The organism is Kitasatospora sp. NPDC127111 (assembly GCF_042677465.1).
Taxonomy (GTDB): domain Bacteria; phylum Actinomycetota; class Actinomycetes; order Streptomycetales; family Streptomycetaceae; genus Kitasatospora.
In genome coordinates, this window is sequence record NZ_JBHXTG010000019.1 from 54,888 (window position 1) to 110,093 (window position 55,206).

51 protein-coding genes (1 of these 51 cut by a window edge) are annotated in these 55,206 nt (G+C 73.1%); 27 read left to right on the forward strand and 24 right to left on the reverse strand.

Annotated elements, in window-relative coordinates:
* Window positions 1-311: the 3' portion of an amidohydrolase gene (locus ACFVHB_RS14860; RefSeq protein WP_380320676.1), read on the forward strand. 1,366 nt of this gene lie to the left of the window's left edge; 311 of the gene's 1,677 nt are visible here — the last part of the coding sequence; the start codon falls outside the window, past its left edge; the stop codon is at window positions 309-311.
* Window positions 312-416: 105 nt separating this feature from the next.
* Here ACFVHB_RS14860 and ACFVHB_RS14865 read toward each other — a convergent pair whose 3' ends face one another.
* Complete coding sequence (locus ACFVHB_RS14865; protein WP_380320679.1) at window positions 417-1,307, reverse strand: MBL fold metallo-hydrolase; 891 nt, start codon at window positions 1,305-1,307, stop codon at window positions 417-419.
* A gap of 207 nt (window positions 1,308-1,514) precedes the next feature.
* Window positions 1,515-2,456, reverse strand: coding sequence for a GlxA family transcriptional regulator (locus tag ACFVHB_RS14870; RefSeq protein ID WP_380320682.1), 942 nt, complete (start codon window positions 2,454-2,456; stop codon window positions 1,515-1,517).
* Between the two features lie 71 nt (window positions 2,457-2,527).
* Here ACFVHB_RS14870 and ACFVHB_RS14875 point away from each other — a divergent pair, with 71 nt between their 5' ends.
* Window positions 2,528-3,160, forward strand: a complete 633-nt coding sequence (locus ACFVHB_RS14875; protein ID WP_380320685.1) for an HD domain-containing protein — start codon at window positions 2,528-2,530, stop codon at window positions 3,158-3,160.
* An 80-nt stretch (window positions 3,161-3,240) separates the two neighbouring features.
* Here ACFVHB_RS14875 and ACFVHB_RS14880 read toward each other — a convergent pair whose 3' ends face one another.
* Window positions 3,241-4,095 (reverse strand): alpha/beta fold hydrolase, encoded by an 855-nt coding sequence (locus ACFVHB_RS14880; protein ID WP_380320687.1) that lies wholly within the window; start codon window positions 4,093-4,095, stop codon window positions 3,241-3,243.
* A 77-nt stretch (window positions 4,096-4,172) separates the two neighbouring features.
* Here ACFVHB_RS14880 and ACFVHB_RS14885 point away from each other — a divergent pair, with 77 nt between their 5' ends.
* The gene (locus ACFVHB_RS14885) at window positions 4,173-5,138 is read left to right on the forward strand and encodes a DUF5937 family protein (protein ID WP_380320690.1); all 966 of its coding nucleotides are present in this window, start codon (window positions 4,173-4,175) and stop codon (window positions 5,136-5,138) included.
* A gap of 298 nt (window positions 5,139-5,436) precedes the next feature.
* Window positions 5,437-5,607, forward strand: coding sequence for a hypothetical protein (locus ACFVHB_RS14890; RefSeq protein ID WP_380320693.1), 171 nt, complete (start codon window positions 5,437-5,439; stop codon window positions 5,605-5,607).
* Between the two features lie 90 nt (window positions 5,608-5,697).
* Here the strand turns inward: ACFVHB_RS14890 and ACFVHB_RS14895 are convergent, their stop codons facing one another.
* Together ACFVHB_RS14895 and ACFVHB_RS14900 are read right to left on the reverse strand one after the other, a co-directional pair.
* Complete coding sequence (locus tag ACFVHB_RS14895; RefSeq protein ID WP_380320696.1) at window positions 5,698-5,925, reverse strand: hypothetical protein; 228 nt, start codon at window positions 5,923-5,925, stop codon at window positions 5,698-5,700.
* On the reverse strand, window positions 5,922-6,494 hold the full coding sequence (locus ACFVHB_RS14900; RefSeq protein WP_380320699.1) for a carboxymuconolactone decarboxylase family protein: 573 nt from the start codon (window positions 6,492-6,494) through the stop codon (window positions 5,922-5,924). Before ACFVHB_RS14900 ends, ACFVHB_RS14895 begins: the two co-directional genes overlap by 4 nt.
* A gap of 176 nt (window positions 6,495-6,670) precedes the next feature.
* Here ACFVHB_RS14900 and ACFVHB_RS14905 point away from each other — a divergent pair, with 176 nt between their 5' ends.
* Window positions 6,671-7,237 (forward strand): TetR/AcrR family transcriptional regulator, encoded by a 567-nt coding sequence (locus tag ACFVHB_RS14905; RefSeq protein WP_380320702.1) that lies wholly within the window; start codon window positions 6,671-6,673, stop codon window positions 7,235-7,237.
* A 182-nt stretch (window positions 7,238-7,419) separates the two neighbouring features.
* Here the strand turns inward: ACFVHB_RS14905 and ACFVHB_RS14910 are convergent, their stop codons facing one another.
* Entirely contained in the window at window positions 7,420-8,937 is a 1,518-nt protein-coding gene (locus ACFVHB_RS14910) for an alpha/beta fold hydrolase (RefSeq protein WP_380320705.1), read from the reverse strand.
* A gap of 276 nt (window positions 8,938-9,213) precedes the next feature.
* On the opposite strand from ACFVHB_RS14910, the gene ACFVHB_RS14915 reads away from it, so the two are divergent.
* On the forward strand, window positions 9,214-9,936 hold the full coding sequence (locus ACFVHB_RS14915; RefSeq protein ID WP_380320708.1) for a TetR/AcrR family transcriptional regulator: 723 nt from the start codon (window positions 9,214-9,216) through the stop codon (window positions 9,934-9,936).
* Window positions 9,937-10,143: 207 nt separating this feature from the next.
* Here the strand turns inward: ACFVHB_RS14915 and ACFVHB_RS14920 are convergent, their stop codons facing one another.
* Together ACFVHB_RS14920 and ACFVHB_RS14925 are read right to left on the reverse strand one after the other, a co-directional pair.
* Complete coding sequence (locus ACFVHB_RS14920; protein WP_380320711.1) at window positions 10,144-11,931, reverse strand: PQQ-binding-like beta-propeller repeat protein; 1,788 nt, start codon at window positions 11,929-11,931, stop codon at window positions 10,144-10,146.
* Window positions 11,932-12,116: 185 nt separating this feature from the next.
* Entirely contained in the window at window positions 12,117-12,998 is an 882-nt protein-coding gene (locus ACFVHB_RS14925; protein WP_380320714.1) for an NmrA family NAD(P)-binding protein, read from the reverse strand.
* A gap of 120 nt (window positions 12,999-13,118) precedes the next feature.
* On the opposite strand from ACFVHB_RS14925, the gene ACFVHB_RS14930 reads away from it, so the two are divergent.
* The gene (locus tag ACFVHB_RS14930) at window positions 13,119-14,030 is read left to right on the forward strand and encodes a LysR family transcriptional regulator (protein WP_380320717.1); all 912 of its coding nucleotides are present in this window, start codon (window positions 13,119-13,121) and stop codon (window positions 14,028-14,030) included.
* On the opposite strand, the gene ACFVHB_RS14935 is transcribed toward ACFVHB_RS14930, so the two are convergent.
* Window positions 14,016-16,358 carry a tetratricopeptide repeat protein gene (locus ACFVHB_RS14935; RefSeq protein ID WP_380320720.1) on the reverse strand — a complete coding sequence of 781 codons (2,343 nt, stop codon included), beginning with the start codon at window positions 16,356-16,358 and terminating at the stop codon, window positions 14,016-14,018. The two genes, ACFVHB_RS14930 and ACFVHB_RS14935, sit on opposite strands and share 15 nt — an antisense overlap.
* A gap of 53 nt (window positions 16,359-16,411) precedes the next feature.
* A complete protein-coding gene (locus ACFVHB_RS14940; protein WP_380320722.1) occupies window positions 16,412-16,888 on the reverse strand; it encodes a hypothetical protein in 477 nt (158 codons plus the stop codon).
* Window positions 16,889-17,498: 610 nt separating this feature from the next.
* Here ACFVHB_RS14940 and ACFVHB_RS14945 point away from each other — a divergent pair.
* Both ACFVHB_RS14945 and ACFVHB_RS14950 read left to right on the forward strand, forming a co-directional pair.
* The gene (locus ACFVHB_RS14945; RefSeq protein WP_380320725.1) at window positions 17,499-18,746 is read left to right on the forward strand and encodes a sensor histidine kinase; all 1,248 of its coding nucleotides are present in this window, start codon (window positions 17,499-17,501) and stop codon (window positions 18,744-18,746) included.
* Window positions 18,734-19,384 (forward strand): response regulator, encoded by a 651-nt coding sequence (locus ACFVHB_RS14950; RefSeq protein WP_380320728.1) that lies wholly within the window; start codon window positions 18,734-18,736, stop codon window positions 19,382-19,384. Before ACFVHB_RS14945 ends, ACFVHB_RS14950 begins: the two co-directional genes overlap by 13 nt.
* A 246-nt stretch (window positions 19,385-19,630) precedes the next feature.
* Here the strand turns inward: ACFVHB_RS14950 and ACFVHB_RS14955 are convergent, their stop codons facing one another.
* Together ACFVHB_RS14955 and ACFVHB_RS14960 are read right to left on the reverse strand one after the other, a co-directional pair.
* Window positions 19,631-20,098 (reverse strand): ricin-type beta-trefoil lectin domain protein, encoded by a 468-nt coding sequence (locus tag ACFVHB_RS14955; RefSeq protein ID WP_380320731.1) that lies wholly within the window; start codon window positions 20,096-20,098, stop codon window positions 19,631-19,633.
* 252 nt (window positions 20,099-20,350) lie between these two features.
* On the reverse strand, window positions 20,351-21,277 hold the full coding sequence (locus ACFVHB_RS14960; protein WP_380320734.1) for an AraC family transcriptional regulator: 927 nt from the start codon (window positions 21,275-21,277) through the stop codon (window positions 20,351-20,353).
* Window positions 21,278-21,369: 92 nt separating this feature from the next.
* Between ACFVHB_RS14960 and ACFVHB_RS14965 the strand changes: the two genes are divergently transcribed.
* Together ACFVHB_RS14965 and ACFVHB_RS14970 are read left to right on the forward strand one after the other, a co-directional pair.
* Entirely contained in the window at window positions 21,370-22,155 is a 786-nt protein-coding gene (locus ACFVHB_RS14965) for an MBL fold metallo-hydrolase (RefSeq protein ID WP_380320737.1), read from the forward strand.
* 219 nt (window positions 22,156-22,374) lie between these two features.
* Window positions 22,375-22,680 carry a DUF1905 domain-containing protein gene (locus ACFVHB_RS14970; RefSeq protein ID WP_380320740.1) on the forward strand — a complete coding sequence of 102 codons (306 nt, stop codon included), beginning with the start codon at window positions 22,375-22,377 and terminating at the stop codon, window positions 22,678-22,680.
* Between the two features lie 113 nt (window positions 22,681-22,793).
* Here the strand turns inward: ACFVHB_RS14970 and ACFVHB_RS14975 are convergent, their stop codons facing one another.
* The 4 genes from ACFVHB_RS14975 to ACFVHB_RS14990 form a co-directional block, all read right to left on the reverse strand.
* Window positions 22,794-23,117: a hypothetical protein gene (locus ACFVHB_RS14975; protein WP_380320743.1), complete on the reverse strand. Its 324-nt coding sequence runs from the start codon at window positions 23,115-23,117 to the stop codon at window positions 22,794-22,796.
* A 228-nt stretch (window positions 23,118-23,345) separates the two neighbouring features.
* Window positions 23,346-23,951 carry a DinB family protein gene (locus tag ACFVHB_RS14980; protein WP_380320746.1) on the reverse strand — a complete coding sequence of 202 codons (606 nt, stop codon included), beginning with the start codon at window positions 23,949-23,951 and terminating at the stop codon, window positions 23,346-23,348.
* A 142-nt stretch (window positions 23,952-24,093) separates the two neighbouring features.
* Window positions 24,094-25,632, reverse strand: coding sequence for a DEAD/DEAH box helicase (locus tag ACFVHB_RS14985; protein WP_380320749.1), 1,539 nt, complete (start codon window positions 25,630-25,632; stop codon window positions 24,094-24,096).
* 370 nt (window positions 25,633-26,002) lie between these two features.
* Complete coding sequence (locus ACFVHB_RS14990; protein WP_045694210.1) at window positions 26,003-26,206, reverse strand: cold-shock protein; 204 nt, start codon at window positions 26,204-26,206, stop codon at window positions 26,003-26,005.
* A 493-nt stretch (window positions 26,207-26,699) separates the two neighbouring features.
* Here ACFVHB_RS14990 and ACFVHB_RS14995 point away from each other — a divergent pair, with 493 nt between their 5' ends.
* Window positions 26,700-26,927 (forward strand): hypothetical protein, encoded by a 228-nt coding sequence (locus ACFVHB_RS14995; RefSeq protein ID WP_380320753.1) that lies wholly within the window; start codon window positions 26,700-26,702, stop codon window positions 26,925-26,927.
* 162 nt (window positions 26,928-27,089) lie between these two features.
* On the opposite strand, the gene ACFVHB_RS15000 is transcribed toward ACFVHB_RS14995, so the two are convergent.
* The gene (locus tag ACFVHB_RS15000) at window positions 27,090-27,506 is read right to left on the reverse strand and encodes an Hsp20/alpha crystallin family protein (protein WP_380320756.1); all 417 of its coding nucleotides are present in this window, start codon (window positions 27,504-27,506) and stop codon (window positions 27,090-27,092) included.
* A gap of 242 nt (window positions 27,507-27,748) precedes the next feature.
* On the opposite strand from ACFVHB_RS15000, the gene dnaK reads away from it, so the two are divergent.
* The 14 genes from dnaK (at window position 27,749) to ACFVHB_RS15070 (ending at window position 43,557) form a co-directional block, all read left to right on the forward strand.
* The gene (gene dnaK, locus ACFVHB_RS15005) at window positions 27,749-29,656 is read left to right on the forward strand and encodes a molecular chaperone DnaK (protein ID WP_380320759.1); all 1,908 of its coding nucleotides are present in this window, start codon (window positions 27,749-27,751) and stop codon (window positions 29,654-29,656) included.
* Window positions 29,657-29,924: 268 nt separating this feature from the next.
* A complete protein-coding gene (locus ACFVHB_RS15010) occupies window positions 29,925-30,368 on the forward strand; it encodes a nucleotide exchange factor GrpE (RefSeq protein ID WP_380320762.1) in 444 nt (147 codons plus the stop codon).
* Between the two features lie 8 nt (window positions 30,369-30,376).
* Window positions 30,377-31,375: a DnaJ C-terminal domain-containing protein gene (locus ACFVHB_RS15015; RefSeq protein WP_380320765.1), complete on the forward strand. Its 999-nt coding sequence runs from the start codon at window positions 30,377-30,379 to the stop codon at window positions 31,373-31,375.
* Window positions 31,376-31,387: 12 nt separating this feature from the next.
* The gene (locus ACFVHB_RS15020; RefSeq protein ID WP_380320768.1) at window positions 31,388-31,717 is read left to right on the forward strand and encodes a chaperone modulator CbpM; all 330 of its coding nucleotides are present in this window, start codon (window positions 31,388-31,390) and stop codon (window positions 31,715-31,717) included.
* Between the two features lie 7 nt (window positions 31,718-31,724).
* Complete coding sequence (gene clpB, locus ACFVHB_RS15025; protein ID WP_380320771.1) at window positions 31,725-34,364, forward strand: ATP-dependent chaperone ClpB; 2,640 nt, start codon at window positions 31,725-31,727, stop codon at window positions 34,362-34,364.
* A gap of 260 nt (window positions 34,365-34,624) precedes the next feature.
* Window positions 34,625-35,323: an SDR family oxidoreductase gene (locus ACFVHB_RS15030; RefSeq protein ID WP_380320774.1), complete on the forward strand. Its 699-nt coding sequence runs from the start codon at window positions 34,625-34,627 to the stop codon at window positions 35,321-35,323.
* Between the two features lie 275 nt (window positions 35,324-35,598).
* On the forward strand, window positions 35,599-35,961 hold the full coding sequence (locus ACFVHB_RS15035) for a MarR family winged helix-turn-helix transcriptional regulator (RefSeq protein ID WP_380320817.1): 363 nt from the start codon (window positions 35,599-35,601) through the stop codon (window positions 35,959-35,961).
* Window positions 35,958-37,391 (forward strand): MFS transporter, encoded by a 1,434-nt coding sequence (locus tag ACFVHB_RS15040; protein ID WP_380320777.1) that lies wholly within the window; start codon window positions 35,958-35,960, stop codon window positions 37,389-37,391. The genes ACFVHB_RS15035 and ACFVHB_RS15040 overlap by 4 nt, the downstream gene beginning before the upstream one ends.
* A gap of 33 nt (window positions 37,392-37,424) precedes the next feature.
* Complete coding sequence (locus tag ACFVHB_RS15045) at window positions 37,425-37,718, forward strand: DUF1330 domain-containing protein (RefSeq protein ID WP_380320780.1); 294 nt, start codon at window positions 37,425-37,427, stop codon at window positions 37,716-37,718.
* Window positions 37,719-38,044: 326 nt separating this feature from the next.
* Window positions 38,045-40,117 carry a HelD family protein gene (locus ACFVHB_RS15050; protein ID WP_380320820.1) on the forward strand — a complete coding sequence of 691 codons (2,073 nt, stop codon included), beginning with the start codon at window positions 38,045-38,047 and terminating at the stop codon, window positions 40,115-40,117.
* A 354-nt stretch (window positions 40,118-40,471) separates the two neighbouring features.
* On the forward strand, window positions 40,472-41,245 hold the full coding sequence (locus tag ACFVHB_RS15055; RefSeq protein WP_380320783.1) for a glycosyltransferase family 2 protein: 774 nt from the start codon (window positions 40,472-40,474) through the stop codon (window positions 41,243-41,245).
* A 148-nt stretch (window positions 41,246-41,393) separates the two neighbouring features.
* Window positions 41,394-41,708: a hypothetical protein gene (locus tag ACFVHB_RS15060; RefSeq protein WP_380320786.1), complete on the forward strand. Its 315-nt coding sequence runs from the start codon at window positions 41,394-41,396 to the stop codon at window positions 41,706-41,708.
* A 93-nt stretch (window positions 41,709-41,801) separates the two neighbouring features.
* Window positions 41,802-43,058 carry an SLC13 family permease gene (locus tag ACFVHB_RS15065; RefSeq protein ID WP_380320823.1) on the forward strand — a complete coding sequence of 419 codons (1,257 nt, stop codon included), beginning with the start codon at window positions 41,802-41,804 and terminating at the stop codon, window positions 43,056-43,058.
* 4 nt (window positions 43,059-43,062) lie between these two features.
* Window positions 43,063-43,557 (forward strand): universal stress protein, encoded by a 495-nt coding sequence (locus tag ACFVHB_RS15070; protein ID WP_380320789.1) that lies wholly within the window; start codon window positions 43,063-43,065, stop codon window positions 43,555-43,557.
* A gap of 252 nt (window positions 43,558-43,809) precedes the next feature.
* Here ACFVHB_RS15070 and ACFVHB_RS15075 read toward each other — a convergent pair whose 3' ends face one another.
* From ACFVHB_RS15075 to ACFVHB_RS15105, 7 genes are all read right to left on the reverse strand, one after another.
* The gene (locus ACFVHB_RS15075) at window positions 43,810-46,224 is read right to left on the reverse strand and encodes a glycoside hydrolase N-terminal domain-containing protein (RefSeq protein WP_380320791.1); all 2,415 of its coding nucleotides are present in this window, start codon (window positions 46,222-46,224) and stop codon (window positions 43,810-43,812) included.
* A gap of 65 nt (window positions 46,225-46,289) precedes the next feature.
* A complete protein-coding gene (locus tag ACFVHB_RS15080) occupies window positions 46,290-47,012 on the reverse strand; it encodes a FadR/GntR family transcriptional regulator (RefSeq protein WP_380320794.1) in 723 nt (240 codons plus the stop codon).
* A 213-nt stretch (window positions 47,013-47,225) separates the two neighbouring features.
* A complete protein-coding gene (locus tag ACFVHB_RS15085) occupies window positions 47,226-48,203 on the reverse strand; it encodes a glycoside hydrolase family 6 protein (RefSeq protein WP_380320797.1) in 978 nt (325 codons plus the stop codon).
* A complete protein-coding gene (locus tag ACFVHB_RS15090) occupies window positions 48,200-50,512 on the reverse strand; it encodes a beta-glucosidase (protein ID WP_380320826.1) in 2,313 nt (770 codons plus the stop codon). Before ACFVHB_RS15090 ends, ACFVHB_RS15085 begins: the two co-directional genes overlap by 4 nt.
* 215 nt (window positions 50,513-50,727) lie before the next feature.
* Window positions 50,728-51,573: a carbohydrate ABC transporter permease gene (locus ACFVHB_RS15095; RefSeq protein WP_380320829.1), complete on the reverse strand. Its 846-nt coding sequence runs from the start codon at window positions 51,571-51,573 to the stop codon at window positions 50,728-50,730.
* A 53-nt stretch (window positions 51,574-51,626) separates the two neighbouring features.
* Window positions 51,627-52,523 carry a carbohydrate ABC transporter permease gene (locus ACFVHB_RS15100; RefSeq protein ID WP_380320800.1) on the reverse strand — a complete coding sequence of 299 codons (897 nt, stop codon included), beginning with the start codon at window positions 52,521-52,523 and terminating at the stop codon, window positions 51,627-51,629.
* On the reverse strand, window positions 52,520-53,812 hold the full coding sequence (locus tag ACFVHB_RS15105; protein WP_380320803.1) for an ABC transporter substrate-binding protein: 1,293 nt from the start codon (window positions 53,810-53,812) through the stop codon (window positions 52,520-52,522). The genes ACFVHB_RS15100 and ACFVHB_RS15105 overlap by 4 nt, the downstream gene beginning before the upstream one ends.
* 208 nt (window positions 53,813-54,020) lie before the next feature.
* Between ACFVHB_RS15105 and ACFVHB_RS15110 the strand changes: the two genes are divergently transcribed.
* Window positions 54,021-55,049 carry a LacI family DNA-binding transcriptional regulator gene (locus ACFVHB_RS15110; protein ID WP_380320806.1) on the forward strand — a complete coding sequence of 343 codons (1,029 nt, stop codon included), beginning with the start codon at window positions 54,021-54,023 and terminating at the stop codon, window positions 55,047-55,049.
* Window positions 55,050-55,206 lie beyond the last annotated feature (157 nt).

A 55,206-nucleotide genomic window follows, 5' to 3' on the forward strand; every position in this document is an offset into this window, starting at 1 on the left:
CGGCCGGCTCCGACTACCCCGTCGGCGCCTACGGGGCCGCCCACTCCCTCCACGGCCTGACCACCCGCGCGACCGTCGCCGGCGTCCTCGGCCCCGAGCACGCCGTCACCCGCACCGAGGCCATCGCCCTCCACACCACCGCGGCCGCCCGCCTCACCGGCGAATCCCACCTCCGCGGCCGGCTCACCCCCGGCCGCCTCGCGGACCTCACCATCTGGCCCGACGACCCCACCACCACCGCGGACCTCGCAGCCCTCAGCCCCACCCACACCCTCCTCGGCGGCGTCCTCGTCCATGGCCTGCCGGGGTGACACCCGCGCTGGCCGTGGACGGGCGTGGGACCGGGCCCGGAGCGCACCGCCGGGGCTTCAGAGCCCGACCCTCAGAACCCCAGCATCCGCGGGTGCCGGGCCGCATCAGAGCCAGGCCGCCAGGACGGTCTGCCAGGGGTCGTCTCCCTCGCGAGCGAAGTACAGCGCCCGTGCGCTCACCCACAGGACGGTCCTGCCGAGCCGGTCGGGGTGGCGCTCCAGCATCGCGGAGAAGAAGCCCTCCGGCGTCTCCTGCGCGGCCAGGACGGCCTCGGCGTCGTCGAGGTACCGGCGGGTCTCGGCGATGATCCGTCCGGCGTCGTCGTCGAGGCCCTTGTTCTGGTGGCCCGCGACGACCCGGCCCGGCCGCAGGGCCGCGACCGCGTCGATGGCCTCGCGCCACGGGCCGAACTCCCCGGCCGACTCACCGAGGTACAGGTGCACGCCGTTGTAGAGCGCGTCGCCTGCCACCACCAGGCCGAGGTCCGGCACGTGCACCACGGTGCAGTCGTCGCTGTCCGCGTGCCCGACCTCGACGATGCGGAGCTCGTGCCCTTCGAGGGTCAGGCGGTTTCCGGGGACCGTCACGGCCGTGACGGGAGTCTCCGGGATCTGGTCCGGCCACATCACGTCCCAGAGCAACTCCCTGGCCGACACGTTGCCGTGCATCTGCCCGATGGTGCCGACGGAGGCGACCACCTCGGCGCCGAAGCGCTCGGCGAGCGTGTCGGCGGTGAACCAGTGGTCACCGTGTCCGTGGGTGGCGACGATGTGCGTCAGCCGCTTCCCGCTCGCCTCGACCCAGTCCCCGACGCTTCGCGCCTGCTCGGTGGTGAGCGGCGGATCGACGAGGACGGCGTCCTGCCGGCCGTGGACGAGCGTGACCGCGATGGGCTGGAAACGGCGGGGTTCCCCGTTGGGTAGCGGTCCGGACCCGGTCAGCGGCGACGGATCGAGGACGAACACGTCGTAGCCGATGGCGGTGTCTGTGGTCACGGTGCACCTCCGATCATGCCCGCGATCGTGCCTGCCGCCGTCCTGGCGAGGCTCGGCCGCGCATGTCTCCACTCTCCCGGCCACGCGGCGCGTCCGCACCACGAGGCACGCGCGGTCCCGCCCGGCGGACCACCGCGAGGGGCACCGTCGCCCCCGCCGGGCCGTCCGGGCAACCGGGCCGGTCGGGCGGATCCTGCCGGACAGCCCCTACGCCCGGAACGTGGCCCGGTAGTCCGCGGGGGACGTGCCGACACAGCGGTGGAAGGCCGCCCGGAAGGCGGCCGGGCTGCCCAGGCCGCTGAGGCGTGCGACCTGCTCGACGGGGGTGGTGGTCGTCTCCAGGAGTTCGCGGGCCCAGTCGATGCGCGCCGCGGTCAACCAGGCCATCGGCGAGGTGCCCGTCTCCTGCTGGAAGCGGCGGATGAACGTCCGGCGCGACATGTGCGCGCGGTGGGCCAGTTCGTCCACGGTGTGCCGCCGGGCGAGGTCGTCGAGCATCCAGGCGCGGACCGCCGCGAGGTCCTCACCGCGGGAGGCCGGCCGGAAGCGCTCGATGTACTGCGCCTGGCCGCCGGAGCGCTGGGGCGGGGCGACGAGCAGCCGGGCACGGGCGTTGGCGGCCGCGGCGCCGTAGTCCCTCCGGATGATGTGCAGGCACAGGTCGACGCCCGCGGTCACCCCCGCGGAGGTGAGGACGTCGCCGTCGTCGACGAAGAGCAGGTTCGGCCGGACGTCGATCCGGGGGTACCGGCGCCGCAGCTCGGCGGTGTCCCGCCAGTGGGTCGTGGCGGGGCGCCCGTCCAGCAACCCGGCGGCCGCCAGCGCGAACGCCCCCGTACAGATCGACACCAGCCGCGCTCCGCGCGCGTGCGCCGAGCGGATCGCCGACAGCGCCGCGGCGGGGAGCGGGCCGCCCGGATCCTCGTAACCGGGGACGACCACGGTGTCGGCGTCCCGCAGTGCCTCCAGCCCGGCGGACGTGCCCACCGTGAAACCGCCGCTGCGGACCGGCCCCGCCGACGGATCGGCGCAAACGGTGACCCGGTAGTGCGGGTCCGCTCCGAAGGCCTGCACCGGTATGCCCAGGTCGAGCGGAAGGACCCCGGGAAGCGCCAGCACCGCGACCCGGTGCCCATCGACGGCCGACATGGCACGATCCTAGCGGTGAACGGCCCCCGTGCCACTGTCGGCGGCGGAGCTCCGATTCGTAGCCTGCGTCCATGGACTTCTCACTCGACCTGCCCACCGGCCCCCTGGCCGACGCCGTCCTCTCCGCCGTGCGCACCTCCGAGACCCCGCCGGTGGTCAACCACAGCCTGCGCAGCTTCTTCTTCGCCCAGCTCCTCGCCGCGCACGAGGGGTGCCTGGCGGACTCCGCCTACGACCGTGACCTGCTGTTCGCCGCCACCGTCCTGCACGACCTGGGCACGGGCAGCCTGGCGAAGGGCGAGGCCCGCTTCGAGGTGGAAGGCGCGGACCTGGCAGCCGATCTGCTGCGGCAGCACGACGTCCCCGAGGCGGACATCGACCGCGTGTGGGAGGCGATCGCCCTGCACACCTCCCCCGGCATCGCCGAGCGCCGCGGTCTGCTGTGCCACCTCACCCGCGCGGGCGTGGGCGCCGACTTCGGCCGCACCGCGGAGATCGTCTCCCCGTGGGAGCAGCGGATCCACGCCGAATACCCCCGCCTGGCCATGGTCCGCTCGCTCGTCGACGCGATCGTCGAGCGGGCCGCCCGCTCGGACGCCGCCGCTCCCCGCTACTCCCTCGGCGGCGAGCTCCTCCGCGAGCGCCGCTCCGACGGCGTGACCACCCTGGAACGCGCCGCGGCCTCCTGCCCCTGGGGGGAATGACGGAGGTGCCGCCTGGTGCGGCCCGTCCGCGGCCTTCCCGATCTCGAACAGGGCCTTCAGCGGGTGGGGCCGGGCCGCTGTCAGCTGACCCCGGAGACGAAGCCCTCCACCGTCGCCGTGAACGCCTGCGGGTCGTCCAGCCACGGGTAGTGGCCGGCGCCCGGCTGGACGGCGAGCGTCACCTCGGGGAAGAGCGACGCGGCACCGGCCGCGGACTCGGCGGTGGGCCACAGGTCCACCTCGCCCGCGAGGAGCAGCACCGGGCAGGGCAGGGCGCCCAGGCGGCGCCGGAGGTCCTCGCTGTCGGGCGTGTAGCCCTTGTAGTAGTGCTCGCTGACGGGGAGCGAACGCTGGGCGGGGTCGGCGGCGGCGTGGGCGCGCGCGGCGTGGTCCCAGCGGCCGTACATCAGCGGCTCGAAGGCGAATCGGTACGGCGCGGCCTCGGCGAAGGTGTTCGCGGTCCTCATGTGCCGGTGCGCCACCACGGCCGCCGCGTGCCAGGGCTCGGCCGCGCGGGCGGCGATCACCTCCTCCACGCCGGTGTCGGAGGGCAGACCGACGGCGGCGAACGACGGGGTGACCAGCGTCAGGCTGGTGAGCCGGTCGGGGTGGGCGGCGGCGTAGAGCATGGCCAGGCTGCCGCCGGCGGAGTGGCCGAGCAGGTCCACGCGGTCCAGGCCGAGGTGCCGGCGCAGCGCCTCGACGTCGGCGACCAGGCGGTCGACTCGGCAGGTGGCCGGGTCGGCGGGCATCGCGGAGGCTCCGGTGCCGCGGGTGTCGGGCAGGATCAGGGTGCGGTGGGCGGACAGTCCGCCGAGGTCGCCGAGGTACTCGGCTGCGCGGCCGGGGCCGCCGGGGAGGCAGAGCAGCGGCGGACCGTCGCCGAGCGTGCGGAAGGCGAGCGTGGTTCCGTCGTGCGCGGTGAGGAATTCCATGGCGGACAGCCTGGGGGGCGGTGGTCGGGCCCGGCTATCGTTCAGCCACGGCTAAACGATCAGAGGGCGGGCTGGACATGGCGGTGGAGATCCGGCTCTCGGCGGCCGAGGTGGCGCGGGTGCGGCTCGCGGTGTCGCCGCTGGCCGAGACGGTGCTCGGGGTGCGGGTGGCGCTCGGTGTCGGCGGGCACGAGGTGCACCGGCCGTGGGTGCGCGAGGCGCGGCAGGTGCTGGGGGGCGAGTCGGAGCTGCCGTTGCTGCGGACGCTACTCGAAGGCTGCCTGCCGTCGTTCCTGTTCCCGGTGCCGGAGGAGCGCCTGCCGGCGTTCCGGGCCGAGTTGGCGGGCCTGCGGGCGACGGACCCGGCGTACGTCGCGGCGGAGTGCGCCGCCGCGCTGGGTGCCCGGGCGGAGCGACTGCCCGGGCCGGCGGTGTTGGTGGAACGGGTCGCCGATGCGCTGACGCGCTGCCACGCCCAGCTGGTGGCCCCGCACTGGGGGCGGATGCGGGCCGTGCTGGAGGCGGACCTGGGCCGGCGCGCGGTGGCGCTGGCGGACGGCGGGGTGGAGGGGCTCTTCGCCCAGTTGCACGGCGATGTGGTGTGGCGGGAGGGCGAGTTGGTGGTGCACGGGCGCCGCCGCTCGGGTGCGGCGTGGACGGTCGAGGCGGGCGGGCACGGCCTGGTGCTGATGCCGTCCGTCTTCGGCTGGCCGGACGTGATCGTCGACCACTCCCCGCGCACCGCCGCCTCCATCCGCTACCCGGCGTCCGGCGTCGGGCTCCTCTGGGAACAGCCCCGTCCGACGTCCGCCGGCCTCACCGCCGTCCTCGGCCGCACCCGCGCCGCACTCCTCGCAGAGCTCGGCGAACCGCTGAGCACCCCCGACCTCGCCGCCCGCTTGGGTGTCACCGCCAGCGCCGTCTCCCAGCACCTCGGCGCTCTGCGCGGGGCGGGGCTGGTGGCGACCCGCCGCACGGGCCGTACGGCCGTACACCTGCGCACCCGGACGGGCACGGCGCTCACGGCCGGACCATCGGACTGACCCGGGCCGGGTGGCCCCGCGCGCCGTCAACGCCGACCACGTCGGGCTCGCGGTTCTCGCCCTGATGACGCCGGTGACCTCGATCAGCCCCGGGGCGCCAGCCGGCGGGTGGGTGGGCCGCACGGAGCGGCCCCTCCGCCCCCGTCCGCCGCCCGGTCTCCGGGGCACCGTCGCCGAGGGGCCACGCGGGCGGATCCCGCTGAGGACGGCTGGGGAGCGGTGGCCAACACCTCGCCGACCGTTCTCCAGGGCGCGATCGGGCCGGCAGGGGAACCGTCCGGACCTGGACGGCATCCAGGTGACCGTGCAGGACGGACGACGAGGAGGGCGCGTGAAACGGTTCGCGAAGAGCGTGACGGGCCAGTTCACGATCGCGGCGATCGCTTCGCTGGCGTTCTTCGCCCTGGTCTGGGGAGTCGGAATCTGGGTGGTGAGTGTGCTCGCCGAGGGGTCTCCCCTCGAGAAGTAGCCCGTGCCCGCGGGCGGACGCCGGGCCCGTGGTCCTGCCCGACCGGGCCGCGCCCCGGCTCCCCCGTGTCGTCACCCGCCAGACGTCCGGTCAGTCGTCCGCCGGGGTCGGGCGCGGGTACGCGAGGCGGCGGACGGCCGGTGCGGAGACCACCTGGATGTCGTCGGCGCCCGGCACGGCCACGTGGACGAAACCGCCCTCGACCGCGAGCCGCACACCCGTCAGGCGCTCCGCCGGGGTGCCGTCGGCCGCGGCCAGCGTGTAGCCGGGGGCGAGCTCGATGGCCGCGTCGTCCCGCCAGTTGAGTCGTGCGTTCACCGGGCCGCCTCCGCGTCGCTGACCGTGACGTCCATCGAGGCGACCGCGGGGAAGTCCAGGTCGGGCTCGGCGACGTGGTTGAAGTAGTTGGAGAGCGTGTTGAGCGCGACGTGCGCCACGATCTCGGCGAGCTCCTCGTCGGTGACCCCGTCCTTCCGGGCCCGGGCGAGCAGCTCGTCGTCGATCCGGCCGCGACGGCGCACGACGTCGGCGGCGATCTGCAGGACGGCCCGGGCGTGCGGGTCGGCGTCCTCGGCGCGGCGGGTGGCGAGGAGTTCGTCCTCCGTCATCTTCAGCAGCCGGCCCCCGCGCAGGGTGTGCGCGGAGACGCAGTAGAGGCAGTCGTTCTCCTGGGCCACCAGGAGCGCCAGTTGCTCGCGCAGCCGCTCGCTGAGGACGCCGCCGGTCAGCGAGTCACGCAGCGCCAGGTAACCGCGCAGGGCGGCGGGTCCGTTGGCGAGCGAGGCGTAGAGGTTGGGGATCCTGCCGAGCTGCTTGCGGGTCGCCTCCAGCAGGTCGCGCTGGTGGGGCGCGGCGGTGTCCGGGGTGAGCTGCGGTATCCGGGGCACGGTGTCCTCCGTGGTGTCGTCGGCGCCGCACTCGGCGGGGCCGGTCGTTGGTGTTGCCTGTTGTCGGCACCGGGCGAGACGGTACCGGTCGTTCTCGTTTTCGGGACGGTACCGATCGGTTCCGTTTGGCGTCAAGGCACTTCCGCAAAGTCGGAACCGATCGGTACCATCGATCCATGGCAACCCAGGCACGGGCCCGGCTCCTCAGCACGGCCGAAGACCTCTTCTACGCGGAGGGCGTCCGCGCCGTCGGCGTCGACCGGATCCTCACCGAGTCCGGCGTCGGCCGTGCCTCCTTCTACCGGCACTTCGCCAGCAAGGACGACCTGGTGGTCGCCGTCCTCCAGGGCCGTGACGCCCGGTGGCGCCAGTGGCTGCGCGAGTCCGTGGAGTCGCGCGCGCTGCCGCCCGAACAACGGCCGCTCGCGGTCTTCGACGCGCTGGCGGAACGGTTCGCCCGCCAGGACTTCCGCGGCTGCGCCTTCGTCAACACGATGGTCGAGGCGGCCGACCGGCTCAGCACCGCCCACCAGGTCGCGGCGGCGCACAAGGCGAGCGTGACCGGGTACCTGGACCAGCTGCTGGCGGAAGCCGGGTACGACGAGCACGCCGCCCTCGCCGAGCAACTGGTCCTGCTCGTCGACGGCGCCATCGTCACGGCGGTGCGCGAGGGCACCACCGAGCCCGCGTCGCGGGCGCGCCGCATCGCCGCCGCGGTCCTGGCCGCGGAGCAGCGGAGCTGAGGCAGAACGGAGCCGACCGCGCCCGGGCGCACCGGAAACCCGCCCGGGCTCCGGCGCCGGGGCGCGGGCCGGGGGCGCGGGCCCGTTGGTGGCCGCCTGCCGCCGGCTCGGGGGCGGCGGCAGGCCGCCGGTCACAACGGCCCGGGCGGTCCGCCGGGCCGACGCCGGGTCGGCGCGACGGTTCAGTACGCCGCGGTGAAGCGGCGCCGCAGGAAGGTGCCCTGCTCGATGGAGTCGACGACCACCGAGGCGAAGTCCCCCACGGTGATCCGGCTGACGCCTTCCGCGTCGGCGATCGGGGTGTCGCGGGCCTCGGCGCGGTAGGTGCCGGTCCGCTCGCCCGGAACGAGGTACACGGGCGGCGGGCTGACGTAGGACCAGTCGACGGTGGTGTCCGCCGAACGCAGGACATCCAGGGCCTCGGCCTGGTCCCGCGCGGTCTCCAGGTACTGCGGCGGGAAGTCGGGCGAGTCGACGAACCGCACGCCGGGCGCGGACTCCAGGCTGCCGCCCCCGCCGACGAAGAGCAGCCGGTGCACGCCCGCCTTGGGCAGCGCCTCCAGCAGTGCGGCCGCGGCCCGGGGCACCAGCCGGTCCCCGCCCTTGAGCGAGGCCACCACGGCGTCATGACCGGCGACGGCGGCGGCGATCGCCCCGGGGTCGGCCGCGTCCGCGTCGGCCCGGCCGAGCCGGGTGACCTCGTGCCCCCGGGCGGCCGCCTCGCGGGCGACGGCACCGCCCAGGTTCCCGCTCGCACCGAGGACCGCGATCCGCAATCGCGACCGCGACTCCGACAGCGGCCGCGACGCCGACTCGGGCTCCGGCTCGGGCAGCGACCTGGCGGCCGGGATCGCGTCGAGGAACTCCGCGATCAGCGGCGCGATCTCCGGCAGGCACTCCTCCAGGGCGAAGTGCCCCGTCTCGAACAGGTGGACCCGCGCCTCCGGGACGTCCCGGAGGTAGGCGTGAGCGCCGGCCGGGAGGAAGAACGCGTCGTTCGTGCCCCAGAGCACCAGGGTCGGCGGGCGGTGCTCGCGCAGCCACCGCTGCCACTGCGGGTACAGCTCGACGTTGCCGTGGTAGTCGAGGGCCAGCGCGGTCTGCGCCTCCTTGCGGCCGGGAAGGTCCAGGTGGTGCTGGTCGAGGGTCCAGCCGTCCGGGTCGACCAGCGCCGGCTCGACGGTGCCGCCCTCGTACTGGCTGCGGGTGACCGGCAGGGTGAACAGCGGCTGCACGGCCTCCTCCGCGCCCGGCACCCCGGGCCGGTTCGCGATGGCGCCGCGGGCCAGGTCGGACAGGCCTTCCTCGTAGGCGTTCGCGTTCTGCACGACCAGGCCGGCGATCCACTCCGGGTGCCGGGTGGCCAGCCGCAGGCCGACCGGGCCGCCGAAGTCGAAGGCGTAGAGCGTGAACCGGGTCAGCCCGAGGGCCTGCACGAAGCGCTCCGTCACGTCGGCGAGCGCGTCGAAGGAGTACCGGAAGCCGTCCGGGGCCTCGGTGTGCCCGAAGCCGGGGTAGTCCGGCGCCACCAGGTGGAAGCGGCCCCCGAGGGCGTCGAACAGCCGACGGTACTGGTGCGAGGCCGACGGGAAGCCGTGCAGGAGCAGCAGCGTCGGCGCGTCCTTCGGGCCCGCCTCCCGGTAGAAGACGCGCACCCCGTCGACCTCGACGAACCGGTGCTCCACGTGGGGAATGTTCATGAGTCTGCCCTCCTTGGCGGCGCTCGGCCGATTGACGGCGCACTGCGGACAGCTGATAGCTGACAACTGACAGTTCGTCGGCCGAGCGGGTACGGCGCGGGGGCGGACCGCGATCCGGGCACGGCCGACGCACCGGCATGACCGCACGCGCGCCCCGTGACGCCGTGCGGGCATGGCCGCGCGCAGGACGAACCCACCCCCCGAGCTAATGCAGGTCGATCTGCATTAGTCTTGATCCTGGCAAAGACACCCGCCTTAACGCAAGAGGATTGGCATTTGGACGGCACGACACAGCAGCCCCCCTCCCCCGCGCCCGGCAGTCGGCGCCCCGGAGGCCGCACGGCGCGCACCCGCACCGCCGTCCTGGAGGCGACTCTCGCCGAACTGGTCGAGACCGGCTACGCGGACACCCGCGTCGACCGGATCGCCGCCCGTGCCAACGTCGCCGCCACCACCATCTACCGGCGCTGGGGAAGCCTGGAGAACATCGTGGTGGACCTCGCCGACGAGCTGGCGGTGACCATCAGCCTCGGCGAATCCGCCAGCCTGGAGGACGACCTGCGCACCGTGGCCCGCGCCGTGGTCACCCTCAACGAGGATCCGGCGCACCGGGCCTGGCTCCAGGCCATGATCTCCGCCGCCATCCGCTCCCCCTCCGCACGCACCGCGCTGTCCTCGGTCCTCGCCCACCGCCGCGACCTCGCCTCGGTCGCGGTGCGCGACGCCATCGCCCGCGGCGAGGTGCCGGCCGACACCGACCCCCACGAGGTGATCCGGGCCACCGTCGCGCCGCTCTACCTGCGGATGTACGTCAACGGCGAGCCCGTCGGACCGGCCGACGCCGACCGCGCCGCCGCGGCCGCCACCCTGGCGGCCCGCGCCGGGCTGTACGTCCTGCCGCCCGCGGCCGGCCCGACCGCCCCCGAGCCCCCCTCGCCCGCACCAGCACCCCCCTCGCCCGACGCGCCCGCACCAGCACCTCCTGAGCCCGGGGCCTGAGCCGACACCCGGCGAATCGCTCCCCCAGGACACCCCGGGTGAGCTTGGCCGCGCCACCTCCGAGCCTGACGCTCTGGTCCGGCTTCGAGCGGAGACAGCCAGGTAGTCCACCTCACCCGCCGCAACGGAGTGGGGAGTCCCTGCGAACGTCATGGGCGTGGTCGGCCGGGGCCGCCCATCGGATCGGTCAGCTCGGGGCGGGCCGCTTCAGCCCGCCGAGAGGTAGACGCGGCCCTCCACCAAGGCGGCGTACTCGTTGACCTGGTCGGGGGCAGCACCCGGGGCGAGCTCCCGGTCCTGCCCCGTCCGAGCGTCCAGCACCACGTCCTTGCCCCGCTGCGTGCGGCCGTAGACCGCTCCGTGCCAGGCTCCGGTGACCGAGGGCGCCACACGCGCTCCGACGTTGGGCGAGCGGTTGATCTGCCACAGGACGGTGTTCTCAGCCGCGTCGATGCCGATCAACCATCCACCGTCCTCGCTCATGGCCTGGCACACGGTCGTGGCGCGGCCGTCGAACCAGCACTCGTCGATCGACGTGCGCTTCCCGGGCAGGGCCGGCAGCGGCAGCACCGTCCCGGCGCCGGTGGACAGCAGTGTGAGACCGTCTCCCGTGTGGGTGAGGATCTTGTCGGCGGCGAACACGGACAGGAATCTCCCCGCCTTGCCGGTCAGGGCCTTCCACAGCTCCGTACCGTCGGCAGCCGAGACCGCCCGGACCTCCAGCGGCACGTCGTAATAGGGCGTACCCCATTCCCCGGTCGTGGACGAGACGCCGAGGACAGTGCCGTCCAGGATCAGCCGTGCCTCGAAGTTCGCCCGCTTCCAGGCGACCGTGCCGGTGGCCAGGTCGATCGCGTAGCTGGTGGGTGGACCGGACAGGCTGGGAGCGGCTACCACGGCCCGGCCGCGCGCGACGCCCACGACGAGGGGTACTCCCGGTGCGATCGTGCCGTCGTCGATGGTGACCCGGCCGGCCTCCCTTCCGGTGTCCAGGTTCAGGATGTCGACCTCGACGCCGTAGTGGTTGGAGACGGTCCCCTGGCCGATGACGGTCAGCGGGAAGGCCGCCACCGCGAACCGCTTTCCCCCCGCCGTTCCCACCGCGGGGCGCCCGTACCCGAGGTTCTTCGTCGACGGCTCGCCCGGCCCCCGGGTGGGGAGCGCTCCGGTGGAGGTCGTCTGGGCCAACAGTCGACCGTCGCGGGCATCGCGGGACACGAGTGTGTGGTCCCCCTCCACGCGAACCACGTCGAGGCCGTCCAGGACGACCTGGCGGTCGTCGTTGGGGAAGGTGGAAGAGGCGCCGAAGGAGGTCTGCTCGAACTTCACCGGCGGGTCAGCCCGAACCGGTTCGGGCCTCGGCCGGCTGGACGGACTCGGCGACGGACGGGTGGTGGCTGACGGATTCCCGTCGGAGGAGCCCGGGCCGGCCTGGTCGGACGCGCCCGAGGGTGCGCTCAGCGAGCTGGTCGGCGGGTCCGGTTTGTCGTCCGTGAGGATCTTGGTGCCGCCGTAGCCCACGGCCACTACGAGGATCAGGGCGGTGATCAGGATCAGGATGGTCCGAGCATCGCCCCGGCGGATGTTCTGGATCAGCTGGTCGCCCAGCGCCAGGTTCCCCGTGTTGCGGGACCTGCCGTCAATGATGATGCCGTCCCGGCCGATCCGCGGTGGCTCCAGGGGCGGCGGTGGGACGAGCGGCCCCGGTGCCGCCGGTGCCGGGGCCGGCAGAAGTGCTGTGAGTTGGACGGCGAACTGCGGTTCGTCGGACATCACTTGCACCAGGACCCGGCACAGCTCCGCCTGCGCGGCCGGTTCCTGCGGACCGGAGTCGAACGCCTCCACGGCTGCCCGGCCGTCCGGCTGTGATGAGAGTCGACGGCGGACGGCCTCTCCCGCAGCCTCCGCCACGGCCCGGCCGGTGGTTCCCACGATCCCCGATGCCACGTCCGCCATGAGCCCGACAATTGTCGAGGCAAGATCAGACTCGCTCAAAGCGCCCCCCTGGCATAGTCGTTGACACTCAACCTTGGCGGCGGGAACGACCGTTGGTCCCAAGCCAGTCGGCAATTGCGACCGAACCGCAACCTTGGGAGGGGATGGCCGTTCGCCTGGGGGACGACGGTCGAAAGGGCCGTGCGCGCGGCAGGTCGAGCAGTGCGCCGGAGGCTGATGACGGGTCAGGCACGGATGGCCGGGCCAAGGATGTCCTGGCACCACTGGCTGAACCCGGTGGCGGTGGTGAGGCCCGCGTCGCGGGTTTCGGCGTCGTAGATCCCGTCGTTCTGCGCCTGGACCATGTCGGCCATGTCCTGCGCCGACGCCGGGCTAGCGCCGCGCCGCACCATCGCGGCCTGGAAGTCGGCGAGCGGGACCTGGTGATAGCGCACGGTGTGACCCAGAGTCCGGGAGACGACGTCGGCCATGGCGTCGGGGGTCAGGCTGTCGGGGCCGACCAGGGGGACGCGTGCCTGGCCGCTCCAGGAGGTGTCGAGCAGGAGGGCTGCGGCGGCATCGGCGACGTCTCGGGTGGCGACGGTCAGCAGGGGCTGGTCGGCAGCGTTCGCCATGGTGATCGTTCCGCGTTCCTCGATTGCCCGGGCCTGGCGGAGCAGGTTCTCCATGAAGAACGGCAGGGCCAGGGCCCGGTGGGGAACGCCGCTGGCTTCGATCATCTCGTCCATGGCCAGCGCGGCCGACAGGAGCCCGGCCCTGCCCGGATATCCGCGCCCCAACGAGGTGACGCCCACCGTGCGCACGTTCCGCTTCGCGGCCTCTCGGGCGGCGTGCCGGGTGAAGTCCAGGTAGTAGTGCCTGGCGTCGCCGGCATCGCGGAAGCCGGCCGGCGGCACGAGCCAGAACATCCGGTCGGCGCCGTCGAGCGCCTTGGCGATCACGTCGGCGTCGCCGTGCGAACCCTGCACGATCTCAACGTTCGCGCGCACGTGCGTCGGCAGCCGGGAGGGATCGCGGACGATCACACGGACTGCCTCCCCGACGCCCAGGAGCCTGTCTACGACCTGTCGGCCGATGTCGCCGGTGGGTGTGGTGATGACGATCATGGCGTACCTCCGTGAAAGACGATCCGGCGGCGACAGCCGCGGATGTCGCCGCCTCGAGTACAACCCGGCAGGACGGTGAACGTGAATGACCACCTCGATCAGCATTGATACCTTGGAGGTATGGGTGATCTGGAGGTGCGGCAGCTGCGGTACTTCGTCGCCGTCGCGGAGGAACTGCACTTCGGGCGCGCCGCCGAGCGGCTGGGGATGGCGCAGCCTCCGTTGTCCCGCGCCATCCGGGACCTCGAACGGCAGCTCGGTGTCACTCTGTTCGAGCGCACCACGCGGCAGGTGGAGATCACCTCGGCCGGCGCGGTCTTCCTGCGCGATGCCCGCAGGGCACTGGAGGCGGTCACCGCTGCCGCCCACCGGGTCCGGGAGGCGGGCCGTTCGTCGCCGCGCCTGCGAATCGCCCTCAAAGCCGACATCGACGGCGGTCTGCTGCCGCGGATCCTGGACGCCTACCACGCCGACGCCGCCTCGCTGCCGCCGGAACTGGTCCTCGGAGGCTTCGGCGAGCAGCCGCAGGCTCTGCGCGACGGCCGCGCCGACGTAGGACTCGTCCTGTCACCGTTCGACGACCGCGGCCTGGACAGCGAGCCGCTGCTGACCGAACCGGTCCTGGTCGCCGTGGCTGCCGCCGACCCGCTGGCCGCCCGGACCGCGCTCCGTCTTGACGACCTGACCGGCCGCACGGTCCCCGGAGGCGCGCCGGCACACCACGGGCGCGCCATCGGGCAGCGCTCTCGACCCGGCACCGCACGACCGGCGTCGAACCTGTCGGAGATCTTCAGCCTCGTCGAGACCGGCAGCCTCGTCTTCTTCGCGCCCACGTCCGTAGCCCGGCGCTACCCACGTCCCGGCATCGCCTACCGGCCGGTCACCGACCTGCCCGACGCCACCCTGTCCGTCGCCTGGCCCGATGACACCCGCTCCCCAGCCGTCGCCGCCTTCGTGCGCGCGGCCTGCGCGGTCGCAGCCGTCCGGCACGAACGAGCGGAAACGCTCGTGCGAGGGCTACCTCCCTCGTAGCCACCTCCTGCCCCGGGACTGTTCCTGCCAGTACGCGAGTGCCTGCCGGGTGGTCGCGAGGTCGGGGTGGTCCGGGTGGAGGAGACGCAGTTGCTCGGTCAGCAGGTCGGAGAGGAGGGCCACCGCGCCGCGCGGGTCGCCGGACTGGCCGCGCCGGTGGGCGAGGGCGGCGCGGGTGCGGAAGATCGCGGAGCGGTCGGTGTCGGTGGCCACCGCGTACGGATTGGACGACGTGTCCCGCGCGCTCCGGGCCGTCTCGCGCGACCGCAGGCGGAGTTGGTCGTTGAGCAGGTCGGTCAGGACGGTCACGGCCCCTCGCGCGTCGCCCGACTCGCCCAGCCAGTGGCCGAAGCGGAGACGGGTGTCGAAGGTGCCCGGGTTCTCCGGCCCCCACGCGTGGAGCTGCTCGATGACGAGCTGGCGGTACACGACCACTGCCCCGGCCGCGTCTCCCGCCCTTCCCTGCCATTCGGCGGCGTCGCGGCGCAGGGTGAAGTCGGGCGGGCCCGTCCTTCCACCGACGGCCGCGAGGTAGTCGTCATCGGCGAGCAGGTCGCGGTGGACGCGTGCGACGCCCGGCAGGTCGCCGGCCTGTTCGAGCCAGTGGGCGAGGCGGTGGCGCAGCTCGGTGACCTCCTCGACCAGGCGGATCCGCTGGGCGGGGTACAGCGCGTACTCCGGCGCCAACAGGGCCAGTTGATCGTCGATCATCCGACGGTACTCGGTGACCGCGGCGGTGAGGTCGCCGGATTCCGCCCGCAGCCGCGCGATCCGGCCCCGCAGCCTCGTCACGGACTGGTGCCGGGCTCCCAGCCGGTCGGCCGTCGTCGGCAGCAGCGCGACGAAGTAGTCCAGTGCGGCCTGTGGCCGGCCGTCGTCGGCCAGCGTGTCGCCCACCCGGAGCACGAGGTCGTGCAGCTCCTGACCGGTGCTCCACCCGTACCGGAGCCCGGGCTCGCCGGAACCCAGCATCGTGGCCGGGGCGTTGCGGGTCAGCGCCTCGACGTTGGAGCGCAGCACGTCCGGGGGGAAGTCGAGGGCGCGCGACCGCGGGTGCGGCGCCCGATCCCCCGGGGGGACCAGGAAGGACGTCATCGAGTTCGCCTCGTCCGCCGACTGCCGGGACGCGACGAAGAGCAGGTTGGCGGCCACGTCGGCCAGCTCCGCGGCCCGGCTCGCGGGCACGCCCTCGCGGACGGCTCGCTGCAGCACCGGGTGGACCCGCACCGACCGGTCCCGGTCCGCCGGGTCGTAGTCCAGCAGGCTCCACCGGTGCAGCAGCGCGAGCGTCTCGTCGGCGCGCTCGTCCGGCTCCGCGTCCGGCTCCGCGTCCGCTGCCGGCCGGTCGGTCCGCTGCCGGTCGAGGTACCGGACCGCACCGGTCAGCACCGCAGCCGGGATGCCGTCGGACGCCAGCGGCGCCGCCAGTTCCAGCAGCATGCGCGCCGTCCCGACCGGCTCCACGGCGTCGGCGCGCTCCAGGGCGACGTCCCAGGCGTGTGGCAGCGGCAGGCTCTGCTCGTCCGGCAGCCCGCCCGGGTCGGGCACGAGGTCGGCCAGCCGCCGACCGTCGTCGCCGAGCAGGCGGAGGTAGTCGGCGCAGCTCAGACCGGTACCGGCCAGGTGGGCGGCCGCCTGCGCGAGCGCGAGCGGCAGGTGTCCCAGCTCGCGGGCGAGCGCCTCCAGTTGCCCGGGCGGCTCGACCCGGCCGGAGGCGGCGAGCACCGCCGTGAGGTAGCCGAAGGCCTCGGCGGAGCTGAACGACGGCACGGTGACCACCTGCCGGCCGAGCCCCTCGCGGGCCACGTCCCGGCGCCAGGTGGTGACCAGGGTCCGCCCCACGGGCCGGTCCGGCGGCCAGAGTCCGCGCAGATCGTCGGGGTCGACCAAACCGTCCAGGACGATCAGCCGGCGCACCGTCTCCCCGGCCCCGCCCGGCCGGAGCCAGGCCAGGAACTCCTGCGCGCCCTGCTCCGGATCGGCCGGGTCGCTCCCGGTGATCTCGGCGATGGCCCGGGCGTAGGCGGCCAGGACCGCCGCGCGGCTGCCGGCGGTGACCCAGACCAGCAGGTCGAGTTGCCCGGCCCGCCAGGCGGTGCGGGCCTCGTTCGCGGCCAGCTGGGTCTTGCCGGTCCCGACGGCGCCGACCAGTATCCGGCAGCGCGCAGGGGTGTCGGGAGCATCGAGGACGGCCCGGTGCTGGAAGCAGTGCGCGGTGTTCGGGACCGCCCCGACCTGGTGCGGCCAGGCGGCCGGGGCATGTCGGCCGGCGTAGTAGGCCACCTGGTCGGCGTGGCCGACGGCGAAACTGTGGTTGCTCGCCCGCACCCCGGCGAGGGGCGGCGGCGAGGTTCGAGACGGGCTTGGCGTGGCCGGTCCGTTCAGCCCTTGGACGGATCCGGCGCCTGAGGGTGGCCGATCTGCACGCCCCCGTGGATCACACCGGCGGCGACCGAACCCTTCCGGGCGCTGATGTGCACGTCTCCGCCGACCGCCATCCCGCCGTCCCCGGCCGACACCTGGGCCTGGGCCGCGCCCGCCGCCAGCAGCTCGCGCAGCGCCTCGCCGGCGCGCTCGCGCTCGTCCTCCGGCAGGTCCTCCAGGAACGCCTCGAACCGGGCCTGCCAGGAGGCCTCCTGGCGGATCCGGAGCCGCTCCAGCTGCCCGCCCTCAGCCGCCGCGAGCTCGGCGGCGGTGCGGTCCAGCCGCTCCAGCTCGGCGCTCTCACGCCGGGCGTTCCCCCGCCCGAACCAGGCGGCCACCCGGTCTCGGAACCCCTGCCAGGCCTCGGTCCCGGCTGCGGTCATCACCGCCGTCCCACCGGACATGGCCAGCGCGGTCAGTGCCTCGGACAGCATGCGCGATCCCCCCTTGCCGACAACCCGTGCCCCCGACCGTACCGCGAGCCGGGCGCCGTGCCCAGGCGGATGTACACCCGGCTTCGCGCGCTGACAACGACAAGTGACTGACCGTCATACCGTGCTTGGGTTCTCAGTCGATCGTGGCTGTCCCGTCCCACCGGAGTTCGGTCGGTCCCGGCGAAGTTCGACCGGTGGTCGATCCGCGCGTCGAAGCATTCGCCATGCGCCTGCCCCCGCCGTTGCCCGACTTCCCGTCGGATCGAAATCCGTTGAGAGGGACGGGAGTGACCCGTCTCGGTGCGGGCCCGTTCTCAGCGAGCTTCGACCGGGTGGCTCGAAGACCCCGGCGGGACCACCCTCCGCGACGACAGCGGCGGCTTCGGTGTCCGATGCCACGAAGAACCTGAGGACGATGCTCACCGGGGCACAGTGCCTGTGCCACCGGGGCCGGTCCGCCTGCCAGCGCCAGCCGAAGCCGACCTACCGACCCGAGGTGCTGTCCGCCCACAGGCCGAGATCAAGATCTACAGCTGGGGTACTAGGTTCACCATGAGATCGGGTACAGGTTTCATGGCACCGTCCTCCTGCGGTGCTCTAGCGTCGTGCCATGACGATTCCAGCTGGACTGAGACGCACGGTCCTCCGGGCGCGGCGGGACGCCTGCTTTCTTGCCGCTGGTGTGCTGCCGCACCTGGCGCTGGTGCCCGTGTGGGCCTGGGCGGCGACGACTACCGCCAGGACGGGGAACTGGCTCCTTACGGTTTCCACGTCGGCCGCCCTGGTCCTGCTCGGAACCCCGGTGCTGACGGCCGTTCAGCGGGCTCGCTACCGGGTGCTCATCGGTGTGGGCGTCCCCCGGCTCACCCCCACCGCGCCGGAGCATTGGACGTGGGCCGCGACCGCCCGGTGGCTCGCGGCGGCGCGGCCTTGGCGCAAGATCGGCTACCACCTCCTGCTGGGCCCGCTGCTCGCGCTGCTGGAGCTGCTGGTGCTCGCGGTGGCAGCGGCGGGCCTGGCCGGCGTCATCGCCTACGCCTGGTCATGGGCGCTGCCCACCGGAATCCGCCAGGACTGGTTCGGCTACCCGACCCAGCTGCCGGCTTACACAGCGGCTGGACTCCTCCTCCTGTGCGCCCTGCCCTGGACCGCGCGGGCAGTAGCCCGGGCCGAGGCACGGCTGGCATTGGTCCTGCTCGGGCCCAGCCGGGCGCAGCGGCTCCAGGAGCGGGTCGATCAGCTGGCCGTGAGCCGGACCGACTTGATCGAGGCCGTCGACGCGGAGCGCCGCCGGATCGAGCGCGACCTGCACGACGGCACCCAGCAGCGGTTGGTGTCTCTCGCGGTCAACCTGGGTCTGGCCCTTGCCACCCGCCCGAACCTGCCGAGTGATGACCGCGAGGTGATCGCGCGAGCGCACCTGGAGGCGAAGGAGGCGATCGCCGAACTCAATGACCTGGTGCGAGGGCTGCACCCGGCCGTGCTCGAAGACCGCGGTCTGGACGCGGCGTTGTCCGGGCTGGCTGCCCGCACGCCCCTGCCGGTGCGGCTGCGGGTCGATCTGGAGGAGCGCGTGGCGCCCAACGTGGAGTCAGTCGCGTACTTCGTGATCTCTGAGGCGCTGACCAACGCAACGAAGCACGCCAACGCGATGTGCGCGGAGGTGATGGTCAGTCAGGTCGGCGAGGTGCTGCGAGTACGCGTGACCGACGACGGACTGGGCGGTGCCGATGCCGCCGCCGGCACGGGACTGACCGGGCTGGCCAAGCGGGTCGGCTCCCTCGACGGGGCGTTCCACGTCAGCAGCCCCGCTGGCGGGCCCACCACCATCACCGCGGAGCTGCCGTGCGCGCGGTGATCGCCGAGGATTCGGTGTTGTTGCGCGTCGGCCTGATCAAGGTGCTGGAGATGGGCGGGTTCCAGGTCGCCGCGGAAGCCGGCGACGCGGACGGGCTGTTGGCGGCAGTGGCGGAGCACCGGCCCGAACTCGCCTTGATCGACGTCCGGATGCCGCCCGGCTTCACCGACGAGGGGGTGCGGGCGGCGATGGAGATCCGTCGGCGCTGGCCGGGGACGCCGGTGGTGCTGCTTTCCCAGTACGTGGAGGAGCGGTACGCGGCTGACCTGCTGTCCGCGAACACCAGCGGTGTGGGCTACCTGCTCAAGCAGCGGGTAGCCGATGTCGCCGACTTCGTGGCGGCGGTCCGGCGAGTGGCGGACGGGGGCACGGCCCTGGACCCGCAGGTCGTCGCCCAGTTGCTGCTGCGGCGCGACAGCGACCCGCTCGCGCGGCTGACCCCCCGCGAACGGGAAGTGCTCGGCCTGATGGCCGAGGGGCGCTCCAATGCCGGCATCGCGCAGGCGCTGGTGGTCGGCGAGAGCGCCGTGGCGAAGCACATCAACAACATCTTCGCCAAGCTTGACCTGCCCGTGGTCGACGCGGACCACCGCCGCGTCCTGGCCGTGCTGCGGTTCCTCGGAGCGTCCCGGGCCTGACCTTCCCATCCGTGATCACGATCTACGGCTGGAGCATGAGGTTTGGGGACCGGGTTCGGACCGACCCGGGGAGAACGGGTGGCTGGACTCGCGCTCGTTCACGGGAACGAGGCACTGTCGGCGTTCCAATTCCCCCTACTCGAAAAACAGAGAATTCTTCCGAACGCGCAATTCTGCAATTCCCCACCGCAGCCCGCAGCCCGTTGCCCGGGTCCGGACGGACCGGCCCCGGGCAACGGGAGGGGATCATCCGGCGTACGCCAGGCTGATCTGGTCGCCGAAGACCACCCAGTGCTGGCCGGGGTCGTTCGCGTCGCACGGCTTGGTGCCGACGTTCGGCGTGCCGTAGGCGTTGGCGAGGCAGTAGGCCGGGGCGTTGGTGAGGAAGATCTTGTCGCCCTGGACGCTCCAGTACTGGCCCGGGTCACGGCCGTCGCACGCCTTGATGCCGACGCTCTGGGTGCCCCAGGGATTGGCGAGACAGTAGGCCCGGGCATTGGCCAGGGCGATCTGGTCGCCCGTCACGGTCCAGTGCTGGCCCTGGTCTCCGGCGTCGCACGGCTTGGTGCCGACGTTCGGCGTGCCCCAGGCGTCGGCCAGGCAGTAGACGCCCGGGTGCAGCGCCGGCGCGGCCGCGGCGCTCCCGGCCGGGAGGAAGGAGGCGGTCAGCGCCAGTGCGGTGAGGGCGAGCGTCTTGCGGAGGGCGAATGCCATGACAATAAATCCGTTCTCGATGCAACACATGTGATTCGTGCACGATCATGCTACTAATGAGCTGATTGATTCGAGCACGCAGAGAATTCTTATCACCCGTCGGCACCGCACCAGAAGCCGAGCTTTGCGCATTCATCCGAATGGGGACCGCGGCGCCCCTCCCCGCCGCATCGTCTCGTCGCGCCGGAACCGGGGCCTCGCGCGACCGGGGCCCCCGGCGGAGTGCCGACCGAGGTCGCCGCACCCAGGCTGCTACACCGCGTGGGTGGCTCGGTAGCGGGTGGGTGGGGTGCCGCGGTGGCGGGCGAACGCGCGGGAGAAGGCGAACTCCGAGGTGTAGCCGACGGTGTTGGCGATGCGGGTGACGGATTCGTTGGTCTCCCGGAGCCTCCGTGCGGCGATCTCCAGGCGCCAGCGTGTCAGGTAGGCCAGCGGGGGTTCGCCGACGAGGCGGGTGAAGCGGCGGGACAGGGTGGCCCGGGAGACGCCGACCTCGCGGGCCAGGGTGTCCACCGTCCAGGTCCGCCCGGGTTCTTCGTGGATGAGGGAGATCGCGGCGGCGACTTCGGGGTCCCGAAGCGCCGCCCACCAGGTGGCGCCGAGGTCCGGGGTGTCCCGCATGGCCGCCCACTGGCGCAGGATGTGGACGAAGAGGACGTCGACCAGCCGGTCGGTGATGGTCTGTGAGCCCGGCGCCGGGTCGGCCAGTTCGGCGGTCAGCATGCGCAGCGTCTCGGTGAGGTCGTGGCGGCGCGCCGAGGGGTCGGCGCGCAGCAGGAGCACGGGCGGCAGGCTCAGCAATGGGTGGGAGGCGTGGGTGTCGAAGCGGTACCCGCCGCAGACGACGCGGGTCTCAGGTCCGGGGCCGGGGAAGTCGATCGGTGTGCCCGGCCCGCTGCGAGTGGCCGGGGTGACGTCTTCGAACCGGATCGTCGGTCCCGTCCGGTCGCCGGCCATCGCGTGACCGGTGCCCGCCGGCAGGAGGACGAGGTCACCCGCCGTCAGGGGGAGCGGTTCGGCGCCCGGCCGGCGCAGCCAGGCGGTGCCCTGGGTGAGGTGGTGGAAGACGGCCGAGGGCAGGTGCGGGAATGCGATCCCCCACGGCCCGGCGGCGTGCACCCTGGCGGTGACGGTGCCGCCGATCTTCGTGGCGGACAGCACGTCGGCGAGGACATCCATACCCGGACCCTACACGGGGTGAGACGAACAGACAGGAATCCGCGTCGGACAAGCATGGAACGGCTCACTCGGGCGGACATAGCGTCGCAGCCATGGCACACACCAAAGTCATTCCGGTACCGGTCCTGGGCAAACGCAACGTCAACGCCTTTCTGCTCCTCGGCCGTAGGGCGGTGCTGGTCGACACCGGCATCCCGGGCAGCGGCGCGAGGATCCTTGCCCGGATCGCCGAGCACGGCATCGAGCCCCGCGACGTCTCGGCGATCGTCATCACCCACGCCCACATCGACCACTTCGGCTCCGCCGCGGAACTCCGCCGGGCCACCGGGGCACCGGTGGTCGCACACGTCGCGGACCTCGGGCCCTACACCACCGGCCGGATCCGGGAGCCGTACCTCCCCACCGGGCGGTTCGGCCGCTTCCTGGACCGACTGGACGCCTTCCACGAGCACGCCGAACCGTTCCGGCCGGACGTCCTGGTCGACGGCCCGGGCGCGCTGTACGAGTACGGCGTCGACGCCCGGATCATGCCCACCCCCGGACACACCGCCGGGTCGATATCGGTCCTCACCGATGAGGGCGATCTCGTCGCGGGCGACCTGGTCGCCACCTCCTTCCTCGGCGTCGCCCACGGGAGGCCGGCCAACCCGCCCTTCCACGACGACCCGGTCGGCAACCTGGCCAGTCTCCGCGCCATGCTCGCGCTGAAGCCGACCACGCTGCACGTCGGCCACGGCGGACCGCTGGACCCGGCACGAGTGGAGAGCTGGGCGGCCGGGGAACAGCACCGACTGGCCGGGCTCGCCGCGCGCGGCCGGCTGCGCACCCGGGCAGAGGTCGACGGCGCCCCGGGGGAGTCGACGAGCAATCAGCGATGAGACCCGAGCCCTGACCCTGGCTCTGGCCTACGGAGAAACGTGGCAGCAGACGGAGATCACCCGGCACCCCGCCCCCTCCCGTCCGGTCCCCACGACGGCCCCCATGGCCTCGGCGAGCTGCTACCAGCCGGCGATCGTCCCTCGGGCGGTCGTCACGGAAGCAGCGGGGAAGCCTTCACGGTGCCGCTCGCCGTCGGCCCCACGTGCGATGCTGGGTCTGTGTTGGTGTTCACCTTCGACGGCGAGCTGTGGATCTGGGACGCGCGGCGAGCCGACAGCTGGACGTTCGTCAGCATGCCCGCCGAGGCGTCCGAGGAGGTCCGGGACGTACCTGGCGGGCCGCGTCGCGGTTTCGGCTCGCGGCGCGTGCGGGTCACGATCGGCGGCAGCACCTGGCTCACGTCGATCTTCCCGGACAGCGCCCGCGGCTGCTACGTGCTGCCGGTCAAACGGGCGGTGCGCAAGGCCGAGGCGCTCGACGTCGGCGACATCGTGACCGTGACGGTCGAACTCCTCGAACCCTGACCGTGGCAACTCGCCCCTTCGAGTCATCACGTTCTGACCGCGACGACCGTCGGTCGGTGGCTGAGCCCGCCGGCAGCAGCCTGCCCCCCGACCGACGTCCCCTCGTCACGGCGTCAGTGCGAAACCGTCCACTGCACCCCGCGATGCCGAGGTGTCTCGATCTCGTCCAGCAGCGCCACCGCCAGGTCCGCATGCGCTATCCGCCCCCGCCCCACCACCGCACCGACCGCGCTCCGGTAGCCGCCGGTGGCCTCGGCGCGCGCGTTCAGGTCCAGCGGGGGGACCACCATCAGCCAGTCGAGCTCCGTCGCAGCCGTCCGCAGCAGATCGAACTCCGCGACATGCCCCTGGGAGAACAGCCGGTGCTCCTCGGGGAATTGCGGATCGTCCATCAGCCGCACGCCGGGTGAGATCTCCAGCGTCGTCGCGATGCCCAACACGAGGAGCCGCGTGCTCGCGCGCCCACGCGCAGGCGACGTCCATCGGGCTGCCTCGCCACCGCTTCCGGCGGTTGACGCCTCGCCCGACGGTGTTGCGCTGCTCATAGGTCTCGTCGGGAGCGACACTCTGCTCGGGAGCAACCACGCCCGACCCTGCCGGGCACAGCGCGGACCTGCGTCGTGCCGTGGGCGCCCGCGGCGTCCGGCGGGCGCTCAGCACGACCATCACGTCACGTGGGACAACCTCTCACCCCTGATCGGTGCGGCCGATCTGGCGGCCTGCTCGATCTTCGCGCAGTAGGCTGCGCGGGCTTCCTCATCGATCTGCTTCTCGTGTTCGGGGCGCACCCCGGTTCGGCCGTCGAGGCCCTCGCGCAGGATGTCGGCGTGCCCGGCATGCCGGTTGGACTCGCCGAGGACATGGACCATGACGGCGAACAGGTTCGTGTTGGGACAGGGCTCCGGCCACCACGGCACGTGGCCGGGGGCGTCGAGGGGAAGCTCGTTGATCGTCGCGTCCGAGTGTTCCCACGTGCGCTGGTAGAACCCGATGATCTGATCGCGGCTCTCGTCCTCGGTCGCCCACAGATCGCTGCCGTCGTAGTCCTGCCACCGGGGCAGCGGCTCCGGGGAAGGGCGGCCGAAGACCTCGCCGAAGTACCTGGCCTCCACGGTGGCCACGTGTTTGACCAGGCCGAGGAGGTTGGTCCCGGTCGCTGTCAAAGGTCGGCGGGCGTCGTATTCGGACAAGCCGTCGAGCTTCCAGAGCAGCGCCTCGCGGTCCCGCCGCAGTCTCCCGTGCAGGGTGGCCTTCGCGAACTCATCGATCATGCGGCATGAGCCTGCCACAGGCTGCTCGTGGCCTCAAGATCCCGTTCCGTCGAGCGGCTCCGTCGGGCCACGCGCCGCGAGGGGCGCCGACGCGTGGCGTTCCGGCAGGGAACGTCGACCCCGTGCCGGGGCCCGCCGGGTGCTACGCGGCGGGGGCGGCGGGGGCGGTGCGCCCGGGTGCCTGGCGGCGGGCGGAGGATCCGCGCTCGACACGGCCGGAGGCCGTCCGGGTGTCGCCGCCCGCGGGGGCGGGACGGCCACGCCGGCCGCGGACGCCGGGGGCGTTGCGGCGCGGGCGCTCGAAGGCGGGTTCGGCGACCACGACGGGCACGCCGGTGGGTACGCGGGCACCGGTGATGCGGGTGAGTTCGTCGCCGCCTGCGAGGACCTTGGTGGTGACGGGGACGATTCCGGCCGAGGCCATCAAGCGGGCCGCCGCGCGGCGCTGGCTGGGCAGCACCAGCGTGACGACGGTTCCGGACGCGCCGGCGCGGGCGGTGCGTCCGCCGCGGTGCAGGTAGTCCTTGTGGTCGGTCGGCGGATCGACGTTGACGACGAGGTCGAGGCCGTCGACGTGGATGCCGCGGGCGGCGACGTTGGTGGCGATCAGCGCGGTCACCCCGCCGGTGCGGAACTGCTCCAGGGTGCGGGTGCGCTCCGGCTGGGACTTGCCCCCGTGCAGGGCCGCGGCCTTGACGCCTTTCGCGAGGAGGTCGCCGACCAGCCGGTCCGCTCCGTCCTTGGTGTCGATGAACATGATCACCCGGCCGTCGCGGGCGGCGATGTGGGCGATCGTGGCGTTCTTGTCGACGTTGTGCACCTGCAGCACGTGGTGCTCCATGGTGCTGACCGCCGCCGCCGACGGGTCCACCGAGTGCGTGACCGGGTCCTTCAGGAAGCGCCGCACCAGGCGGTCGACGTTGCGGTCCAGGGTGGCGGAGAACAGCATCGTCTGTCCGCCTTCGGCGACCTGGTCGAGGATCTCGGTGACCTGCGGCAGGAAGCCCATGTCGGCCATCTGGTCGGCCTCGTCCAGGACGGTGATGCCGACCCGGTCCAGCCGGCAGTCCCCGCGCTGGATCAGATCCTTGAGCCGGCCCGGGGTGGCCACGACGACCTCGGCCCCGCGGTTCAGCATCCATGCCTGGCGGCCGATCGGCGTCCCGCCCACCACGGTGGCCGTCCGCAGGCGCACCGCATGGGCGTAGGGGGTGAGGGCTTCGGTGACCTGCTGTGCGAGCTCGCGGGTGGGGACCAGCACCAGGGCCAGCGGATGCCCCGGCTCGGCGCGCCGGCCGGCGGTGCGGGCCAGCAGGGCGAGGCCGAACGCGAGGGTCTTGCCGGAGCCGGTCCGGCCCCGGCCCAGCACGTCGCGGCCGGCCAGCGAGTTGGGCAGGGTCGCGGCCTGGATCGGAAACGCGGCGGTGATGCCCTTGCGGGCCAGCAGCGACAGCAGTGCCTTCGGCAGGTCCAGCTCGTCGAAGGACCCGACGGCCGGCAGCGCCGGGGTCGTGCTCACCGGCATCGCGAACTCGTCCGAGGAGGAGCCCCGCGACGGGCCCCGGCCCTGACCCCGGCCGCGGGACCGCCGGCCGTCGGCCGGGCCCGACGCGGGCGGGGAGGAACCGTCCCCGGAGCGGGGTTCGGCCCTCCGGTACGAGGAGCGACTGGAGCGGTTCATGCGGGAGGACCTTCCTTCGGGCGGCGCGTCACGAGGAAGGCCCTGCGGCGCGGGGCCGGAGGAGACCGCAAGGGAACGGGCCGGAAATGCGGCGGGCGGAACGTGGGACGGCGGACCCGTGGGACGCCTCGCCCGTGGGCGGCGCCTGCCGGGGGGGCGGGCGTGGGGGCGGCCGTGGAGAACGGCCGCGGAGGGCCTTGGACCGCGAACCCTCACCGCGAGCGGCCGGATGTCGGCCCGAACACGGCGCTGCGTGTCCCGCCGGCCCGGCCGGGGCGCTTCGACGGCGCCCGTAAACGCCGAGGCCCGCACCGGGCAACATGTCGCGGTGCGGGCCCCTCACTACCGGGCGAGTGCCGGAGCGGAAGAACTACAGCGGGCGGATGTTCTCGGCCTGCGGGCCCTTCTGGCCCTGCGTGACGTCGAACTCGACCTTCTGGCCCTCGAGCAGCTCACGGAAGCCGTTGGCGTTGATGTTCGAGTAGTGGGCGAAGACGTCGGGGCCGCCACCCTCCTGCTCGATGAAGCCGAAGCCCTTCTCCGAGTTGAACCACTTCACGGTGCCATTAGCCATCAAAATCTCCTTCATGGGCTGTCCGAAACCCGCACGGCGCGGGTTTCGAGTCGCCGCGATGAGCACCCACCCGGGGAAAGAGCCGGGAAACAAAAATGCGCCTGCGAAACATCAGCAGGCGCACACAAAGTTCATGGGAACCACTACTGCAACTGATAACGACTGTAGCAGGCCCGGGCCCACAACGGGCGCACATTTCACCCCGGGTTTTCGAAGGGGCCTCCTCCGAGGTCGCCACGTCCCGCTGTCCGGGCTCCCAACTCTCCTGCACCCCAACCCACTTCAGGAGCCCGCCGCCCGCCGTCCACCGCTGGCCCCGCCCGGCGGGGCGGCACAGCCTGCCGGAAATCTCCCCCGGCGGGCCCGGACACGAGCGGCGCGGCACCTCATGGGGCGTACGGTGCGTGCCGTCGGCCAGGCACATTTCGACGCCGCTGATTTCAACGCTCCCAAGGGTTCCGCGGCCGCGTTTTCCGGCGCATACTGGCCGGAAATGACGAAACGTGCAGCAGTCCGCCGCCCCCTGCCCACCAGCCCCTTCCAGACGCGGCCCGAACCGCCGCGCAAGCACTTCGCCCCAGGTGACCGCGTCACCCACGACCGGTACGGCCTCGGCCGGGTCGTCGGTGTCGAAGAGGCCGGCGACGCCGCCGTACTCGTCGACTTCGGATCACACCAGGAACGCGTCGTCCAGCCGTACCACGCCATGTACAAACTGTGACCCCCGGCCCGGCTGCCCGCCGGACAGGTCTCGATCGAGGCCGGGCGGCGGTCGGCCCGGTAGGGCCGGGAGGTGGTGGCCGCCGAACGGGCCGGCTCGGGCCACGCAGGTCGATGTGCGCCCGGCCCGTTCGGCGTGTTCGAGTCGGCGTGTTCGAGGGTGTCAGGACTGCAGTTCCTTGCGGCCCCCGTTGATCTCGATCTTGCGCGGCTTGGCCTTGTCGGCCACCGGGATCCGCAGCTTCAGCACACCCGCGTCGTAGCTGGCCTCGATGTTGTCCGCGTCGAGCGCCTCCCCGAGGGACAGCTGCCGCGTGAAGGTGCCGACCGGGCGCTCGGAGATGAGCACCTGCGCGTCTTCCGCGTAGCCGTGCTTGCGCTCGGCCGTGACCGTCAGCGCGTCGTGGTCGACCTGGAGATCGACCGAGTCGGGATCGACACCCGGCAGGTCGAAGGTGACCCACACCGCGCCGTCCTCGCGCCAGGCGTCCATCGGCACGCCGGACGGAAGCCGACCACCGTCGAAGAGCTCCTGGGTGACACGGTCCAGCGCTCGGAACGGATCGGTCCTCAGCAGCATCGTTCTCGCCTCCTTGTCCATGGATCGCTGCTGGTGTCGGCGGGTTACGCCGTACTTTTGATATACGTCGCAGCAGTCTTCTTGACAAGAGGAGACTCAAGTTTTTCCGGTCGCTCTTCGGCGGTCTGCCGGTTTGAGTCCGGCCCCCGGGGATAGGCGCACGCCACAACGGCGCCGGAGGGATCTCGCGCACGTGTGTGCGCAGCTGCCCGGGGGGGTTGCGGAAGCGCGGAGGCACGGCGATGGCGAAGGCTGTGGGCATCGACCTGGGAACGACGAACTCGGTGATCGCCGTGTACGAGGGCGGGCAGCCGCGGGTGGTCACCAATGCGGAGGGCGGGCGGACGACGCCGTCGGTGGTGGCGTTCTCCGACACCGGGGAGCGGCTGGTGGGCCAGCTGGCGCGCCGCCAGTCGGTGCTGAACCCGAAGGGGACGGTGTATTCGGCGAAGCGGTTCGTCGGCCGCCGGTTCGGCGAGGTGCGCACGGAGGCGGAGCAGGTTTCCTACGAGGTCGTGGCCGGTCCGGACGACGCGGTGCGGTTCTCGGTCCGGGGCAAGTCCTACGCGCCGGAGGAGATCTCGGCGGCGGTGCTGCGCAAGCTCGCGGAGGACGCGTCCAAGCAGCTCGGGGAGAAGGTCACGCAGGCGGTGATCACGGTCCCCGCGTACTTCAACGACGCGCAGCGGCAGGCGACGAAGGACGCGGGCCGGATCGCGGGGCTGGAGGTGCTGCGGATCGTGAACGAGCCGACGGCGGCGGCGCTCGCGTACGGGCTTGACCGGAAGGGTCACGAGACGGTGCTGGTGTTCGATCTGGGCGGCGGCACGTTCGACGTCAGCATCCTGGACGTGGGCGACGGGGTGGTGGAGGTGCGGTCGACCGCCGGCGACACGCACCTGGGCGGTGACGACTTCGACCGGCGCTTGGTGGACCATCTGGCGGAGGACTTCCAGCGGCTGAACGGGATCGATCTGCGGCGTGACCCGCAGGCGTTGCAGCGGCTGTACGAGGCGGCGGAGAAGGCGAAGGTGGAGCTGTCGGCCACCGCTCAGACGCAGATCAACCTGCCGTTCGTCACTGCGGACGCCTCCGGTCCCAAGCACCTGACGACGACGGTCACGCGGGCCACCTTCGAGCAGCTCACCGCCGACCTGGTGGAGCGGTGCCTCGGCCCGGTGCGGCAGGCGATGGCCGATGGCAAGGTGACCGCCGACGACGTGGACGAGGTCATCCTGGTCGGCGGGTCCACCCGCATCCCGGCTGTTCAGGCCCTGGTGCGCCGGCTGACCGGCGGCAAGGACCCGAACATGTCGGTCAACCCGGACGAGGTCGTGGCCCTGGGCGCGGCCGTGCAGGCGGCGGTGTTGCAGGGCGAGGTCAAGGACGTGCTGCTGCTGGACGTCACCCCGCTGTCCCTCGGCGTGGAGACGCTCGGCGGCCTGATGACCAAACTGATCGAGCGCAACACCACCATTCCCACCCGCCGCTCTGAGACGTTCACCACCGCCGAGGACGGTCAGCCGGCCGTCGACGTGGTCGTCCTGCAGGGCGAGCGGGAGCGGGCCGCGGACAACCGGGTGCTGGGCCGGGTGCGGCTGGAGAACATCCCGCCCGCCCCCCGGGGCGTGCCGCAGGTCGAGGTGACGTTCGACATCGACGCGAACGGCATCCTGAACGTGTCCGCGAGGGACAAGGACACCGGCGCCCAGCAGAGCATCACCGTCTCCGGCAGCGGCACGCTGGAGGAGTCCGAGGTCCAGCGGATGGTTCAGGAGGCCGAACGCAACCGGGCCGAGGATGCCCGCATCCGGGAGCTGGTGGAGGCGCGCAACGAGCTCGACAGTGCCGCCTACCAGGTGGAGCGGCGCCTGGGCGAGCTGGGGGAGGCGGTCGCCGTGCACGACCGGGGCCGGGCCGAGGCGCTGATCGCGGACGCGCGGCAGGCCGTCAAGGAGGAGGCTCCTCTCGAGCGCGTGCGCTCGCTGACCGGGGACCTGCAGCAGCTGCTGCACGGCCTCGCGGCCTCCGCGTCCTCCGCGGGCGGCGCGGGCGGCGCGGGTGACGGCCCGCCGCAGGGCGGACCGGGCGCCGGCCGGCCCCAGGGCGGCGATGACGACGTGATCGACGCCGAGTTCAGGCCCGGCTGATCCGCATGGTGGGGCGACCGGTGGAGCGAGCCGTTGACCGAGGGGTGATGTCCCGATGAGCGACGAGGCACGCGGGCCCGATCGGCGGGCCGAGGATCCTGCCGGGACCGGACCGTCCGGTGGGAGCGGGCAGCGGTCCGGAACCGGTCCGGTCGAGGCTGGGCCCACCGGTGAGCCGGTGCGGGAAGAACACCCGGCGGATGGGCCGGTGCGGGAAGAGCATCCCTCGGGTGGGCCGGTGCGGGAAGAACACCCGGCGGGTGGGCCGGTGCCGCCGGGACCGGACGTCGAGGAGTTGCGGGACCGCTGGCAGCGTGCCGTGGCCGAGGCGGAGAACCTCCGCAAGCGCTACGAGCGCCAGACAGGGCAGGAACGCCGGGCCGAACGGGACCGGGTGACCGCCGCGTGGCTGCCGGTGGTGGACCACCTCGAACTCGCGCTCCGGCACGCCGCGGCGGACCCGCAGACGATCGTCGCCGGGGTGGAGGCCGTGTGCCGGCAGGCGTACGCGGTGCTCGAGCAGCTCGGCTACCGGCGGATCGCCGCCACCGGCGAGCCCTTCGACCCCGCTCGGCACGAGGCGGCCCAGGTCCGGCCCGAGCCGGGCGCGCCCCCCGGCAGCATCCTCGAGGTCCTGCGCGCCGGCTACGACAGCGACCAGGGACTGCTGCGACCGGCGGTCGTCGCGGTCGCGGCGAAATCCGAGGAGTGAGCAGCCGGATGGCCGCGTCGAACCGTGACTACTACGAGGTGCTCGGGGTCTCCCGGGACGCCGGCGCCGAGGAGATCCAGCGCGCGTACCGCCGCCTGGCCCGCCGCTGGCACCCGGATCTGAACAAGGAACCGGGGGCCGAGGAACGGTTCAAGGAGATCAGCGAGGCGTACCAGGTGCTGTCCGATCCGGACACTCGGGCCCGCTACGACCGGTTCGGGCCGGCGTGGCAGCAGGCCCAGGCCCGCGAGGGTGCGGCCTCCGAGGCGGCCGGGCCGTTCGGCGGTGGCGGGCCGTTCGGCGGGGCCGGCGGCCGCCGGGTGTACGTGAACACCGGCGGGTCGGGGTTCGGGCAGGGCGGGTTCGGTGCCGGCGGCTTCGGTGGGGCGGACTTCGAAGACCTGCTCGGCGGCCTGTTCGGCGGCGCGGGCCGGGGCGGGGACGGCTTCGGGCGGATGCCCGGGGCGGACCGGGAGGCGGAGATCACCCTCGGCGTGGAGGACGCCTACTCCGGCGGGCAGCGCCGCATCACGCTGAACACCTCGGGCGGGCCGCGCAGTTACGAGGTCAACATCCCGGCGGGCGTCACCGACGGGCAGCGCATCCGCCTGGCCGGGCAGGGCGGGACGGGCAGTGGCGGCGGGCCGGCCGGCGACCTGTACCTGGTGGTGCGCCTGGCCCCGCACCCCCGCTACCGCGTCCAGGGCAGGGACGTCACCGTCGACCTGCCGGTCTCCCCGTGGGAGGCCGCCCTGGGGGCCTCCGTACCGGTGGAGACCCCCGGCGGCCCGGCCCGGGTGGAGCTGCCGCCGGGCTCCTCCAGCGGGCGCAGGCTGCGGCTGCGCGGGCGTGGCCTGCCCAACCCGCGCGGGCCGGCCGGCGACCTGTACGCCGAGGTGAAGATCATGGTGCCCCCCGAGCCGACACCCGACGAACGCGACCTGTTCCGGCGCCTGGCCGAACAGTCGCGCTTCGACCCCCGAGTCCACGGCGAGAGCAAGAGATGAGGGTGACCGGACGTGCCGCAGAACCCGTACCGCTACCCACTGGTGCGCGTCACCGCCGCCCGCCGGATCGGCGTCCCCCTGGGCGAGTTCGCCGCCGCCACCGGGCTGCACCCCGACCTGGTGCGCCGCTACGTCGCGCTCGGGCTGCTGGAACCCGCCACCGGCCCGGCCGGGCAGCCGTGCTTCGACACCACGCACCTGATGCGGCTGGCCCGCATCCAGCGCCTGCGCTCCGGCCTGGGCCTGAACTACGCCGCGCTCGGAGTCGTCCTCGACCTGCTGGACCGCATCGACCAACTCGAGGCCGCGCTCGCCGGGCGCGCCGCCACCGGCAGAAGGTGAAGCCGCCGTGGACACCGACCGACTGACGCAGAAATCCCAGGAAGCCCTGCAGGACGCCCAGACCAAGGCCCTGCGCTTCGGCCACGTCGAGGTCGACGGCGAGCACCTGCTGCTGGCCCTGCTCGACCAGAGCGACGGGCTGATCCCCCGGCTGCTCACCTCGGCCGGTGCCGACGCCGACCAGGTGCGTGCCGCGGTGGAGGCCGCGCTCGGGCGCCGCCCGAGCGTCTCCGGCCCGGGCGCCGCGCCGGGGCAGGTCTTCCTCACCCAGCGGCTGGCACGGCTGTTGGACGCCGCCGAGCAGGAGGCCGAGCGGCTCAAGGACGAGTACGTGTCCGTGGAGCACCTCCTGCTGGCGCTGCTGGAGGAGGGCACCGACAGCGCCGCCGGCCGCGTCCTGCACGACCACGGCCTGAACCGGGAGCGGTTCCTGGGCGCCCTGACCGGGGTGCGCGGCAACCAGCGCGTCACCTCCGCCATGCCCGAGGTCACCTACGAGGCGCTCGAGAAGTACGGGCGCGACCTCGTCGCCGAGGCCCGCGCCGGAAAGCTCGACCCGGTCATCGGCCGGGACGCGGAGATCCGCCGCGTCGTGCAGATCCTCTCCCGCAAGACCAAGAACAACCCGGTGCTGATCGGCGACCCGGGCGTGGGCAAGACCGCCATCGCCGAGGGCCTGGCCCAGCGCATCGCCCACGGCGACGTGCCCGAGGGCCTGCGGGACAAGACCGTCTTCGCCCTCGACCTGGGCTCCCTGGTCGCCGGCGCCAAGTACCGCGGCGAGTTCGAGGAGCGCCTCAAGGCCGTCCTCCACGAGGTCACCGCCGCCGCCGGCCGCATCCTGCTGTTCGTCGACGAGATGCACACCGTCGTCGGCGCCGGCGCCGCCGAAGGCGCGATGGACGCCGGCAACATGCTCAAACCCATGCTCGCCCGCGGCGAACTGCACATGATCGGCGCGACCACCCTCGACGAGTACCGCAAGCACGTCGAGAAGGACGCCGCCCTGGAGCGCCGCTTCCAGCCCGTGATGATCGACGAGCCCAGCGAGGAGGACGCCGTCTCCATCCTCCGGGGCCTGCGCGAACGCCTGGAGGTCTTCCACGGCGTCAAGATCCAGGACAGCGCCCTGGTGGCCGCCGTCACCCTCTCCCACCGCTACATCTCCGACCGCTTCCTGCCCGACAAGGCCATCGACCTCGTCGACGAGGCCTGCGCCATGCTGCGCACCGAGATCGACTCCATGCCCGCCGAACTCGACGAACTCACCCGCCGCGTCCGCCGCCTGGAGATCGAGGAAGCCGCCCTCGCCAAGGAGGACGACCCCGCCGGCCGTAACCGCCTGGCCGAACTCCGCCGCGAACTGGCCGACGCCCGCGCCGCGGCCGACTCGCTCCGCGCCCGGTGGGAATCCGAGCGCCAGGCCCTGCGGAAGGTCCAGGCCCTGCGCGAGGAGATCGAACAGGCCCGCATCCAGGCCGAGGACGCCGAACGCTCCTACGACCTCAACCGCGCCGCCGAGCTGCGCCACGGCCGACTGCCCGAGCTGGAGCGCCGCCTGCGCGCGGAAGAGGACCAGCTGGCCGTCAAGCAGGGCGGCCGGCGGCTGCTGCGCGAGGTCGTCACCGAGGACGAGATCGCCGCCATCGTCGCCCGTTGGACGGGCATCCCCGTCAGCCGGCTCCTGGAGGGCGAACGCCACAAGCTCCTGCGGCTGGACGAGATCCTCCACGAACGCGTCATCGGCCAGGACGAAGCCGTCCAACTCGTCGCGGACGCCGTCATCCGGGCCCGCTCGGGCGTCAAGGACCCCCGTCGGCCCATCGGCTCCTTCCTCTTCCTCGGCCCGACCGGCGTCGGCAAGACCGAACTGGCCAGAACCCTGGCCGCGGCCCTGTTCGACACCGAGGACAACATGGTCCGGCTCGACATGAGCGAGTACCAGGAACGGCACACCGTCTCGCGTCTGGTCGGTGCCCCGCCCGGCTACGTCGGCTACGAGGAGGGCGGCCAGCTCACCGAAGCGGTGCGCCGCAAGCCCTACTCCGTCCTGCTGCTCGACGAGGTCGAGAAGGCCCACCCGGACGTCTTCAACACCCTGCTGCAACTCCTCGACGACGGCCGCCTCACCGACGCCCAAGGGCACACCGTCGACTTCCGCAACACCGTGGTGATCATGACCAGCAACATCGGGTCCCACCACCTCCTGGAAGGAGTCACCCCCGACGGCGAGATCAAGGAAGGCGCCCGCGCCGCTGTCATGGACGAACTGCGGCGCCACTTCCGGCCCGAGTTCCTCAACCGCATCGACGACGTCGTCCTCTTCAAACCCCTCACCATGTCCGAGATCGAACGCGTCGTCGACCTGCTCACCGAAGACCTGCGCCACCGGCTCGCCGACCGCCGCCTGGACCTGCGCCTGACCGAGGCGGCCCGCCGCCACATCGCCGACCAAGGATTCGACCCCGTCTACGGAGCACGGCCCCTGCGCCGCTTCATCCAACGCGAGGTCGAGACCCGCATCGGCCGGGCCCTGCTCGCCGGTGACGTCACCGACGGCTCCACCATCACCGCCGACGCCGAGGAAGGACACCTCACCATCCGCATCACCCCACCCGCCGAAGCCCCGTCGCCGACCCCTCGGTGAACAGGGCCGACCGCACCCGGGAGAGACCGCCGGACGCGAAGGAGGGCGACGGCCCGAGTCGTGCTGGAGGACGACGACGGATCGTCTCGTGGCCGGTCAGCGGTGGTGGACCGGCTCGACGGGAAGATCGCCGGGTATAGTGCAGGCGTTTCGGGGGGCCGACGACGGGGAGTTCGTCGACTTGACGCGCCACCTCGCGTGCGCGGACATCCAGGACGCTGCGGGAGCCCCGACGACCACATCGCTCAGGAGGCCGTCCCATGGAACCCGTCACGCTGATCACCGGTGGCTCGACCGGAATCGGCGCCGCCACCGCCCGCGCCCTGCTCGAGCAGGGCCACCACGTGGCCGTCACCGGACGTGACGCGGACAAGCTGGCCGCCTTCGCCGCTTCGGCCGGAGCGGGCGAACGGCTGCTGACGATCACCGGCGACACCAGCGACGAGCACGACGTCGCCTCCGCCGTGCGCCGCGTGGTGGACGTGTGGGGCCGACTGGACAACGTCATCGCCAACGCCGGTTTCTCACTGCCCGGCAACCTGGAGAGCCACGCCCCCGAGGACATGCGCGCCATGGTCCTCACCAACGTCCTGGGCCCGGCCCTGCTGGTGCGGGAGACCCTGCCGCACCTCAGGGAGTCCAAGGGCCGGATCGTGATCATCGGTTCGGTCGCCGGGGTGCGCAACACGCCCGGCAACCTGTACTCGGTCACCAAGTGGGCCGCGCACGCGCTGGCCGAGAACACCCGGCTGCTGGTCGGCAAGGACGGAGTCGGCGTGACCGTCGTCGCCCCCGGGGTGGTGGACACCCCGTTCTGGAACGAGCGCGGCGGCACCCCCGACGCCTCGCCGACGATGACCCCCGAGCAGATCGCGGACACGATCGCCTTCGCCATCAACCAGCCGGTGGGCGTGGACATCAACCACATCACCGTGCGCCCGACCGGCCAGCTCGGCTGACGCAGCGCCCCCAACGACCGTACGACCAAGGCGCCTTCGGCCCCCACCGCTCCCCCCGCGGCGCCGGCCGAAGGCGTGCCGGGCGCGAGCGTCCGCCGGCCCGGGGGTGCTCGGTCGCGTTCGCGAGCGCAGTCGACTATTTACATAAGCCATGAATATAAACTTGCTATGCTTCGGGCATGAGTCGTCGCCACACCGCTCCTGACGCGTCCGCCGCCATCGGGGCAGCCCTCTACGGCCTGGCCACCAGGGCCGCGAGACGCCTGCCCCGGGACATGAGCCTGACGTCCGCCGCCACCCTGGCCACCCTGGACCGGACCGGCCCGCGGCGCATCACCGATCTGGCCGCGGTCGAGGGCGTCACCCAGCCCGCGATGACCGCCCTCGTCCGGGTGATGGAGGAGTCCGGCCTGGTGGAGCGGCGGGGCGACGCGTCCGACAAGCGGGTCACGCTGGTGTGCCTGACCGAGGCCGGCGCCTCCTATGTCCGGACGCGGCGCCAGGCGGGCGTCCACGCGTTCGAGCGGTTGATCGGCGAGCTCACCGGCGACGAGGTCGAGGCGCTGGTGGCGGCCCTTCCGGCGCTGAAGCACCTGGCAGAGCTCGAAAGCCAGGACCGCGAAGGGCCGGGGCAGTGACCGGGCAGCCGGTCGGCGGGGCTGCGGTGAAGGCGTTCCCGGTGGCGCGTTCCGAGGCGCGGCTGCTGGTCCCCGCGCTGGTGTTCATCGCCCTGGTCGTGGCCGCGGTCGCCAGCCTCGGGACGCCGCTCATCACCAGCGTCGCGACCTCGTTCCACGTCCCGCTCGGCAGCGCGCAGTGGACCCTGACCGTCGCGCTGCTCAGCGGCGCCGTCGCCACGCCGGTCCTGGGCCGGCTCGGAGCCGGCCCGCACCGGCGGGCCACGATCCTCGCCACACTGGCGGTCGTCGTCGCCGGCAGCGCGCTCACCGTGCTGCCGCTGCCGTTCGCGTGGCTGCTGGCCGGCAGGGCGGCCCAGGGCGTCGGGCTCGGGCTGACGGCGCTGATGATGGGCGTGGCCCGGGACCACCTCCCCGAGGAGCGCGGCGCGGCCGTGATCGCCCTGATCTCGGTGGTCTCGATCATCGGGGCCGGCGCCGGCTACCCGCTGGCCGCACTGCTCGCCGAGCTCGGCGGGGTACGGGCCGCCTACGGCCTCGGCCTGGTCGTCACCGCCGCCGCCCTCCTGACCGCGTGGCGCTCCATGCCCGAAGCCCCCGAAGGCCGCTCCGCCCACGTGGACGTGGCAGGCGCGGTCGTCCTGGCCGCCGCGCTGCTCCTGGTGCTGTTCCTCGCCGGCGAACGGGATCTGTGGAGCCGGCACCTCGCCGTGGCGGCGGGCCTCGCCGTCGTCGCGGTGGTGCTGCTCTGCGTCTGGGCCGTCGTCGAGCTGCGCAGCACGACGCCCCTGGTCGACGTGCGGGCGGTGCGGCACCCGGCGGTCGCCGGGGCGAACCTCGCCATGTTCGTCGGCGGGATCGGCATGTACCTCCTGCTCACGCTCATCACCCGGTACGCGCAGACGCCGCACGCCGCCGGCTACGGCTTCGGGCTGACGACCTTCGTCGCCGGGCTGGTCCTCATCCCGTTCTCGGTGCTGGGGTTCGTCGCCGGCAAGCTCACGCCGCGGGTCCGGGCACGGATCGCCGGCCCCCTGCTGCTGGCCGGCAGCGCCGTCGTGGTCGGCGGCGGGTTCGCCCTGTTCGCGGCGGCCCGGTCGGACCTGGCCGAACTGTTCGCGGCGATGGGCGTGCTCGGCTTCGGGGTCGGCGGATTCTCGGCCGCGATGCCCGGCGTCATCCTGGCCGTCACCCCCAGGAGCGAGACGTCGAGCGCCATGAGCTTCAACTACGTCGTCCGCAGCGTCGGGTACTCCCTGGGCAGCGCCATCGGCGGGCTGATCCTCGCCGCGGGCACCGACCCCGGCCACCTCTTCCCCGACGACAGCGCCTACACCACCGCGGCGCTGGTCGGCATCGCCGCCATGACGATCACGACGCTGACGAGCCTCGCCCTCGCCCGCCGACGCCCGTCCGAGACCAACTCGTAAGCGGAACACACTCATCACAACACTGGAGGTGCCATGCCCAAGGGCTACTGGGTCAGCGTCTACCGCACCATTTCGGACCCCGAGAAGCTGGCTGCTTACAACGAGCTGGCCGCTCCGGCCGTCAAGGCCGCGGGCGGTCGGACCATCGTCCGCGGCGGTCGGGTCGCGGCGCATGACGGCGGAATCGCCGAGCGCACCATCCTGGTCGAGTTCGACAGCTTCGAGCAGGCCGTCGCGGCACGCGAGAGCGCGGCCTACCAAGAGGCGCTGATCGTCCTCTCCGACGGCGTCGAGCGCGACTTCCGCATCGTCGAAGGCATCGACTGACCGAGGTCCGGTACGGGGAAGCGCAGGCCCTGGCGCTTGTGCTTCCCCGAACGGTTCTTGCGTTCTCCCCCGTTCACCGATTGACCGATCGCGGCAAAACATCTCCGAATTCCAAGGGCGGTCTCGCCCACAAGGCATGGGGCATCGGGAGCGCGACCCGCGATATCCCGCGATATCCGGAACGGCGGAATTCACGAGACGCCGCACGGTCAGCTGTCATGGATTCAGCCACAGGGACATGTCTTCACCAAGTAAGTCAAGACTTACCTTCAGGGACCTTTGATCGTAGGGTGTGGAGCGAATCGAAGGAGCCCCTGTTGTCGAAGATGAGTGATCCCGCCGTGCGTGCGCTTGAATCGGAGCGGGATTATGTGTCCTCCTTGTACGAGTTGCTCACCGAGCGGCTTTCCGAGGCGCGAGCACACCGCGCGAGCGTGCTGAAGGCCCCGGCGGACAGCGCCGGCGAGACGTACGAGAGGGAAATCACCGCCGAGCGCCTGGCCAAGGAGATCAGCCGGCTGGAGGGCGCCGAAAAGGGACTGGTCTTCGGGCGCATCGACTGGACGGACGGCACCGCCCTGCACATCGGGCGGATCGGGTTACAGACGGAGGAGGACGACCTGCCCCTGCTCGTGGACTGGCGGGCGAACGCGGCACGGCCCTTCTACGAGGCGACACCGGCCCACCCGATGGACCTGCGGCGGCGCCGGCACCTGCGCCTCGAGGAGCGCACGGTCGTCTCGGTGAGCGACGAACTGCTGGACGGGACCACCCCGACCGACGAGGACGTCGTGGGGGACGGCCCGTTGACCGAGGCTCTGTCGGCACGGCGTACGGGCAGGATGCACGCGGCCGTCGCGACGCTGCAGGCCGAGCAGGACGAGATCGTCCGCTCCGCCCACCGCGGGGTGACCGTGGTGCAGGGCGGGCCGGGCACCGGCAAGACGGTGGTCGCCCTGCACCGGGCGGCCTACGTCCTGTACGCGTTCCCGCGCGCCGCGGAGGAGGGTGTCCTCGTGGTGGGCCCGAACGCCCGGTTCCTCGACTACATCTCCCAGGTCCTTCCCTCGCTCGGCGAGAACGACGTGGTCCTGACGACCTGCCGGGACCTGGCCGGAGTGTCCCCCGAGGCGGTGGACCGGTTCGACACGGCACGTCTCAAGGGCAGCTCCGACCTCGCCGACGCCTTGGCCGGCCTGCTGCGCGTCCACCAAGCCCCCGCCGGTGACTTCACCGTGCGAGTCGGCCAGGAACCGGTTCACCTGGCCGACGAGGAGGTCGCCACGGCACGCGACGCCGCCGGGGCGGCCGCACCGGGGCACAACCCCGCGCGCCAGGTGTTCAAGGAGCTCCTGGTCGACGCCGTCATCGACGCGATGGGACGAGACATGGGCGACCTCCTGGAGCGGATCGACGCCGATGCCGAAATGATGACGGGCATGAACCTCGACCGGTTCACGGGAGCCGCCCAGCGCCGTGCCGAAGGTGCGGCCGACCCGGGTCCGGTCCACGAGCTGGATCGGGACGCCATCCGAGCCGATCTCCTCGACGACGCCGGCGTCGACCGAGCGGTCGAGGGGTTGTGGCCGCGGCTGGCACCCGGTGACCTCGTGAAGGCGCTCCTGACGAACGCCGGCGCTCTCGCCGAGCACCTGCCCCGCCTCACCGCGCAGGAGCGGTCCCTTCTGCTGCGCGGTCCGAACGACCCGTGGACCGATGCCGACGTGCCGTTGCTGGACGAGGCGGCGAGCCTGGTCGACGGCCCGCCCGAGCGGACGTACGGGCACGTCGTCGTCGACGAGGCGCAGGAACTGACCGCCATGCAGTGGCGGATGATCGTCCGCCGCTGCCCGGCAAGGGCGATGACGGTGGTGGGTGACTTCGCCCAGGCAGGCCCGGTCGCGACGGCACGCGACTGGAAGGAGGCGTTGGGCCCCCACGTCGGACCGCGGTTCAAGCTGCACGACCTGACCGTCAGCTACCGCACCACGCAGGAGATCCTGGAGAGCGTCCGGGACCTGCTCGCGCGGATCGCTCCGGACCAGAAGCCCACACGGTCACTGCGCAGCGGTGAGAGCCCTCGCACCGTGACCACACCGCCGGACTCGTCGGTCACCGCCGTCGTCCGGGAACTCCGCGCCCAGCGCACCGCGCACCCGGGCGAGCTCCTGGGAGTGATCTGCGCGGACACCAGGGTGACCGAGCTGACGGCCCGGGGCGTCGCCGACCACGCACGCATCGTGCCGGCGTCCGAAGCACGCGGTCTGGAATTCGACGGGGTCGTCGTCCTGAACCCCGAGGAGATCATCACGGCCCGCCCCGGCGGGGAGAGGGACTTGTACGTGGCCCTGACCCGGGCCACCAAGCGCCTCTGCACAGTCACCGTCCAGCCCGCCTGACGGCTCGGCGCCCGCGTCGTCGCCGCGGGCGCACCCGGCCCGGGCCGGTGCCGCCCGGGGGTCGTCCGGGTGGGCGCGCGGTCCGACGGTACGGAGCCGGTCGGGTCACCCGCGGTGCTGGGCCGGAACTCGCCACCGCGAACGCGGCCCCACCCGCTTCGGAAGCGTCGAGCTCGTGGAAGGAGGTGGCCGGAACCGCCGGTGGTGAGCCGCTTGATACGGTGCAGGTCCACGTCGTGGCCGACGACGCGCTGGTCCGCCCCGGCGGCGCGCACGCCGAGCGGCGGCCCCACGGAGCCCTGACCGGCGACAACGCCGTCCATGACAAGTCCAATCTGGGTGAGGAGCATCGCCGTGCCCCTGGTTTCCGTCGTGATGCCGGTACACAACTCGGCCGCCACTCTCGGCTCGTCGGTGCGCTCCGTGCTCGCGCAGACCCACGCCGACGTGGAGCTGCTGGTCACCGACGACGCGTCCACCGACGGCTCCATGGACCTGCTGCAGGACCTGGCCCGCCAGGACGAGCGGGTGCGTCCGCAGGCCGCGCCCGAACAGGGCGGCGCGGCCAGGGCCCGCAACCTCGCCCTGGCGCGGGCGCGAGGGGCGTACGTGGCGTTCCTGGACAGCGACGACATGTGGCTGCCCTCCAAGGTGGAGCGGCAGCTCGCGTTCGCCGCGGAGGGCGACGCTCCCCTGACGTTCACCTCCTACTACAAGGTCGCCGGCGACTACACGGGCGAGGCCTGCGACTTCACGCCGAACGGGCGGGTGGTCGCGGCCCGGGAGCGCGTGACGTACCGCGACATGCTGGTGCAGGACCACATCGGGGCCCTGACCGCCATGTACGACCGGACGGTGCTGGGCACGCGGCTGATGCCGGACATGCCGAAGCGGCAGGACTACGCGCTGTGGCTGTCGATCATGAGGGACGGGCACCCCGCCCGGGGTCTGCGGGAACCGCTGGCGATCTACCGGGCCGGCCGGGCGGGCTCGCTGTCCTCGAACAAGCTGGCGCTGGTGGAGCACAACTGGCGGCTGTACCGGGAGCACGAGCGCCTGTCGGTGCCGCGCTCCACGCTGGCGCTGTCCGGGGCGGTGTGGCACTCGGTGCGGAAGTCGCGGATCTAGGACGACCAGAGCGCGCCTGCCCGACGTCCAAGACCAGCGCCCGCTCGGCTACTGGCTGAAGCACATCGACGGGGCCATCACCGAGAGCCTGGGCCGGCTGTTCGCCGCCGACGGCCTGGACCGGCGGGCCTGGCAGGTGCTGAACACGATGTCGTACGGCCCGATCACCGTCGCCGCGCTCGACGAGACCATGGCGGCGTTCCTGTCCGCCGACGAGCCGACCGTGCGGCCGCACGTCGAGCGGTTCGTCGACCGCGGCTGGGCGCAGGTGGCGGGCGACGGCAGCGTGACGCTGTCCGAGGAGGGGCGACGCGCCTACGAGCGGGTGTCCGAGCGGCCGGAGCGCGTGAGGGTGCGGATGATGGAGTGCCTCTCGGCCGACGAGCACGAGGTGCTGATGGAACTGCTTCAGCGGGTCGCCGGTCACCTCGACGCCCTGGCGGCCGAAGCACCCCGGCAGTAGCCGCCGGGGTTCCGTTCGGTCGTGCCGACGCCCCGCAGCCTGGAGGCCTCTGGTTCGATAGGGCTGTCACCGCCACCTGCGAGGAGTAGGACCCTGAGTACGTCGTTCGCCGAAGCGTTGTCCGTCGGACTGCTGGTGCTGGTGCTGTTCTGTGCCGTGGTGCGCCCGTGGGGATGGCCGGAGGCGGTGGTGGCGGTCCCCGCTGCCGGGCTGGTCATCGGCACCGGTGCGATCTCGCCGGCGGACGCATGGGCCGAGGCGGAACGGCTCGGGCCGGTGATCGGGTTCCTGGCCGCCGTCCTGGTGCTGGCTCAGCTGTGTGACGACGAAGGCCTGTTCCGCGCCTGCGGGGCGTGGATGGCCCGGGCGTCCGCCGGGAGTCCACGGCGACTGCTGGTCCAGGTGTTCGTGGTCGCCTCCGTGATCACGGCGGTGCTCAGCCTGGACGCCACCGTGGTGCTGCTCACCCCGGTGGTGTTCGTCACCGCCGCCCGGCTCGGCGCCCGGCCCAAACCGCACGTCTACGCCTGCACCCACCTCTCGAACACCGCCTCGCTGCTGCTGCCGGTCTCCAACCTCACCAACCTGCTGGCCTTCGCCGCGAGCGGGCTCAGCTTCACCCGGTTCGCCGCGCTGATGGCGCTGCCGTGGCTGGCGGCCATCGCCGTCGAGTACGGGGTGCTGCGCCGGTTCTTCGCCGCCGACCTGGACGCGGGTGCCCCGCCCGCGGCTGAGGTGGCGGCGCCGGAGCTGCCCCTGTTCGCCCTCGTCACCGTCTCCTGCACGCTCGCCGGATTCGTCCTCACCTCGGTCATCGGCGTCGATCCGGCCTGGGCGGCCCTGGGCGGCGCGCTCGCGCTCGCCGTCCGGGCCCTCGCCCGGCGCCGCACCACCCCGGTCGCGATCGTGCGCTCGGCCGCCGTGCCGTTCCTGGCCTTCGTCCTGGCGCTGGGCATCGTGGTCCGGGCCGTCGTCGACAACGGGCTCTCCTCCGCGCTCGGGCAGCTCGTCCCCCACGGCACGTCGCTGCCCGCGCTGCTCGGCACGGCGGCGTTGGCGGCCGTCCTGGCGAACGTCATCAACAACCTGCCCGCCGTCCTCGTCCTCCTCCCGCTGGCCGTCCCGTCCGGCGCCGGAGCGGTCCTGGCGGTCCTGCTCGGGGTCAACATCGGTCCCAACCTCACCTACGCCGGATCCCTGGCCACCCTGCTGTGGCGGCGGATCGTCCGCGAACACGACACCGACATCGGCCTCGGCGAGTTCACCCTCCTCGGTCTGCTCGTCGTGCCCGCCGCGCTGGCACTGGCGGTGGTGGCACTGTGGGGGTCACTGCAGATCATCGGAGGATGAGCCCGTGACCGTCGTCGTCTGGATCACCGAAGGCACCTGGCCCGCCTGTGTCGACGCCGCCCGCACCCACGCACCGCAGGGCGCGGAGATCGTCCTGCTCCACGTCAGCGGCCAGGAGGTCCCGGGCGTCGCGCACGGTGCGTTCGCCGGGCTGCTCGGCCGCGGTCACCGGGAGCGGGATCCGGGCACCCGGCTGGAGGCCCTGGCGGCGGACTCCGCCCAGCACCTCCTGACCGCCGCGGCCGACCGTCTCGGGCGGCCTTGCGCCCACGTGGAGCGTGCCGGCCGCGTCGAGCGCGAGGTCGTCGCCGCGGCTGAGGGTGCCGAGCTGCTCGTCCTCGCGCGCGACGGCGACCGCACCCGTCTCGGGCCCCACAGCCTGGGGCCCGCCACCCGCTTCGTCGTCGACCACGCCCCCTGCCCCGTCCTGCTGGTCTGGCCGGAGCCGGCCCCGGGCACCGCCACGCTCCCGCCCCCGCCCCCGTCCGAACGGCGCTGAGAAGTCGGCTCGTTCGGGGCTCGGCGGCGGTGGACGAGGGCCGCGGCGACGGTCGCGGACGCGGTGAGGGGGGCCGCCTCGCGTTCGCGGCGGCGGCGGAACCGGCGGAACCGCCGGGCCGGACGCCCGGGTCGGCCGCGCGGCGCGGACACCCGGGCGCGGTCAGCGACGCGCGGCAGCGCGATCACCGCGCTCGGCGAGACGAACAGGTCGCCGCGGGGGATCCGGGTCCGCGCCGTCGGCCCGTGGGGGTCACGGGCGGGAGGCGTCCGGGAAGGAGAGGCGGCAGCGGCGTCCCGCCGGGAGGTGCAGCCGGTGGCGCCGGGGGTCGTCGGCGACCGCGACGAGCACGGCGCCGCTCCCCTCCCGGTCGGCCGGCACCGGAGCGCCCGCGCGCTCGGGCAGGTACAGGTCGACCGTCGTGGCCCGGGTGGCTCGCAGTTCGGCTCCGGCCAGCACGCCCTGGCGCCAGCTCAGCCCGACCGTGAGCCCGCCCCGCGCGCGCAGGCCGCGAACGTCCCCGTCCGGCCAGGACGGCGGCAGCGCGGGCAGCAACCGTAGGACGCCGTTGTGGCTCTGCAGCAGCGTCTCGGCGATGGCGGCGGTGATGCCGAAGTTGCCGTCGATCTGGAAGAGCCGGGGCGGGTGCAGGTCGAAGAGGTTGGGGGCGGTCGAGGTCGCGAGCAGGCGCTCGACGGCGTGACCGACGAGGGCGCCGTCGCCCAGGCGGGCGGCGAGTGCGGCCACCCAGGCGAGGCTCCAGCCGGTCCCGCCACCACCGTGTGCCAGGCGGCGGCCCAGCGCGCGCCGGGCCGGGTCGAGGTGGGTGTCGTCACCGAGCGGGTCGATGGCGCTGCCCGGGTAGAGGCCGTAGAGGTGGGAGAGGTGGCGGTGGCCCGGATCCTCCTCGGGGAGGTCGTCCCGCCACTCCAGCAGGCGGCCGTCGGCCCCGAGGGCCGGGGGGCGCAGTCGGGCGCGCACCCGCGTGAGTTCCGCCGCGAACGCGTGGTCGACTCCGAGTTCCCGGGCGGCCGCGACGGTGTTGTCGAGGAGTTCGGCGGCGAGCCAGTGGTCCATCGCGCAGCCGGCGTCGACGGCGGCCAGGGAGCCGTCGGGCAGCCGGAAGTGGTGCTCGGGCGAGGTGGACGGGCAGGTCACCAGGGTGCCGTCGGCGTCCTCGACCAGGAGGTGGGTCAGGAAGCGGGCGGCCTCGCGCATGACCGGGTAGGCGCGGTCGGCGAGGAAGGCGCGGTCGCCGTGGAAGAGGTGGTGGTCCCAGAGGTGGGCGGCCAGCCACGGGCCCGCCATGGGCCAGTGGGCCCAGACCGGGTCCCCCGACACGGGGTTGGTGGCGCGCCAGAGGTCGACGTTGTGGTGGCAGCACCAGCCCGGCGCGTCGTAGTGGGCCCGTGCGGTGGAGCGCCCCGCCTCGGCGAGGTCGGCGACCAGGGCGAGCAACGGTTCGTGGCACTCGGCCAGGCCGGTCGTCTCGGCGGGCCAGTAGTTCATCTGGAGGTTGATGTTCGACGTCCAGTCGGAGTTCCAGGGCGGGGCGACGTCGTTGTTCCAGATCCCCTGGAGGTTCGCGGGCTGGGTGCCGGGCCGCGAGGAGGCGATGAGCAGGTAGCGGCCGTAGGCGAAGAGCAGGGCCGCGAGTCCGGGGTCCTCGGCGCCCGCGTTCGCGGCGGCGAGGCGTTCGTCGGTCGGCCGCGCCGCCGCCTCCGCCGGTCCGTGGAGCCGGAGTGCGGCCGCGGCGAAGAGCCGCCGGTGGTCGGCGACGTGGGCGGCACGCAGCGTGTCGAAGTCCTGTCCCTCGACGAGCTCCAGCGACCGGCGTGCCTCGTCGATCGCCGCCTCCGGGCCCTGGGGCCGGAGGCGCCAGTCCCGGTACCCGGTGCCGACGGCGACCAGGAGCACCGCCTCGTCGGCGTCGGTGACCTCGATCGTGCCTTCGCCGGTGGCGACGCGGCCGTTGACCGTGCACACGCGGAGCGCGGCGGCGAAGCCGGTGCCCTCCTCCGGCCGGTACTTGGCGGGCTCGCCCGGCCCGCGCGGGCGGTCCACGGGGGCGCGGCCGTGGATCGACAGGGTGGCGGTGCCGGGTTCGGCGGCCGGGGCCGCGGCGGGGTGGGGTGTCGTGAGGCGGGCGCGGAAGGAGACGGCGCCGGGGGTGTCCGCGCCGAGGCGGACGGCCAGCACCCCGGCCGGGGCGGAGACGAAGCTCTCCCGCCGGTACCGCACTCCCCCGGCCGTGAACGACACGGTGTGCACGGCCCGGTCGAGGTCCAACACCCGCCGGTAGTCGGCGCGGTGATCGTCCCCGCGGGCCGGGAAGGCCAGCAGGAGGGCGGCCAGCGGCTGGTACGCCTCGGTGTCGGGCCCCGCGAAGTGGGTGGCGGCGATCGCGTGGGCGCGGGCGTGGTCGCGGTCGCGCAGCACCGCCGTGCGCAGGGCGGGGAGGTGCGCGGCGGCGCCCGCCCGGTCGCGGGGGCCGGGACCGCCGGACCACAGGGTGTCCGCGTTGAGCTCGATCCGCTCGGTGCGCACGCCTCCGTACGTCATGGCGCCGAGCCGGCCGTTGCCGAGCGGCAGCGCCTCCAGGAAGCCGTCGGCGGGGCGCCGGTACCAGAGCTCTCCGGCGGAGTAGTGCTGGGTTTCCGTCAGCACGGGGCCCTTCCGTTCACGGGCTCGGTGGGATCCGGCGTGGGGGCGTGCGGGCCGGAAGAAGGGGGTCAGGGGACGGTACGTACGGGCGGCGCGGTGGGGATCCGCTCCCCCTCGGCCAGGTGGTCGCGCAGCCAGCGTTCGGTGGTGTCGACGTGCATCAGGGCGGCGGCCTGGGCGAGGCCGGGGTCGCGGGCGACGAGGGCCTGGTGGATCGCCTCGTGCTCGGCGATGGTCCGCCCGGCCGCGTCCGCGTCGGTCAGCCCCCGCCAGGCCCGGGCGCTCAGGGTGCGTCCGGAGATGTGCTCCAGCAGCGTGGCCAGGGTCTCGTTGCGGGTGGCGCGGATCACCGCCCGGTGGAAGGCCGCGTCGTGCTGGATCAGCAGTTCCACGTCGTCCCGTGCGTCCCGCATGGCCGACAGGTGCCGTTCCACCTCGGCGAGGTCCTCGTCGGTGATGCGGGCGGCGGCCAGCGCGGTGGCGACCGGCTCGAAGAGCCTGCGCACCTCGGTGAGCTCCAGGACGGTGTCCCCCTGCAGCAGCTCGACCGCGCCGCCGAGCCCTTCCAGCAGCAGGCCGGGCGCCAGGCTGGTCACGTAGGTGCCGTCGCCGCGGCGGATCTCCAGGACCCGCGCGACGACCAGCGTCTTGACCGCCTCGCGCATCAGGTTCCGGGACAGGCCGAGCTCGGCGGCCAGCTGCTGCTCGGGGGGCAGCTTCGAGCCCGGGGGCAGCTCGCCCTCCCGGATCATCCGGCGGATCCGGGCGATGGCCTTGTCAGTCAGGGACACCGCGCCAACGTAGCAGGCGCTCCCATGTCCTGGAAGACGTCGAGCACCTCCCTCCTCGCCAAGCACGGTAGGTGAACAGCCGCTTTGCGGAACTCCGGCGCACCGGGCGCCTACCGTCGACCCGATCGCCCCTGGATCCATCCCATGTATCGTCCCCAAGGGCGTCGAAGGTCCGGATCGAGGAACGGGGAAGCGACCTGCGGTCGGCGGCCGTCAGTAGCCGTAGATCATCTTGTAGGCGACCTCGGGCAGGAACTGTCCGGCAGTCGAACCGGCGCCGGCGCCGCAGTTGCCGTCGGACTCGCCCGGCGCCTTGATCCACAGCAGCATCTCGGCGCCACCGCCCCACTGGGAGGGCGTGCCGATCCGCCGCCCGAACGGGTTGCACCAGTTGCCGTCGGATCCGCTGCCGTTGCGGCTGGTGTCGACGACGAACGGCTTGGTGAACCCCTTCGTCGACCGCAGGGCCGCGTTGACGGCTTGGCCGTACGCCGTGTTCTGCGCGGTGGCGATGAAGTTGGACACGTTCAGCGAGAACCCGTGGGCTCCGCCGACCCCGGCGTCGACCAGGTGCCGGGCCATGGTGTCGGCGCTCATCCAGGCGGGGTTGCCGGCGTCCAGGTAGAGCCGGGTGTTCGGGGCCTTGGCGTTGAACTGCGCGACGGCGTTGCGCAGCATCGCGTTGCGCACGGCGATCTGGGCGGGGGTCATGCAGGACTCGTCGCCGAGCGAGTCGGGTTCCAGGACGACCACCGCCGGCCGGGTGCCGATGCCGCCGGCGAAGGCGGCGATCCAGGTGGCGTAGTCGGCGGGGGTGCCCGCTCCGCCGCCGGACTGGCCGGCGCAGATGTCCCGGTCGGGGATGTTGTAGGCCACCAGGATCGGCAGCTTGCCCTTGGCGGCGGCCGCACCGACGTAGGCCCCGGTCGCCGTCCCGATGGCACCGCTCCAGTTGCCGAACCAGCGCGCCGTCGGCACGGAGGCGATGGAGGCCTGGATGGCGGCGGCGCGGCCGTCGGCGCGGTTGGCGTTGACCCACTGCTGCGCGGTGGAGGCCGGGTCCACGTAGAAGCCGTCGGTCAGGGTGGTGCCGGGCCCGTCGGCGTGGGCGGTCGACGGCTGGGCCACGACCACCAGGGCGGTCAGCGCGGATGCCAGGAGCAGGGACGGTCGGCGGATCGATCGGCTCACGGGTGGAGTCCCTTCGGTTCGGGGGTGGGGGTCGGAGGGAGGTCGTGGACGGTGACGGTCGGGTGCAGGAGCCGGGTGTGGTCGAGCAGCCGGACCGGGCCGGTGAGGCGCAGCGGCACGGTGAGGCGGGGGTCGGTGCTGGAGGCGGAGATCCGCAGTTCCAGTGCCCCGGGTTCGACGGTCCGCCGACCGTCGCGGCCGGTGAAGGAGGCCAGGTCGGCGGGGAGTTCCAGCTCCACCCGGCAGCCCGCTCCGGCCTCCAACGGGATCCGGCGGTAGCCGATCAGCCGCTGCACCGGTTGGACGACCGTGGCCACCGGGTCGTGGAGGTACAGCTGCACCACTTCGGTGCCCGCCCGGGTGCCGGTGTTGCGCAGCTCGAAGGCGAGCCGGAACGCGCCGTCGGTGCCGGCCTCGGCGTTCCGCACCTCGGGGCCGGACCACCTGAACTCGCTGTAGCCGAGCCCGTGTCCGAACCCGAAGGCGGGGCTCGGGTCGGTGCTGGAGACCTCGCCGGCCTGGGCCAGCCGCGCGGCCAGGTAGGTGGAGGGCTGGACCCCGGGGTGGGCGGGGACGGACACGGGTAGCCGCCCGGACGGGTTGACCCGCCCGCTGAGCACGCCCGCGAGCGCCGCCGTCCCGGCCTCGCCGGGGAAGAAGCACTGGACGATCCCGGCCGCCTCGGTGACGGCGCGCCCGAGCGCGTACGGCCGCCCGGCCAGCAGGGTGACCACCACGGGCGTCCCGGTGTCCAGCACCGCGTCCAGCAACTCCCGCTGTCTGCCGGGCAGTTCGAGTGAGGCGGCGTCGCAGCCCTCGCCGCTGGTGCCACGCCCGAACAGCCCCGCGCGATCGCCGAGGGCGAGCACCACCACCTCGGCCCGCCGGGCGGCGCGAACGGCCTCGGCGATGCCCGCGGTGTCCTCGCCGTCGACCGTGACGCCGCGCACCGTCCGCAGCTCGCTGTCGGGGAACTCGGCCGCCAACGCCTCGCGCAGGGTGGGAAGTTCGATGCCGAGCGGGGTGTCGGGGTGCTGTCCGCCGACGTGCACCGGAAAGGCGTAGCAGCCGAGAACCGCGGTGGGTTCGTCGGCGTTCGGGCCGATCAGCGCGATCCGGGCGGGCTCGCGCAGCGGCAGCAGGCCGTCGTTGCGCAGCAGCACCACGGCCTGTTCGGCGAGCTCGGCCGCGAGCGCGCGGTTGCCGGGCCGGTCCAGGTCGACCTGGCCCCGCAGCGCTCCCGGTTCGCTCAGGTCGGCGCCGGCGAGGGCGGCCGGCACGGGACTCCAGTCGGCGTCCAGCAGCCCGAGTTGGACCTTCTGGACGAGGACGCGGCGCAGCGCCCGGTCGATCAGCCGCTCCGGGACGGTGCCCGTGACGACCGCGTCGAACAGGGGCTGTCCGAAGGCGTCGACGGTCGGCAACTCGACGTCGACACCGCCGCCCAGGGCCAGTGCGGCGGCCTCGGACCGGTCCTCGGCCACGCCGTGGAGCGTCTTCAGGAAGGCGATGCCGAAGTAGTCGGCGACGACCGTGCCGGTGAACCCCCAGCTGTCCCGGAGCAGTCCGGTGAGCAGCGCCCGGTCGGCGGCGGAGGGGAGACCGTCGGTGTCGGTGTAGGCGGGCATGACCGAGCGGGGCCCGCCTTCGCGGACGGCCATCTCGAAGGGCGGCAGGATGACGTCGGCGCGCTCGCGCGGGCCCATCGAGACGGGCGCGAGATTGCGTCCGGCCCTGGAGGCGGAGTACCCGGCGAAGTGCTTGAGGGTGGCGACGATCCCGGCCGACTCCAGGCCCTGGACGTAGGCGGTGCCGATGGTGCCGACCAGGTACGGGTCCTCACCGATGGTCTCCTCGACCCGCCCCCAGCGGGCGTCGCGGACCACGTCGAGCACCGGCGCGAGGCCCTGGTGCACCCCGACGGCCCGCAGGTCGCGCCCGATGGCGGCGGCCATCCTCCGGACCAGCTCCGGATCGAAGGCGGCGCCCCAGGACAGCGGCACGGGGTAGGCCGTGGCTCCCCAGGCGGCGAAGCCGGCCAGGCACTCCTCGTGGGCGAGGGCCGGGATGCCGAAGCGGTTGGCGGCGACGATCCGCTGCTGGGTGCGCAGCAGTGAGAGCGCGCCCAGCGCCGGGTCGACCGGGGCGGTGCCGAACGGCCGGGTCAGCTGACCGAGTCCGTACGGGAGAAGGGTGTCGAGGTCGGGTGGCGGCTCCATCTCGTGCTGGTGCGGGGCGACTTCGCCGCCGTCGGCGTCGGCGCCGACCCAGACGCCGACCAGTTGGGCGGTCTTCTCCCGCAGCGTCATCGCGGCGATCAGGGCGTCGGCCCTGGCCTCCGGGGTGAGCGTGCCGTCCCGCCAGGCGGGCTCGGGGCCCGGGTCGGGGAGGCGGTCGGGGTCGGGGCCGGGGCCGGGGCCCGGGTCGGGGAGGCGGTCGGGGTCGGGGCCGGGGCCAGGGCCGGGGTCGGGGCCGGGGCCGAGGCTCAGGTCGGGGACGGGCACGCGGTCGGGCACGTGGTCGTTCACTTTCCTCCCACCCCCGTCAGGCCCTGGACCAGGGCGCGGCGGGCGAACAGGTAGACGACGAAGACGGGGAGCACGGACAGCACCACCGCACTGAGCAGTCCGGGCACGTCCACGCCGTGTTCGGTCTGGAACTCGTACAGGCCGAGGGTGATGACCTTCGTGGAGTCGGACTGGGTGAGGATCAGCGGGAAGAGGAAGCCGTTCCAGGCCTGGAGCGCGGCGAAGACGGTGATCGAGGACAGCCCGCCCTTGGACAGCGGGAGCACCAGCTGCCGGAACACCCGCGCCGGGGACGCGCCGTCCATCGCCATCGCCTCGTACAACTCGGGGCTGATGTCGCGCATCGCACCGGTCAGCACCAGGGTGCAGACCGGCAGGCAGAAGGCCGCGGTCGGGAGGATGACGCCGATCAGGTGGTCGTACAGGCCGGTCTTGCTGATGACGTAGAACATCGGCACGATCACCGCCTGCGCGGGGATCGCCAGCCCGAGCAGGAACAGCCGGAACACCCAGCCGGTCGCCCGGCCGCGGGCGCGCACGATGGCGTAGGCGAGCGGCGGGACGACCAGCAGCACGATGGCGACCACGCCGACGGTGACGGTCAGGGTGTTGAGGAAGTCCTGACCGAAGCCGGTCGACAGGTCGGTCAGGTAGTTCCGCAGGGTCCAGTGGGCGGGCGGCTTCAGCGGGCCCTCGGTGGAGTAGTCGGCGCGCGTGCGGAAGGTGGCGATCAGCAGCACGTACAGCGGCAGTCCGACCAGCACCAGCCACACCAGGGAGCCGAACCCGGCCAGGACGTTCGGGCGCCGGCGCGGCGCGGCCCCTCCGCCGCGCCACGGCATCACGACCCCTCCGCCGCGCCGCGACAGCGCGGCACCTCCGTCGTGCCGCGCCATCACAGCCCCTCCGTCGTGCCGCGCATCCGGTCGTAGCCGGAGAGCCGGACCACCGCGAGCGAGATCAGGGTGGCGACCACGACGAGGACCAGCGCGATCGCCGACCCCGTGCCGAAGTCGAAGCCCTTGAAGGCCTTTTGGTACATGTAGTACGCGGTGACGGTGGTGTCCGTGCCGGGCCCGCCCTGGGTGAGGATCAGCACCGTGTCGAAGGTGGTCAGGCCGCCGACCACCATCAGGATCACCGAGGTGATCACGGTGTTGCGCAGCTGCGGCAGGGTGACGTGGAGGAACTGCCGCACGGCGCCCGCTCCGTCGACGGCCGCGGCCTGGTAGAGCACCCGGGGGATGGCCCGGGCGCCGCCCTGGTAGATCAGCGCGTGCAGCGGGGTGAACTGCCACACGCCGACGAAGGTCAGCACCCCGATCGCACCGCTCCTGCTGCCGAGCAGGTTGCCGTCGCCGAAGAGCCAGGTGAGCTGGGCCGGTACGCCGAAGTTGGGGTCGAGGACGGCCCGCCACACCACCGAGACGGCGGTCGCCGAGAGCAGCAGCGGCACGAAGTAGACGGCCGACAGCACGGCCCGGTTGCGCTGCTGCCCGGCGGCCCAGACGCCGAGCAGAATGCTGACCGGCGTCTGGGTCACCACGCCGAGGGCGGTGAGCAGCAGGGTGGTCCAGACGGACTGGAGCATCACCGGGTCGTCGAGCAGGGCGCTCCAGTTGTCCAGGCCGTTGAACCGCGGTTCGCCGATGCCGTCCCAGCTGGTGAAGGAGAGCACGACGACCAGCAGCAGCGGTGTGAGCGCGAACAACAGGAAGAACACCGCGGCCGGGAGCGCCCACACGAAGCCCGGGCGGGTCGCCAACGCGCCGGAGCGCACACCGCGCGTCATGAGGTCGGCAAGGCCTGCATGGCCTTGATGAAGCCGTCGGCGTCGACCCTGCCGTCGAAGAACTGCTGGACGGCGGTGTGCATCGGGGTCATGGCGCTCGGCGGGTACGCCTGGTCCCAGGAGAGCTGGAACGAGGGGGCGGCCTTGACCAGTTGGTACTGGTCCTTGGAGTAGGCGGGGCTGGCGGAGAGGTCGAGGAATTCGACGGTGCCGGTGGTGGTCGGCAGGTTGCCGATGGCCAGCTGCGCCTTCACGAACTCGTCGGAGTACATCAGCTTGAGGAAGGCCGCGGCGGCCTCCGGGTGCTTGGTCCTCTTCAGCACGGAGTAGAAGTTGTTGGTGTTGCCGACGACGTCGGCCGCGTCGCCCTTGCCGCCGCTCAGAGCCGGGAAGCCGGTGTACCCGAGGCCGGACTTCGCGAAGTCCGGGTTGGCGTCCTGCTGCGTGGAGTAGTACCAGGAGCCCATCAGCTCGAAGGCGGCCCTGCCCTTGGCGACCAGGGCCGGGGAGCCGCCGTCCGTGAACTTGACGGAGTCGGAGTTGCTCCCGAACGCCCCGGCATCGACCAGTTGCTTGAGGGCGGCCAGGGCCTTGCGGCTGTCCTCGCCCGCCCAGGCCTCCCGGTCGCCGCCGAGCGCCCGCTGGAACAGGCCGGGGCCGGCGATGCGGTCGTAGAGGTACTCGAACCACATCAGCGTGGGCCACTGGTCGCCACCGCCGAGCGCGATCGGGGTGACGCCCCTGGCCTTCAGCGCCTTGACGGCGGCGAGGAGTTCGTCCCAGGTCTTCGGCGGGGTGAGTCCGGCGTCCGCGAGGACCTTCTTGTTGTGGAACAGCAGCACCGGCTGGGTGCCGCGCATCGGCACGCCGTACGGCTTGCCGTCGATCACCGCCGAGTTGAAGACCGAGGGCAGGAAGTTGTCCTTCAGGCCCGGGTCCTTGGCGATGAAGTCGTCCAACGGCAGCAGCAGGCCCGACTTGACGAACGGCTGGATGGAGCCGCCGCCCCAGTTGAAGAAGACGTCCGGGGCCCGCGGGGTGTTGATCACGGTCTGGAGCTTCTGCTGGTAGTCCGCGCCGGGGACGGTATCGAGCACCGCCTTGACCTTCGAGGTCTTGTTGAACGTGTCGACGATCTGCTTCTCGACCTTGTTGCCGGCGTCGCCGTAGACCAGCACGTGGATCGTGTCGTCACCGGCGTCGGAGGAGGTGCCGCCGGAGCCGCAGGCCGCGGACGTCCCCAGGACGAGTGCGGCGGCCGCGGTTATCGCGGCGAGTCTCGATCGCATATCCTGCCCCCAGTTCGAATGTTTCGAGTACGTTGCCGAATGTTGTGGGAAACCTAGAACCGGTCTGACCACCCGTCAAGAGTGCGGACAGGATCGGCTCCGGCCCGTCGCCGGGCTAGCATCCGTGCGGTACGGACCGCCCGGGGCCGTGCCCGACGAGCCACCCACGACGGAGTCCGCCCTAGCAGGGGCAGTGCAGGAGGAACCCGTGGACAGAGCGGCCACACTGGCCGAGATCGCGCAGGAGGCGGGGGTCTCCGCGCCGACTGTTTCGAAGGTCCTGAACGGACGTGCCGACGTCGCCCCGGCCACCCGGGAACGGGTGGAGCAGCTGCTCCACCGGTACGGCTACCGGCGGCGGAGCAACCGCCGGACGAGCCCGCTGCTGGAGCTGGTCTTCCACGAGTTGGAGAGCGCCTGGGCGGTGGAGGTGATCCGCGGCGTCGAGAACGCCGTCCGCGAGGAGGGCCTGAGCATCGTGCTCTCCGAGTCCGCCGAACGGCACGGCCCCGGCCAGTCCTGGGTGGACGGGGTGCTCGCCCGCCGCCCCACCGGCGTGGTGCTGGTGCTGTCCGACCTGGACCGCTCGCTGCGCGAGCAACTCGCCCGCCGGGACATCCCCTTCGTGGTGCTGGACCCGGCCGGCGACCCCGGCCAGGAGGTGCCGGCCGTGGGCACCACCAACTGGGACGGCGGCCTCGCCGCGACCCGGCACCTGCTCGACCTCGGCCACCGCAGGATCGGTCTGCTCGGCGGCCCCGCGCGGATGATGTGCAGCCGGGCCCGGGCGGACGGCTACCGGGCGGCGCTCGACATGGCGGGCATCCCGTACGACCCGCAGCTGGTCCGCGAGGGCGACTTCCACCACGAGTCCGGGCGCCTGCTCGGCCTGGAACTGCTGCGCCTGCCGGAGCGGCCGACCGCCGTCTTCGCCGGCAACGACCTCCAGGCGCTCGGCCTGTACGAGGCCGCCCGCGAGCTGGACCTGCGCATCCCGGAGGACCTCAGCGTGGTCGGCTTCGACGACCTGCCGCTGGCCCGCTGGGTCGGTCCGCCGCTGACCACCGTGCGCCAGCCGCTGACCGAGATGGCCGAGACGGCGACCCGCCTGGTGATCGACCTGGCACGTGGGGTGCAGCCCGGCACGCTGCGGGTGGACCTGGCCACCAGGCTGGTCGTGCGCAGCAGCACCTGCCCGCCCCGGGCGACCGCCCCGCGTCGGGTCGGGAGCGGTTGACGGGCCCGTCGGGCTTCGGGGGCTTCGAGGCTTCGGGCCTCCGGGGCTTCGGGGCTTCGGGCCTCCGGGGCTTCGGGGCTTCGGGACGCCGGGGCGCCGGGGCGCCGGGGCGTCGAGGCGTCGAGGCGGAAAGGTGTGTGGCCGGGCGGCGCCGAAG

Coding starts and splice junctions, on each gene's coding strand:
- ACFVHB_RS14870 (WP_380320682.1), bottom strand. CDS start 2,456: ATGTCGGCCGTCGATGGGCACCGGGTCGCGGTGCTGGCGCTTCCCGGG.
- ACFVHB_RS14875 (WP_380320685.1), top strand. CDS start 2,528: ATGGACTTCTCACTCGACCTGCCCACCGGCCCCCTGGCCGACGCCGTC.
- ACFVHB_RS14880 (WP_380320687.1), bottom strand. CDS start 4,095: ATGGAATTCCTCACCGCGCACGACGGAACCACGCTCGCCTTCCGCACG.
- ACFVHB_RS14885 (WP_380320690.1), top strand. CDS start 4,173: ATGGCGGTGGAGATCCGGCTCTCGGCGGCCGAGGTGGCGCGGGTGCGG.
- ACFVHB_RS14905 (WP_380320702.1), top strand. CDS start 6,671: ATGGCAACCCAGGCACGGGCCCGGCTCCTCAGCACGGCCGAAGACCTC.
- ACFVHB_RS14910 (WP_380320705.1), bottom strand. CDS start 8,937: ATGAACATTCCCCACGTGGAGCACCGGTTCGTCGAGGTCGACGGGGTG.
- ACFVHB_RS14925 (WP_380320714.1), bottom strand. CDS start 12,998: ATGATCGTCATCACCACACCCACCGGCGACATCGGCCGACAGGTCGTA.
- ACFVHB_RS14930 (WP_380320717.1), top strand. CDS start 13,119: ATGGGTGATCTGGAGGTGCGGCAGCTGCGGTACTTCGTCGCCGTCGCG.
- ACFVHB_RS14940 (WP_380320722.1), bottom strand. CDS start 16,888: ATGCTGTCCGAGGCACTGACCGCGCTGGCCATGTCCGGTGGGACGGCG.
- ACFVHB_RS14945 (WP_380320725.1), top strand. CDS start 17,499: ATGACGATTCCAGCTGGACTGAGACGCACGGTCCTCCGGGCGCGGCGG.
- ACFVHB_RS14955 (WP_380320731.1), bottom strand. CDS start 20,098: ATGGCATTCGCCCTCCGCAAGACGCTCGCCCTCACCGCACTGGCGCTG.
- ACFVHB_RS14960 (WP_380320734.1), bottom strand. CDS start 21,277: ATGGATGTCCTCGCCGACGTGCTGTCCGCCACGAAGATCGGCGGCACC.
- ACFVHB_RS14965 (WP_380320737.1), top strand. CDS start 21,370: ATGGCACACACCAAAGTCATTCCGGTACCGGTCCTGGGCAAACGCAAC.
- ACFVHB_RS14980 (WP_380320746.1), bottom strand. CDS start 23,951: ATGATCGATGAGTTCGCGAAGGCCACCCTGCACGGGAGACTGCGGCGG.
- ACFVHB_RS14985 (WP_380320749.1), bottom strand. CDS start 25,632: ATGAACCGCTCCAGTCGCTCCTCGTACCGGAGGGCCGAACCCCGCTCC.
- ACFVHB_RS14990 (WP_045694210.1), bottom strand. CDS start 26,206: ATGGCTAATGGCACCGTGAAGTGGTTCAACTCGGAGAAGGGCTTCGGC.
- ACFVHB_RS14995 (WP_380320753.1), top strand. CDS start 26,700: ATGACGAAACGTGCAGCAGTCCGCCGCCCCCTGCCCACCAGCCCCTTC.
- ACFVHB_RS15000 (WP_380320756.1), bottom strand. CDS start 27,506: ATGCTGCTGAGGACCGATCCGTTCCGAGCGCTGGACCGTGTCACCCAG.
- dnaK (WP_380320759.1), top strand. CDS start 27,749: ATGGCGAAGGCTGTGGGCATCGACCTGGGAACGACGAACTCGGTGATC.
- ACFVHB_RS15015 (WP_380320765.1), top strand. CDS start 30,377: ATGGCCGCGTCGAACCGTGACTACTACGAGGTGCTCGGGGTCTCCCGG.
- ACFVHB_RS15030 (WP_380320774.1), top strand. CDS start 34,625: ATGGAACCCGTCACGCTGATCACCGGTGGCTCGACCGGAATCGGCGCC.
- ACFVHB_RS15035 (WP_380320817.1), top strand. CDS start 35,599: ATGAGCCTGACGTCCGCCGCCACCCTGGCCACCCTGGACCGGACCGGC.
- ACFVHB_RS15045 (WP_380320780.1), top strand. CDS start 37,425: ATGCCCAAGGGCTACTGGGTCAGCGTCTACCGCACCATTTCGGACCCC.
- ACFVHB_RS15050 (WP_380320820.1), top strand. CDS start 38,045: ATGAGTGATCCCGCCGTGCGTGCGCTTGAATCGGAGCGGGATTATGTG.
- ACFVHB_RS15060 (WP_380320786.1), top strand. CDS start 41,394: ATGTCGTACGGCCCGATCACCGTCGCCGCGCTCGACGAGACCATGGCG.
- ACFVHB_RS15090 (WP_380320826.1), bottom strand. CDS start 50,512: ATGACGCTGCGGGAGAAGACCGCCCAACTGGTCGGCGTCTGGGTCGGC.
- ACFVHB_RS15095 (WP_380320829.1), bottom strand. CDS start 51,573: ATGCCGTGGCGCGGCGGAGGGGCCGCGCCGCGCCGGCGCCCGAACGTC.
- ACFVHB_RS15100 (WP_380320800.1), bottom strand. CDS start 52,523: ATGACGCGCGGTGTGCGCTCCGGCGCGTTGGCGACCCGCCCGGGCTTC.
- ACFVHB_RS15105 (WP_380320803.1), bottom strand. CDS start 53,812: ATGCGATCGAGACTCGCCGCGATAACCGCGGCCGCCGCACTCGTCCTG.